The following is a 53,689-nucleotide window of genomic DNA, read 5'->3' on the forward strand; positions in this document are numbered from 1 at the left end:
GAGCCCGCGCCCCCGCCCGAGGAGCAGGTCTCCGAAGAGCCGCCCCCGCCGGTGTCGGCGGAGTACCCCATGCCGGATGAGCAGCCCGCCCAGCCGAGCGCGATGGCGGCGCTCAAGGACAAGGGGAAGCTCGTGCCCCTCGTGGTGATGAGCGTGGTGGGCCTGGTCTTCCTGGTGCTGATGATTGCCGTGCTCGCGGGCGCCTAGCGTCGCGAGCAGGGCCCTGCCCTCAGGAGAGAGCATTCCTTCCGCCCGCGCGTCCCTGTCACGCGCGGGCGGAGGTCCATCCGCGGCTATCGCGTGGAGATGCGCGCCACGGGCTGGATGTTCAGCTCGGGCGACAGCTCCTGGTAGCTGAGCACGGAGAACGACGGGTTGAACTCGTACTCCAGCAGCTTGCGGACGTAGCGGCGGATGTCCATGGCCGTGAGGATGACGGGCCGCTGCGCGCTGGGCGGCAGGTGGCCACACTCCGAACGCACGGCCTGGACGATTTCCTGCGCCAGCTCCGGCTCCAGCGCCAGGTGCGCGCCCGCGGAGGTCCGCTTCACCGAGCCGCGGATGGCGTCCTCGATGTTCGGGTCCAACAGGTACACCACCAGGGTGCCGGTGCCACGCGCGTACTTGTGGGAGATGTAGCGGCGCTGGGCCGCGCGGACATGCTCGGTGAGCATGACGTTGTCCGCCTCCACCTGCCCGTACTCGGCCAGGGCCTGGAGGATGCCGCGCAAGTCACGGATGGAGATCTCCTCCTCCACCAGGCGCTGGAGGATGTCCGTCAGCTTCAGCACGTTGACGACCTTGGGGACGACCTCCTTCACGATGGCGGGGAAGGCCTTCTCCAACTGCTCCAGCATCGTCTGCGTCTCCTGCACGCCGACGAACTCACGGGCGTTGCGCCGCAGCACGGCGGCGGTGTGCAGGATGATGTAGCCGGGCACGTCCCACGTCGTGAGGCCGGCGGCCTCCAGCGTGTCGCGGTACTGCTCGGGGACCCAGGCGGCGGGCTGCCGGGTGGCGGGGTTCACCGCCTCGAAACCCTGGATGTTCATCAGCCGCAGCCGGTCCACCGTGTCGTTCACCAGGACGTGGCCCAGCGTGGCCTGGCCGGTGACGACGGGCACCTCGTTGATTTGAATCTGGTACGCGCCCGGCGGTAGCGAGCCGTTGCCACGCGCGCGCACGCCCGGGAAGCGCACGCCCAGCTCCACGAAGAGGCCATCACGCATGAACGGGATGAGCTCGAAGAGGAACTTCCCGTTGTCCTGGCGCGAGTCGACGAAGGGGACCAGCGCGTCGGAGACCTCCAGGACGATGGGTGTGACGACGGGGATGAACAGCTCGGAGTCCGGATTGAGGGCTTCCTTGGGCGCGGGCTCCGATGCCATGGGCGTGCCCAGGTCCGTCTCCATGGCCGGGCCGGCATCCTCCGCCTCCACGGCCTGCTGCTGCTTCTTCAGCATCGTCCAGGCGCCCAGGCCCGCGCCGATGCCCAGCAGGAAGAAGGGAATCTTGGGCAGACCGGGCACCAGGCCCAGGACGATGAGCATGCCGGAAGCAATGGCGATGGCCTTCGGGTAGGCCGTCAGCTGGGAGCCCATGTCCATGCCCAGGTGATTGCCCTCTTCCTCACCCGCCACGCGCGTCACGATGATACCGGCGCAGGTGGAGACGAGGATGGCGGGAATCATGCCGACCAGACCGTCACCGATGGTGAGCAGCGTGTACTTCTGCGCCGCGTCGCCAGCGGACATGCCCTTCTGCGTCACGCCGATGATGAGGCCACCGACGATGTTGACGACGGTGATGATGATGCTCGCGATGGCGTCGCCCTTCACGAACTTCATGGCGCCGTCCATGGCGCCGAAGAGCTGGCTCTCACGCTCCAGGTCGCGGCGCTTCTTCTTGCCCTGGTCCTGGTCGATGGAGCCGGCCCGCAGGTCGGCGTCGATGGACATCTGCTTTCCGGGCATCGCGTCCAGGGTGAAGCGGGCGGCCACTTCGGCGACGCGCTCCGAGCCCTTGGAAATCACGATGAAGTTCACGATGACCAGGATGATGAAGAGGATGGCGCCGACGACGAAGTTGCCCTGCACCACGAAGTTTCCGAACGCCACCACCACCTCTCCCGGGTCACCGGTGAGGAGGATGAGACGCGTGGTGGAGATGGTGAGGGCCAACCGGAACATCGTGGTGATGAGCAGCAGCGTCGGGAACACCGACAAGTGCAGCGCCGCTGGCACGTAGAGGGACACGAGGAGCAGCACCACCGAGATGCTGATGTTCAGCGTCAGCAGCACGTCCAGCAGCAGCGTGGGCAGCGGGACGATCATCATCCCGACGATGGCCACGACCACCACGGCGAGGACGATGTCGGAGTACTTGGAGAGGAAGCTGTTCGAATTGGTGGCAGCCATCAGCGGTCAGGCATCCTAGGCCAACCCGGGTGCCTTCTGTCAGGGGGGGCGTCGCGAAGGGCCCCTCCCCCACGACGAAACCCGCCGTTCTCCCTCGGGCGGAAGCAGCCGGGCAGTCAACCGAAGTGGACATTCCTTCTTGCACCGCGCCCCGTCACGCGGGTTCATCCCCCTGTCGTGCCCTGCCGACCAGGAGGGCCGGGGCAGGCCACACGAAACCTGGGAGAACACGATGCGACTGAAGAATGCCTTGGGCAGGGGTCTTCCGCTGATGTTGCTGGGGGCGTCCCTGGCCTGTTCGGCCTGCTCGGACGGCGGCCCCAGCGGCCCTGGCCCCTCTGGTGAGAGGGAGAAGAACGTCGTCAAGGGCAAGGCCACGGACACCGCGGGCAAGCCCCTGGCGGGGGTGGAGGTGGTGGCCGACAATCAGGTCCTCTACGACTCCGACGTGGTGGGCGTGACGGGCGCGGACGGCACCTACCGGCTGGAGCTGGGCCAGGCGGCCACCACCTGGAACGCCAGCGCGCGGCTCAAGCGCGACTTCAACGGCCGCAGCTACACTTTCGAGCTGCACCCCAGCAACGCCACCCCCTTCGCGGGCAACGAGGGCGCCGTCCGGGACTTCAATTGGAAGCTGACCGGCGCGAAGCCCGAGGGCGGCGTCTACGGCAGCGGCGTCTACTTCGACCTCAGGGATTATGTCGATCCGTCCGACCCTGATCAGGCGGTGACGCGTGAGCACATCGAGCTGACCCTCACCCCCACGGGCCCCCTGGTGGACGGGAGTGCCGGCACCCCGAAGACGGCCCGAGGCAGCAACACGCCGGACGGCTTCGGGCTCCCGGACGTTGCCCTGGGGCGCTACACCGTGACGGGCCGCTACGCGCCGCCGGGCCAGGCCGTCCGCCCGCTCGTCGTGCGCGTGCAGGGCGAGGAGACCTACACCGAGTCCGTGACGGTCGACTTCAAGCCCGTCATCGAAGGCGGTGACGGTCCGTACCGCCTGGACGTGGAGCTGAAGTTCCCCTGAGCCCAAGGGCCAGGGAAGGCGGGCCGGGGCCTTCGAGCGGCCCCGCCCGCGCCTACGCCGCGCCGTCGGATTCGGAAGACGGCGACCCCTCGGCGCTCTCCAGCGCCGCGGCGGCCAGCATCCGGGCCCGGGCGCTGAGCGGATCCTGTCCTTCGGGATCCAGCCCCACCGCATGATTGAAGTCCCGGGCGGCCTCGTGGACCTTGCCGAGCCGCAGGTGGACTTCCCCGCGGTTGACGAAGGGCGTGAGGTCGGAGGGGTCCAGCTCGATGGCGCGGTTGAAGTAGGACTCGGCCAGGTCCAGGTCTTCCAGCGCCAGGTGGCAGGCGCCCAGCGCCGTCTGGAAGTAGGCCTCGGTGGGGTCCATGGCCGCCAGGGACTGGAACAAGGTCAGCGACTCACGGAAGCGGCCGTCCTGGAAGAGGTTGAAGCCTTCCGTGGCCCGTTCGAGCATCTCCGGGCCGGACAGGGGCTTCACGTCGTCGTTGGTCACCGTTGCCTTGGATTCAGTCGTCATCTGCACACATCCCTCACGAGGGCGGGAGGACGGCCCCGGAGCCGGTAGGGCAAGCGGTTCCGGGCGCCGGGAGCTTAGACTGTTATCGGCTTTTCCACCAAAACGGTGCGCCGCTTCGGAAGCGATATTCGCGCCGCCGCCGCGAAAAAAAGGATCAGAAAATGGGGAGGAAACTTCTGCCCCCCATTCTCCCATAATCCTTTTGTAAGCAGCGCCGCCGCAAACCACCCGCTTCCCAAACTTTCTGGAGAACGCAAATGACCACCGCCACCACCGCCGCCGCCGCCGCCACGAAGGCCCTCGGAGCCAGCCAGGGTCTCTCCGCCCTCGAGCAGAAGTCCCTCTCCGGTCTGACGGGTCCGGACCGTGAGCGCGCCGAGGCGCAGCTCATGCTCCAGAAGCAGCAGGAGGCCACCGCCTTCGTGGCCAACCTGATGAAGAAGCTCAACGAGATCGCGATGTCCGTCATCGGCAAGATCTAATCCTGCCGCTGTAACGCGACTCTCGGAGCCGGCTTCCCTCTCGGGATGCCGGCTCCTTGCTTTTGCGGGCTCGAGCGCCTCACCCGAAACGACGAAGCCCGGACTGCGCGACGACTCGCGCGGCCCGGGCCTGGTGCGTGTTGCGATGAAAAGGGGCATGCCCCCCGGGGCCTACCGGGACTTCTTCACCTGGTCGGCCTGCTGCTTGAGGGTGCGCAGCGTCGCGTGGGCGCGCTGCGTGGCACGGCGCTTGAGGCCCGGGTCCAGCTGGATGGCCTTGCTGAGGTCCGCGAGCGCCTCGGGAACATTGCCCCGGCGCAGCTGGATTTCACCCCGGCCGACCAGCGCGTCCACGTGGCCGTCGTTGAACTGGAGCGCCAGCCGGAAGGCGTCGAACGCCTCGTCGAAGCGCTCCAGCGTCATGAGCGTCGCCCCGAGCTGCGCGTGGAAGACGGCGTCGGTGGGCGAGGCGGCCACGAGGCCCTGGAAGATCTGCAGGGCCTGCTGCGAGCTGCCCGCCTGGAGGAGCTGATAGGCCTTGTCCGCCCAGGCGTAGAGCTGCGTGTTGGAGAGGTTGAGGAACTGCCCCAGGGTGATTTCGCCGCGGATCACCGCCTCGGCGAGTGCTTCCGGGACGACGACCTTCTCTTTTTCACCCCTGGGGGCGGAGTCACTCACGACAGCCTCGAGAAGGGCCAGGAAGTCCCCCACCTGGCCCGATGAAGTACGTCCAGCGGCTAGAACGACTGGGGACCGCGGAAGCGGACCATATCATTCAGCTTGGACAGCTTCTCCAGCGTCCCGAACATGTCACCCAGCGCCTTGAAGGACTGGGTCAGCCCGGACTTGTGCTGGTTCTTGTCGTAGGCGCCGAAGAGGTCGTCCGCCTTGCGGAACGGGTTGAAGCCGTTCGCATTGGTGTTCTTGAGCTGGTCGAACACCTTGCTGATGGAGTCGAACGTCTCGTTCAGCTTGTTCAGCTCGGGCTTGGCACTGCTCATGTCCCAGGGCAGCGGCTTCGCCTGGGGCAGGTTGGTGTTCATGTCCCAGTTCTGGGCCACCTCACCCGCCGCGGGGGAGTCCGCCGCCGCCGAGTAGTTGAAGGCCATGGTGCGCCGCTCGGTGATGACGGCCTCGCCCACCTTGTGCACGTCGCCGCCGTTCTCATGGCCGACAATCTCCTTGCCATGGAACGTCCAGTCGGCCGCGTTCTGCCCCATGTGGAAGACGTCCGCGGACTGGTTCGAGTGGAAGCGGACGACCTCGTCCATGCCCTTGTTGGTGACCTGGCCGACCTTGCCCTTGCCCTTGTCGATGTCCGTCACGCGCACGTGGCTGTCGCCGTAGACGACGTCCAGCTGGCCCGTCACCGTCATGCCGTTGCCCCAGGGCTTGCAGGAGCAGTTGATGCGGGTGCCGTCGCCCAGGACGAAGGACGTGTCGCGCTTGAAGTCGAACTTGCCGCCGTCGCTCTCGTCGACGTGCGGATCACCCCAGACGCGGGTGTTCTTGCCGTCCGGCCCCGTCACGCGCCACTCGAACTGGCCCAGCTGCTCGATGGTGTAGCCGCCCGGGGTGGTGATCTTCCCGGTGCCCTCTTCCACCTTCAGGGAGTTGGCCTCGCGCACCGCGTCCAGGGGGTTGGGACGCTCGGCGGGGAAGGCGGCGTTGGTGCCCGTCGCACCCGCCTGCTTCGTGGAGGCAGCGGCCTGGGACATCTGATCCACGGCCTTGCCGGCGACGTTCACCGCCTTGCCCGCCAGGTCAACGGCCTTCTCCACCAGATTCAGCGTCGACTCGATGAGCTGCGCGTTGCGCGCGATCGTCGAGGTGTTGACGTTGCCCGCGCCCTGCGTCGTGGCGAGTTGCCGGTTACCGCCAACTCCGCCGATGCCGTTCGACATATTCGGTGCTCCCTAAGGAGGGGGGAAATGTTCGATGCTGCTTCACCGTGATTTTCGGTGTTCAGCGCTGGGAGTTTCGCCTCGGTGCGTCGCTTTTCTTAAAAAGAAGGTACGAGCCGATCACTCGGGGCGGGGGCACCTCTTGCCAGGGCGGGAAAAAGAATCAGAAAATCCCGAGGAAACTTCCGGCCCCCATTCTCCCATAATCCTTTTGTAAGCAGCGCCGCCGCAAACCACCCGCTTCCCAAACTTTCTGGAGAACGCCATGACCACCGCCACCACCGCCGCCGCCGCCGCCACGAAGGCCCTCGGAGCCAGCCAGGGTCTCTCCGCCCTCGAGCAGAAGTCCCTCTCCGGCCTGACGGGTCCGGACCGTGAGCGCGCCGAGGCGCAGCTCATGCTCCAGAAGCAGCAGGAGGCCACCGCCTTCGTGGCCAACCTGATGAAGAAGCTCAACGAGATCGCGATGTCCGTCATCGGCAAGATCTAATCCTGCCGCTGTAACGCGACTCTCGGAGCCGGCTTCCCTCTCGGGATGCCGGCTCCTTGCTTTTGCGGGCTCGAGCGGGCCCCAGCACAACCCACTCCCCTTCCCCAGCACCCCGCAAAGCAAAACCGCCGCTCCGGTCAAAGACCCGGGCGGCGGCTTCAAGGACAGGCGTGCAGCGGGGCCGCTCGCGGTCGGGCTACTCGCCCCACATGTCCTTGAGGAGCTCCTTGCGGCGGCTCATCAACTTCCCGAAGAAGTTGTCGTCCCGCATCTTCTGGAACATCGCGTTCGTCTCGTGCTTCTTCGTCGTCGACTCGGCGTGCGACTTGACGTCGTCGGCGGAGGCGTTCGGGTTGCTCTTGAGGAAGGCCTCCATCTCGCCCTGGACCTTCTCCTTCACCGTGTTGATCCGGCCTTCGCCCAGGTACTGGAGGCTGCCCTTGATCTCCGGCTCGTTCATCCGGTCCATGGCGGAGTTCAGCACGCCCTCCCACGCCTGCTTCTGGGCCTCGGGGGTCGTCGTCGTCGACTTGCGCGTCGTCGCGGACGCGTTGTTCGCAATCTTGGTGGTCACGGGGAAATCTCCTCGGAAGAAAAGAACGTCTCGAGGGAGTTATCGTCGGCGCCGGGCCCCAAGTTGCGTCCCTCGGGCCCAGGCGCCGACGCGGTGCGACTAGCCCTTGAGCTTGCCCAGGCTGGGGTTCTTCATCCAGGCCTTGAAGGACTCCAGGTCCTTCTGCTCGGCCTTGACGTCCGGCGGCGCGGCCGGCGGAGGCGGCACGTCCCCCGTCAACGACGCGTGCTTCTTGCTGCTCGTCTCAAAGGCGTCCTTCGCGCCACCCGGCCCGGCGGGGGCCTTGGGCGCGGCGGCCGGCGCCGCCGTGGCGGCCGGCGCGGCGGCAGCGGCCTCGTCGGTGGAGAAGCCACGGGCGTTCAGGTACGCCTGCATCCACTCCACGGACTCCACCAGCACGGGCGGCATGGTGGCCAGGGCCGGCGTCTTCGTCGCCTCGTTCAGGTGCCGGGTAAAGGCGTCCTTCACGTCCTGGTAGAGCTGGAAGCTCAGCGAAGCACCGGGCTTGGTGTTGCCCAGCAGCGCGGACATCTTCCGCATCACCTGCTGCAGCGTACCCGTCGCGGACTTCGCCTGGTTCTCCAGCTCGGTGACGAGACGCTCGCGCTTGGCGACCAGTTCGGGCGGGGCCTCCGGAGGCATCTGGGCGGGAACGCGCGGATCAGGATTCGGGTTCGACATGTCAACGACCTCCCTGACGACGAAGAATTGAGCGTCGGGCAGCCTACCAGACTCCCCGGAAGAACAGTCGACTCCGGATGTGAAATGCGGCTGTCAGCGGCGGCTCAGGGCGGAGATCATGGCCGCCGCCTTGCGCACCACGGGGTCATCCCCCGGCTGCATCGCCGCCGCCCGGCGCAGATCCTCCAGCGCCTGGGGCTTCTGACCCATGGCCAGCTTCACTTCCGCGCGCCCCACGTAGACGGACGGATCATGCGGCGTCAGCTTGGCCGCCACGTCGAAGGCCGCCAGCGCCCCCTGCCCGTTCCCGGCCGCCATCTCCACCACGCCCAGGGCCTTGGCGAAGTAGGCGTCCGTCGGGTTGACGGCATACAGGCCCTGGAAGAGCGTGCGCGCCTCGCTCACCCGGCCTTGATAGAAGAAGTAGTAGGCCGTCTTGGCGATGGCGTAGAGCTCTTCGTCCGAGTAGCCACGCACGTCCCGCAGCGTGGCCTTGCCATCCGCCCAGCGCTGCAGGAGCGTGTCCAGCTTCGCCTCGTCCTTTGGATCATCCGGGTCCAGGGCCGCCATGACGCTAGTAGCCCTCGTCCTTCTGCGCGTCCCACATGCGTCGGATGATCTCCTTCGTCTCCTCGTTCACCTGATCCACCAGGGAGAGCATGGCGGACTCGCGGTGCAGCAGCGCCTTGAGCCGCTCCAGCCGGTCGGGCGCCGCCTTCACCTTGCCCAGGCCCCGCTCCAGCATCCGGCGCTGGTCCTCGTGCCCCCGGCCCGCCACGCTGGACAGGTGGGGCCGGTCGCTGAAGCGCTCCAGGTCCGCGTCATGCCCGCCGGGGTGCGGCGGCAGCGGCAGGCGGAGCTCCTCAGAGGAGTGCGCCGGCCCGATGAAGTCCAGCAGCGCCGCGGACGCGAGCGCCGGGTTCTTCGGGTTGCCCGTCTTGCGGAGCTTCTTCCGGTCGACCTGCGCCGGGTCGACGAGCCGCTCACGGACGCTGCGGGGACCGCCCCAGGGCCACAGGGACGTATTCGGAGGCGGATTGTTGATTCTGGCCATCGTGATACCGAACCTCACTCCAGATGGGTGGGGGACGTCCAGCCCCCCTAGCGCCTGGCAGCCGCGGCCGCCTGCTCACGTTGCAGTTCGTAGACGAAGTTCAGGACCTCGGCCACGGCGTCATACAGCTCCTCGGGGACCTCCTGGCCCACCGCCACGCGGTAGAGCGCATTGGCCAGGTTCACGTTCCGCATGAGGGGGATGTTGTGCTCGCGGGCAATCTCGCGAATCTTCTCCGCCTTGAGCCGCATGCCCTTGGCCACCACGCGCGGCGCGCCGTCCTTCTCCTTGTCGTACTTCAACGCGATGGCGATTTCGGCGTCGTCACTCATGGAAGGCCCCGTTGTCCCTGCATGATAGCCACACCCGGCCTCCTCACGCGCGGCCCTCGGGGGCTGGCTGGCCGGACTTCAAGCCGTAGACGAAGTTGAGGACCTCGGCGACCGCGTCGTACAGCTCCTCCGGGACTTCGTGCCCCACCTCCACCCGCAGCAGGGCGTGGGCTAGGGGCACGTTGCGCAGCGTGGGCACGTCCTGCTCGCGGGCAATCGCCTTGATGCGCTCGGCCTTGAAGTCGATGCCCCGGGCCAGCACGCGCGGCGCGCCATCCTTCTCCCGGTCGTACTTGAGGGCCACCGCCACGTGGTCCGGGTTCGTGACGATGACGTCGGCCTCGCGCACGGCCTCCATCTGCGCACCTTCCATGATCTCCTGGTGCATCTCCTTGCGCTTGGCCTTGTGGTGCGGGTCACCCTCGCTCTGCTTGTACTCCTTCTTCACCTCCTCCTTCGTCATCATCATGTCCTTCATGAAGGACTTGCGCTGCCACCAGACGTCGAAGACGCCGAAGAGGACGAAGAGGAGCGCCACCCGCGTGGCCACGCGCGTCACCAGCTCTCCCATGATGGCCATGATGCCGCGCGTGTCCTGCCGCAGCGTTTCGGCCACCATGGGCATGGAGTCGCGCACCACGCCGTAGACGACGTAGGCGGTGACGGAGATTTTGATGAGGTTCTTCAGCAGTTCAACAATCGCCTTCTTGTTGAACAGGTTCTTCATTCCTTGGATGGGATTGAGCTTCTCCATCTTCGGAATCAGCGGATCCATGGTGAAGAGCGTCCCCACCTGGAGGTACTCCATCAGCCCGCCGACAATGGCTCCGCCCGCCAGCACCGGCAGCGACACCAGCAACACCGCGCGCACGCCCAGGTAGAGCAGCTGCCCGGTGGCCACCGACAGGTCTACGGGATTCGTCAGGTGGTCGAAGGAGAACAGGAAGAGCGACGTCAGCTCCGTCTCCAGCATGTCCCAGCTGCCTTTGACGGCGGCCAGCCCCACCAGGAGCACGCCCACGCCGCTGAGGTCCTTGCTCTTCCAGACCTGCCCCTTCTTGCGTGAGTCATCCAGCTTCTTCTGGGATGGCTCTTCTGTTTTTTCGCCGCTCTCGTCCGACATGGCGCGTCCCGGATGAAGAGGCTCAGGACAAGAGCCGCAGGGCTTGGTTGAGGGTCCGCAGCATGACGACCATCTCCCCCTGCATGCGGTCCACCAGGGCGCCGAGCACCAGGAAGACGAGCAGCACGCTCACCAGGGGCTTGACGGACATGGAGATGAAGAACACCTGGATTTGCGGCGCCACGCGGTTGATGGCGCCCAGCGCCACGTCGGTGAGGAAGGTCGCCAGCATCGCCGGAGCGGCCAGCGCCAGGCTCACCCGGAGCAGGTCCGCGAACACGCGAAGAATCAGGTCGAAGAAGGGCCACGGCCCGTCGTGGAAGCGCGGGAAGCCGTCCAGCGGCACCGCCACCAGGCTGTCCGCCAGCGCTTCGATGACCAGGTGGTGCCCGTTCAGCGTGAGGAACAGCACCACCGCCAGCTGCACCTTGAAGCTGGAGAACAGCGTCACCTGCTGCCCGAGCTGGGGCACGTACAGCTGCGCGTTGTTGCTGCCGGACATGGTGTCCACCAGGTTGCCGGCCACGCGCGCGGCTTCGAACAGCGTGTTGACGACGAAGGCGATGGTGAAGCCGACGAACACCTCCTTCGCCATCAGCGCGATGTACGGCAAGGCGCTCAGGGGGATGGACGTCACCGAGCCCGCGATGAGGGGATAGAGGACGATGGAGAGCGTCAGCCCGACGCCCATCTTCAGCTCGGTGGGGACCACCTCGCCGCCGAGGAAGGGGCTGAAGATGAGCACGGGCATCACCCGGCACATCACCAGCGCCACCGTGAAGATGACGGCCGAGACGTTGGCCCGGGTGCCCAGCTCTGCGACGAGGTCCGCGACGTTCATTTGATGAGCGCTGGGAACCTGTCGAAGACGTGGAACGTGAAGCGCACCAGCTGGCTTCCAATCCAGGGGCCGGCCAACGCGAGGATGCCGAACACGGCGACGACCTTCGGCGCGAAGGTGAGCGTCTGCTCCTGGATCTGCGTGGTGGCCTGGAACAGGGAGATGATGAACCCCACCAACAGGCTCATCAGCACCGGCGGCGCCGACGCGACGAGCACCAGGAACAGGGCCTCCTGGGTGATGAACGTGAGCTGATTCATGGAGCCATCTCCCTACAGGTAGCCGACGACCAGGCCCTTGGCGATGAGATACCAGCCGTCCACGAGCACGAACAGCAGCAGCTTGAACGGCATGGAGATGGTGGTCGGTGACAACATGTGCATGCCGAGCGCCAGCAGGATGTTGGCCACCACCATGTCGATGACGATGAACGGCACGAACAAGAGGAAACCTATCTGGAAGGCCTCCTTGAGTTCGGACACCACGAAGGCCGGGATGATGACCATGAAGTCATTGCTCTCCACGGCGTCGCGGTCCTCGCCCTTGCGCATCTTCTTGGCGAGGTTGAAGAAGAGCGCCCGGTCCTTGGTGGTGACCTTCTTGATGAGCCACTCGCGCAGCGGCTCCTTGGACTTGTTGGCGGCGCCCAGCATCGAGCCCACCGTCTCCGAGGAGAACACGCCGGGGCCCTTGGCCCAGATGTCCAGGCCGGCCGCGCGGTACATCTGCTGGCCCACCGGGGCCATGATGTAGACGGTGAGGATGATGGCCAGGCCGGTGATGACCTGGGTGGGCGGAATCTGCTGCGTGCCCAGCGCCGAGCGGACGATGGAGAGCACCACCGAAATCTTCACGAAGCTGGTCGCCATCATCAGCGCGAAGGGCACCAGGCCCATGGCCGCGAGCGCCAGGATGAGGATGAGCGGGCGCGAGGCGAACGAGTCGCTGTTGACGGCCTCGTTGACCACCGAGTCGGGGATGGCCGCGCCCCCGCGCTTCTGAGCGAGCGCGGCGAAGGGATGAACGGCGACCACGGCCGCGAACAGCCAGGGCGGGACGCGCGGGAGACGGGAACGGGCGGAGGAAGGGAGGTTCACGGGCACGGTCGTCAGGAGCCGGGGGGCTGGGAAGGCGGGCCACCACTGCGGCGGGAGAGGAGCTTCTGGAGGAATGGGCTCAGTGGAACTGCATTCGTCTGCGGGCGCTGCGCGCGGATGCGCTCCACCGCCTCCACATCCAGCTTCGACAACAGTTGCAAGCCGCCCTCGCCGCCGCCCAACAGCAGGTATTCATCCGCGGCCTTCACCACGAAGAGGCTGCGGCGCTGGTCCAGGGGCAGCCGCTCCACCACGGAGACCAGGGGCTGACGGCCCGCGGCCGTCCCCTGAAGCCCCATCAGCTTGCGCAGTCCCACGTTCAGCGTCAGGTAGATGGACGCAACCACCACGCCCAGCACGAGCAGCGTGCGCACCAGCGTCCAGCCCAGGCTGTCCGTTTCCTCGGACTCCGACAGGGTGTCCCCGCCCGCGCCGCTCCGGGCCGCCTTCGCGGACTCGCGAGCAGACAGCTCCGCGTCCAGGGCCCGGTCCGCTTCCAGCAACTCGACGTCGGCCGTGGGGTCCGCCTTCTCAGCGGCCAGTGCTGGCGTCGCGGGCGAAACAACCGCGGGTGCCGGCGGCTGGGCAGGCTCCGCGGGAGGCACCACCGGCTTCACGGAGGGTGCGGACGTGGACGGAGCCTGGGCCATGGCGGCGGGCGGCGCGAACACCAGCGCGACACCAAGCAACAGGCGCATGAGGGGGGGACGGAGGACTGCCATGGCTGGGCGCGAGGCTAGTGCATCGGCCGGAGGACCGCCACGGGCCCACGCCCGGCCGGCCGCTCCTGCTCGCCTGCCCTGCCCCGACTGGGACTCAGCTCGCCAGGGTGATGATGCGCACGCCGAGCTGGCCTTCCAACTCCACCAGCTCACCCCGGGCCACCACCTTGCCGTTGACGGACAGCTCCACCGGCTCTCCCGGCCCCCGGTTCAGCTCGAGGACCTGACCGGTGCGCAGCCCCACCACCTGCTGCGCGGTAACGGGCACGCGCGCCAGCTCCACCGCAATCTGCAGGGGCACGTCTCCGAGCAGGTCGCTTCCGTCCGGCTTGCTCACATCGTCCAAGGCCGCCCCTTCCAGTTCCGGAGGCACGTCCAGCTCCGGGTTCGTGAAGTCCTCTTCTTCATCCCCAGGCTCCGCGCTCGCCTCGTCCGCGGAGCCCGGGTGGCCCGGCTCTCCTTGAACGAAATCGGTGATGCGCGCCTGGTAGCGCCCGTCCTCGCCGACGAACACCTCCGCCTCGGCCCACCCCGCCGTCCCCTTCCCCACCCGCAGCCGCGCGGTGCCTGCCTCGCCCTTGTCCGTGCGCGCCGACAACGCGTCCACCAGCAGCACGTCCTTCACCCGCAGGCTCGCCAGGTCCTGGCCGGAAATCTCCGCCGAGCCAATCTCCGCGCGCAGCCAGCTGCGCACCGCCGACAGGCGGCTCGCGAAGGACTCCAGGTCCGCCTTCACCCGGGCCCGCCGCTGCGTGCTCTCCACCGCCGGCTCTGCCGCGTCCAGCACCGCCGCGGGCACCACCAGCCGCACCATGCCGCTGTGCGGTCCCAGCGTCGCTTGCAGGTGGACCGCCAGCATGGGGCCATCATCCCCCAGCCGCGCGGAGACCTCGTCCACACCCCGCGCCACGCCGTCCAACCGGGGGCGCGGCACCGCCGTCTGCAGCCCGGGCACCAGCAGCTTGAGCCCCTCGAGGACGACGTAGGCCATCACGCCCTCCTCGATGTCCGTCAGCGGCCGCAGGCCCACCGTCTCACCGGCGCCGCCCAGCAGCAGGTCCACCGCCACGTGTGCCAGCGCGAGCTCCACCTCCAGCACCGCCCGGCCCTGGAGCGCCCCGGGCGCGAGGACCGCCAGGAAGGTGGGGTCGCCCAGGAAGCGCCGCAGCTCCGCCATGGGCCGCACCTGGACGGACTCCACCGTCAGGCGCACCTCCGCGTCGAACAGCTCCGTGAGCCGAGCCGCCACGGCCACCGTCGTGCCGTCCGCGGGCGTCAGCCACCGCAAGCGCTCCGCGAGCAGCCCCTGGGCCCGGGAGACCTTCTCCAGGTTCCGGAAAGTGAAGGGCCGCCAGCGCCGCTCCTGGCTGGCGGGTGGCTCCTGGGATGCCGGGGACTCCTGCGGAGGCTCCTGGCGCGAAGGCCGGAGCTGGCTCAGGTCCACCAGCATCGTGCGCTCGTGGACGCCCGATCCTTCGTCCTCGGATTCGAGACTCATGCCTTCGCCTCGAAGCGGACGTCTTCAAGCCGGAGCCCACGGCCACTGAGCGCGGTCCGCAGTCCCTCGCTGGCGCCTTCGAGCTGCTTGAGCACCTCGCGGTTGCTGCCGCTGAAGGTGGCCGAAATCTTCCCGTTCCGGGCGCTGACCTTGATGGACAGACCGCTGAGCACGTCGCCCCGCAGGTCGATCTGGAACTCCGCGTTGCCCGCGGCGTTGGTGCCCACGCGGACGCGGTCGACAATCTTCTGCGCAATCTCGGTGGCCAGGGCCCGCAGGCGCTCCGAGCCCGCGGTGTCCTTGGGCTTGGCCACGGGCACCGGCGCCATCAGCGCGGGGTTGAAGCGGAAGCCGGGGGCGATGGACTCCGACCCGCCTTCCTTCTTGTCCTTGCCACCGCCACTGCCCTTGCCGCCGCCCGCGTCGGCATCCGCCCGGATGGCGGCGCCCCGCTCGGAGCTGACCTGCCCCAGGGAGGACTCCGCCTTGCCCAGGTCCTTCTCGCGGCTCTCGGAGGTCCGCTTCTCGTCGGTGCGCCGGGCGTCCCGGGCGTCCGACGCGCGCGAGCCGCCACGAGCCTCCGCGGCCTGCCCCTGAGCCTGGGCCTGCGGCTGGGCCAGTTCCTTCATGGCGGGCTGCTGGTCCTGCTGCACCCGCTCACCAAACGTCTTGCCCTGCTGGGTGGCCCGCGCGAGCACGGCGCGCGCCAGACCGCCCTGTTGCTGCTGGGGCTGCGCGGGCGCCGGGCCCGGCGACGGAGGCGGCTGCTGGGCCTGTTGCATCAGCCGCTGGAAGGCGGAAGCCCCCTCCTGGCGCTTCTTGGCCTGGCCCTCGGCGAGCTTCTTCTCCTGGAGGAGGCGCTCGGCCATGCGCGCTGCTTCGCGATCGTCGTCAACTCGGCTCATGACGTCATTCCAGGGGGATGGGGAGGGCGCAGGTTACTTGCGCTGGCGCGCCAGGAACAAGGCGTTGCCAATCTCCTCCTGGTTCAGTTCCTCACGCTGCTGTCGCTCGTACTTCACCTGCTTCTGCCAGTTCTCTCGGTGCTTCTCGATGGCCTTCAGCTCCTTCGCCGCCTCGGCCATCTCCCGCCGGCGCTGCTCCACCAGCCGTTCGGCCACCTTGACGGCCTCCCGCTGGCGCTCGACCTCCAGCGCCACCTGCGCCTCTTCGTCCTTCAGGCGCTCCTCGAAGCGGTTCATCATGTTCATGCCGTTGATGCCGGCACCCTTGAACATGACCTCCTTCAGGTAGGCGGCCACCTTCGCCTTGCGCTCGCGCTTGCGCTGCTCCAGGTCGTCGATGAGACGCTGGAGCTCCGCCTTCTCCTTCTCCAGCGCCTTGATGGCGGAGGAAAAGGCCTGCTCCGCCTCTTCCTTGGCCCGGGCGCGCATGTCCTGCAGGGCCTGCAACCGGTACGGGGGCATGTTGGCCCCATCCTAACCCGGAATCCCCGCCGCGCACCCCTGGCCAACGCCTTACTCGTCGAACAGGGCGATCAGCTGCTCCACCGTCTCCTCGAACCCGGAGTTGGAGTGGGTGTCCTGCTTGAGGAAGTCGATGATGGCGTCGTACTTGTCGATGGCCTGATCCGTGCGGGGATCCGTCCCGTACTGGTAGGCCCCCAGGAGGATGAGGTCGCGCTGCTTCTCATACGTGGACAGCAGCTCTCGCAGCCGTCCCGCCGCCTTCTTGTGGTCCTTGGAGACGATGCCGCTCATCACACGGCTGAGGCTGGCGAGCACGTCCATCGCGGGCCACTGGTTGCGCTCACCCAGGGCACGGTTGAGGATGAAGTGGCCGTCGAGAATACCGCGGACCTCGTCGGCGATGGGCTCTTCCATGTCACCGCCGGCCACGAGGCAGGTGTAGATGGCGGTGCACTTGCCCTTCTCCGAGTTGCCCGTGCGCTCCAGGATGCGCGGCAGCATGGAGAACACGCTCGGCGGATAACCCTGACGGGCCGGGGGCTCACCCACGGCGAGGCCAATCTCACGCTGGGCACGCGCCAGACGCGTCACGGTATCCAGCATGAAGAGCACGTTGCCGCCGCGCTCGCGGAAGTACTCCGCGATGGCGGTGGCGACATAGGCCGCGCGCAGACGCACGAGGCTGGGCTGGTCAGAGGTGGCGCACACCAGCACGGAGCGCTTCATGCCCTCCTCGCCCATGGCGTCTTCGATGAACTCACGGACTTCGCGGCCACGCTCGCCGATGAGCGCCACCACACAGAGGTCCGCTTGGGTGTTCCGGGCAATCTGCCCCATCAGCGTGGACTTGCCGACGCCGGAGCCGGCGAAGAGGCCCACGCGCTGGCCCTCCCCCACCGTGAGCAGCCCGTCGATGCAGCGCACGCCCAGGGGCAGTGGCCGCTCGATGCGCTGGCGGGTGAAGGGGTCCGGGCAGTCGCGGTCCACGGACCAGTCGATGAGGCCCTCCTCCGGCAACGGCTGGCCGTCCATGGGCTCGCCGATTCCGTTGAGCACGCGGCCCAGCAGCGCCTCTCCGCACTTGATGCTCAGCGGCTTGCCGGTGGGGATGACCTCGCTGTCCGGACCGATGCCGTGCAGCTCGCCCAGGGGCATGAGCATCACCTCATCCCCCTGGAAGCCCACCACCTCCGCCTTCACCGCGCCGCGGTTGCGGCTCTTGATGAGCACCAGCTCGCCCACGCGGACGTTGGGCACGCTGGCCTTGATGATGAGGCCCGTCAACTCCGTGACGCGGCCGCGCACGCGCACGACCTGCGCTTCCTTGATGAGGTCGAAGTACCGCGAGAGGTCAATGGCCATGGGCGAGTCCCTTGACGCTCCGGCTCAAGCCGGCCCTTCCTTGCGCGCGGTGTCCGGCAACAGGACGTTCTGGAGCATCTCCAGCTGCGTGGGGAGCTGTGCGTCCACCGTGCCGAACTCCGTCTGGACGATGCAGCCCACGGGGGCCACCTCGGGGTCCTCCTTGATGGCCAGGTCCACCGCGCGGCCGATGAGCTCCATCAGGACCGGCTTCTTCGCGCGGAGCACGGCGGCCGTCTTCGGGTGGACCCGCAGAATCATGGAGCGGGCACTGCGCAGGTTCTCGATGGCCGCGGCGCACAGCTCCACCATCAGCTCCGGGTCCTTCTCCAGGCTCCGGCCGATGATCTTCTCCGCCACCTTGAGCGACAGCGCGATGACGTCCTGCTCGTGGCCGGTCAGCACCTCCCCCGCCTGCATCTTCGCGCGAAGGATGATTTCGGTGGCCTGCGCCAGGCCTTCCTGACGGCCCTGCTCACGCGTCTTGGCGAGGAGCTCCTCGCGCTCGCGCTGCGCCTCCGCGAGGATGCGCTCCTTCTCGCGCTGCGCCTCCTCCAGGATGGCCGACGCGCCCTGACGGGCCTCGAAGACCTCGGCGTTCATCACCCCCGCGCGGGGAGGCCGCAGCACGGGACGCTCGGGCGCGTGCGCCGGCTCCGCCGTCCCATCACCTCGAATCACCTTGCCGATCGCCATGGGCCGCTCCTTGCGGGCCGGATGCTAGCGCGTTCCGCCCTTGGTTCCACGTCCCCCTGCACCCGGAGGCACAGGACGGTCGGTACCCGACGGAGAACGGGGACGCCGCTGGACGGACGTACCCTCACCCCGGGGCTTGGGCATGGGCGCCAGGGCCGGCGAGGTGATGGCCCGCCCCACCAGCACCCGGGGGGGACGCTCCGGCTCCTGCTCCGCCTCGGGGGGCTTGGCCCGGCCGCCCCCCTGGGCACCGGACGAGCGCGAGCGGAACACCCGGGAGACCTCCGAGTCCTCCCGCTCCGGCTCCGCCGCCCCGAACTTCATCCGAGCGGCCCGGGGAGGCTCCTCCGCCGGACGCGGCTGTCCCCGGGACGCGACGCGGGAGCGCTCATCCGCTGGGCGCGCCTGGACGCGGGAGCCTTCGGCCACACGGGAGCGCTCATCTGGGGCTCCGGACTGGACGCGGGAACCTTCGGCCACACGGGAACGCTCATCTGGGGCTCCGGACTGGACGCGGGAGCCTTCGGCCACGCGTGAGCGCTCGTCTGGAACGTTGGCATGGACGCGCGAGCCTTCGGCCACACGGGAACGCTCATCCGCAGGTCGGGCGTGGACCCGCGAGCCCTCGGCCACGCGTGAGCGCTCGCCCTGGCCTCCAGCCTGAACCCGCGAGCCCTCGGCCACCCGGGAACGCTCGTCGGGCGGACGCGAATGCACCCGGGAACCCTCGGCGACCCGCGCGCGGTCCCGCTCTGACAACGTGTCGGGGTCCTGGGGGCGAGGCCGTGCGCCGCGCTGCCCCAGCCGAGAAGGCGGCGGACCAATGCGCGCGCCCTCTGGATCCGCGCGAGGCGGGCGCGTATCGGGCCCCTCACCCTCACGGTGAGCCCCCGCGCCGCCCGCGTTCGCGGGCTCACGCCGGGCCGGCATCCGCTGCACCGCGGAGCCATCCTGTCGCTTCGCGGACGTGGCCACGCGGGACGGCTCACGCGAGGACAACACCCCCGCGTTTCGCGCCGCCCGCTCCGCCATGAAGTCCCGCCGGGCCGGTGCTCCCGCGCCCTGGCGAGCCGCCCCCGGGGCCTGCCCCCGCACCGGCGGTCGTGTCGGCACATCGCGGCCAGCAGGTGCCGCCTTGGCAGGTGCCGTCTTGGCAGATGCCACCCCAGCAGGCGCTGCCCCACCGGGCGCCGCCGCCTTGGCCGCGGGTGGCGCCGCTGCGGCGGCCGCCTTCCGGGCTCCCGGAGGCGGAGGAAGAACGGCGGATTGGCGCGGAGGCGGCGGTGTCGCCAGGCGAACCGGCCGCTCGATGAGGCCACGCGTGGCCAGCCGCTCCAGGTCCATCACGATGTCGGTCCGGCCGCCATCACCTCGCGCGGTGGGACGCACGCGCTCCTCGCGCACCCACTTCGCCAGCAGGCTTCCGAACTCACCGCGGTACTTCTCCAGCATGCGCGCGGCGAACTCCGGAGACTGCGCCACGCATGCGCGCGCCAGCCGCTGAGCCCCCGCGCTGCGCAGCGCCACCGAGGGCCGCGTCAGGCCCTCGTGCGGCTCCAACTGCGCCCGGGCATCCTCCTCCGGCAGCTTGCGCGGAGCGTTGGCGGCCACGGCCTTGGTGGCCAGCAGCTTCAAGTCCGGCGGCAACTGCTCCAGCATGGCCTCGCGCTCCGCGTCCGGAAGGCCCGCCAGCGCCGGCCCCAGCACCCGCGCGCCCAACCGGTCGCACATGGTGAGCAGCTCCCGCTGCTGAAGCTGAAGCACGTCCGCGAACTTGAAGCCCGCGGCCTGCTGCCCAGCGACCTCGCGCGCGAGCAGTTCCTCCAGCTTCCACCGGACGATGTCCAGGACCTGCGGGCGGACTTCGCGGGTCAGCTTCACGCGCGAGGGCGGCAGATGCGCGCGCACCGCCTCCGCCAACGTGCCCGGCAGCGCGCGAAGCACCACTTCCACCAACGCGCCCCGCTCACGTTGCAGCAGCGCGGCCAGCCGCTCTGGTTCGGCGCTCCAGAGCTGACCACGGCGGTCCTTCACCAGCCGCTTGATTTCCTGCACCAGCGCGGGAATGCGCTTCTCGCGCGGAACCTGAAGCAGCTCCTGCGCGCGATGACGCAGAAGCGCCCCTTCCTCTTCGGGAAGGTGCTCCAAGGCGCCGAGGCTCTCCTGGCCGCAGAACGTCACGGCCGTCAGGAGCAGCATGCTCTGGCGCTTGTTGAGCGAGGTGAAGAACGAGTCCAAACGTCACCTCGCGGGCCCCACGGACGCCCGCTGGGAGAAGGAGGGAAGCCCCACCGTGAGGGGCGGTGACGTCAAGCCTCGGGAGGACGACCGCGGGTACGCGCTCCAGCGCGCGTGGCAGGGGCGCTGCTGGAGCCGCCGCGCATGAAGGTCCACATCGTCAGGCCCAGCATCGCCAGCACCAGCACGAAGGCGCCCGCGAACATCACCTTGAACTGGCTGGCGCTGGCCGCCGTCATGCGCAGCCCCAGCACGTCCTGCAGGCGGCTCTCCGCGTCCGTCTCCGCCGACGGCGGCAGGGCCTGCGTCATCAGCACCGTCACCGCGCTGGCCTTCAGCTCCGGCACCGCGGTGGCCGCGAACTGCTGCACCACGGCGGTGTCGATGGGCGGCTTGCCACCCTCGCCCGGGCGGTACTTGATGAACACCGACGCGGACGGCATCGGCTTGTTCTCCGGCTGCGTGAGGTCGTTGTTCTCCGGAATCATCACGATGGCGCGCGCTTCCAGCACGCCGTCGATCTGATTCAGCGCATTGGAGACCTCGCCGCCCATCGCCTTGAGGAGCATGGCGCGCTCCTCCGTCGCGGTGGGCACCATGCTGCCCTTGGCGAAGTGGGCCAGGCCCTTCTCCACCGGCCGCGGCAGCGAATTGAGCTTGAGCAGCTCCGCCGCCTGCGCGGCATCCGCCTTGGGCACGGTGATCATGAACCGCACCTCGTTGCCGCCTTCTTCCTTCTCCTTCTTGGCGTTGATGCCGTTCTTGCTGAGCAGGACGTAGATTTCGTTGGCGTCCGCTTCGCTCAGCGCGTGCTGGAGTTCAATGTGGCAGCCCGTCAGGAAGAGAAGGGCGAGAAGCGAGGCGGCAAACGCGTGCGGTCGGCGAATCATGGGCGGGTCGGAGCTTACTAGGCCCCCGGAAAACGCGGAAGGGCGCCCCCTCCCGCTCGTAGAGGGAGGGACCGCCCTTCTTGAGGCCGCGCCGCCGGGAAACCGGGGTTGGGCCTACACCTGGGTCTTGACGACGTCCTTCAGGCCGGTCGTCGCCTTCTCCACGACCTTGCTCGTCAGGTCCAGCTGCTGCGTGTACTGGTACATGGAGGCCTGGAGCGACAGCAGCTCCGCGTTGGAGAACGCCTTGCCGCTGGAGGCCTGCTTGATGATGTGCTCCAGGTTGACCTGACCCTTCTCCAGGTCGCCGACAATCTGCGTCATCATGTCGCCCGCCTTGGACGACTTGGACGCCTCGGCCTTGGCCGTCACCGGCTCCGCCGCCTTGGTCGTCACCGACTCCTGGGCGCCGTGCACCTTGTTGAGGGCGGCCTTCTCCGTCTTGTTGACGGACTCCACCTGACGCACGGCATCCGTGCGCTGGGTGGCCTGCGCCGCCTGGGCCTTGTTCACCTGCTGGGCGGCGTCCACCTGACCGGCGCCCTGCGCCTTGTCAGCGAGAACTCCGTCGAACTTCGACGCGCCCTGCTTGTTCGTCTGCTGAGCGCCCTGATCCTGCAGCTTCTGCTGCGCGACCTGCGCCGCGGAGACTCCGGCCATCGGACCCGCCATGTGAGACCCTCCTTGCATCCATCGGAGAAGGAGGAAGTTCCTCCTCCTCGTTCAAGAGTTCCTTGAGCCGGTCGATTGCCCGCGCATGCAGCCGCGAAGCCCAGCTCTTCGACTGCCCTATCTCCGCTCCCGCTTCCTCCAGCGTCCTGCCCTGGAAGTAGTACCCCATCAGGAGCTTTCGCTCCTTCTCCGGAAGCTTCTCGATCGCCGCCCGCACCCGCGTCTTCAGCTGCTCCTGCTCCATCCGGATGTCGACGGGGAGCGACTCGTCGGTGTAACCCGCCGTGTCCGCGCCTTCGATGCTGGTGGCGAAAACCATCGCCAGCCCCGTCACCGCATCCGAGATGTCATTCACATCATCGTCGAATGAGCTGCCGCGGTTGCCTGCTCCGGCCTCACGATCCGAAAGATTTCCCAGATACGCCGCCGCCCGCTCGCCCACATAGGCGTTGCGGGCATCGGAACCACGCAGCACGCCCATCTTCCGAAGCCCGTCGAAGATGGCGCCCTTGATGCGGTAGTGCGCGAAGGTGAGGAAGTTGGCCCCGACCTTCGGGTCGAACCGCTCGGCGGCCTCCAGAAGGCCTATCTGGCCGTAGGCCAGCAGCTCATCCAGCTCCAGCTGGGCGTTGAACTGCTTGCGCACGGTCGCCGCCAGCGACCGGACGTAGGGGCCGTACTTCTCGAGGATGACCTGCCTGTCGTCGCCCAGAGCCAAGCGCCGCTCACTCGGCCTTAGACCACAGCCGCTCGAGGACCTGATTCAGCCGCGGATCATCCTGGAGCGCGTCTGCAATCTTGGTGGTGAGGGAGGAAGACTTCATGCGGAGCTTCTCCTTCAGGACTTCGGCGACCAGGGCCTGCGTCGCCTCTTCCTTGCTCTTGAAGCCCCCGTTCTTCAGCTTCCGGGCAATGGCCACCGCCTGGGAGGCCACTGGATCCGCGGCCTGGGGGCCCTGGACATTGCTGGAGCCTACCAGACCCGAGGGCCCGACAAGAGACTCCGTCCGGTCCACCCGGCCACCAAAGCTGGCGCCACCCGCCGGAGCCGCGCCGGCAGGACCCTTCGCGCCACCCGCGCGGCCCTTCCCACCGCCTCGTCCGACACCTCCGACAGCCATCGCCGTGACCTCCGTCCTACGACTTCGCCGGAGGCAGGACTCCCGCCTCCTTGGCCTGGATGAGGGACTGCGCCAGGCGGGCACCGTCCCCGTCCGGATCCAGGTCCATGGCGGCCTTCAACTCCTTGAGCGCCTCGGGAACCTTCCCCATGAACAGCAGCGCTTCACCCGCATGCGCCCGCGGGAGCCCGGACTGCGGCGCTAGGCGCTGCGCGACGCGGTAGGCCTGCAGGGCCTTGTCATGCCGGCCCTGCGAGAACTCCACGGCGCCCAGCGCCAGCTGGGGCACCTCGCTCCGGGGCATCAGCGCGGCCGCCCCGGAGAAGATCTCCTTCGCCTTGTCGAAGTGGCCCATGTCGAGCCACAGGTAACCGGCCTCCAGCAGGACTCTGGCCTGCTGGCGTCCGAGCGGGACGAGGCTGTTCGAAATCTCCGAGGTGTCCGCCATTGACGCTCCCTAGGGCGACAACGCCCGCAGTTAGCGGACGTTGCTGATGGAGTTCTTGATCGTATCGTTCCGCGACTTCATCACGTTCGAGATCGCGGTGAAAGTCTGCGATTCCTGCTGAATGGCGGCCTGCAGGTTCAGGAGCTTGGAGTTCTCCTCGGCCATCTTGTTCAGCGAGAAGTTGCCGTTGACGGTGTCCGTGGTGCTGCCGGAGCCCTGCGCACCCAGACCCAGCGGCGAGCCGGAGCCAGCCACCGCGCCACCCAGACCGCCCGCGACGACACCGCCGCCGGCCGGCGCCACCGCGCCACCCAGGTTGCCCGCCACCGCGGTGTTCATCACGCCCGCGTACGGCGCGCCCATGCCCGAGCCACCCGTCGAGGAGAACGTGTGCATCGAGGAGACGGCGGCGGAGACGATCTGCCCGCCGGGGACCATGCCCGCCATCGCGCCCACACCCGTGCCCACGGCACTGGCGGCGCTGTTGAGACCATTGTGAAGCCGCGCGCCGAAACCGGTGTCCGGCGTCTGCCGCGCCGTCGTGACGTTGGTCGAGAGACGAACGTTCGGGCCCATCATGTTGTCGATCTTCGCCATTGCTTCCTCCAGGCGCTGCTTTCAGCGGAAAGGTCAGAGATCATCGATGCTCAAGATGCTCTCTCTTGCATTATCGGCGGGGGGCCTCGCCGGTTGCCTAACCCCGGAAAAAAAGAGTCTCCCGGGGAAAAACCACCGTCATTTCCGGCCCTTGCCACCCTTCGATTCGGCGATCAGCCGCTCGCGGGTCTCCACCAGCATCTCCAGCAGCTCCTCCGCGCGGCCAATGGCGGCCTGGGCCTTCTTGCCCTGCTCCACCTTGGGGCCCTTGAGCTCGGTGAGGCCCGTCTTCACCCCATCGAAGAAGCCACGGACCTCTTCCACGGAGGCCGCCTCGAGCAGGGACTCGATGGCGGGAAACGAGGGCGCGGGAAGGTCCTGCGCGGTCTGGGAGGGCTTGGCGGTCGGGGGCATTGCGGAGACGGTCTCCTGTCGGGCCACCGGCCGGGCTGGCCAGTGGGCGCTGGGCCCCCGACGGTAAGGGAAAAGCCCCGCTTCCTACAAGGCGCTCTCCTCTTCCCGGGACGCGCGCGGCCCCCGGACCACCGGCCGGAGAGCGAACGGCCATTCCAGCAGGGGGGTGAGCAAGCCCTGTCCGGTTCCACGAGCGCACCTAGCTTCTCTCCAACGGGGGACGTCGCCGCCCCCGCCCACTCACAACAACCACAGGAGAACCTCCATGAAGAAGCTCGTTGGCGTCTTCGCCACCATCGCCATGCTCGGAACGGGTACCGCCCTGGCCAACAACGACGAGAACAAGCCGAAGGACTCCTCGGCGGCCCAGGGTGGCTCGGGCCAGGTGGGGCAGAGCGAAATCCAGCAGGACACCACCACCATCGAACGCGAAACGACCACCACGCCCACTGCGCCGGGCCAGGGCGGCTCCGGCACCATGGGCCAGCAGGCCAACATGGGCCAGAAGGAGCTCAACGGCCGCGTGGTGAAGGCGGAGAGCGACAAGATCTTCGTCGACATGCATGGCGCGGTGGTCCCCCTGGAGGTCGACCGCAGCACCCGATTCAGCGACCCGACCCTGAAGAAGGCCAAGGACCTGCGCCCCGGCCAGGAGATTCGCGCCAGCTACGAGGTGAAGGAGACCAAGAACGTCGCCAAGAGCATCTCCCTCTCGGGAACGGGCGGCGCGGGTGACCCGACGCTGACGCCGGACTCGTCCATCAACCAGGACAGCGACATGGGCGGCTCCGGCGTGGACAAGCACGAGGGCACCGGTGGCGCGGGTGACGACAGCACCCTGAACCCGGACACGGGCTCCAATACCTCGCCCGACACGTACTGATGACACACCCTTGGGCATGTCAGACCTGCACCCCATGAAGGGGATTTCGGGGCCCGCAGCCGCGCGTCGGCTGTGGGCCTCGCGCCATGGGACGTGCGCCTGGAGGACTCGCCCCACCCTCCACTCCATACAGTTCATTCAGTATTGACTGAACGAAACCCCGCCGCCTAAAAGCCTGCCCGTCACCCCGGCTGCCGTGCGCTCCACACCGCGACGCCCAGCCGGCGAGGCGTGGAGACAGGCATGGTGGAACTGGAAGCCGCCGAACGTCGCTTCATCGAATCGATGGGGCTGTACTTCGAGCGGCGGGGCGGCACGCGCATCGGCGGGCGCATCTACGCGCTGTTGATGCTTGCGGGCAAACCCCTGTCGAACAAGCGCATCGCCATGCTGCTCAACGTGAGCGCGGCGTCGGTATCCACCAACCTGCGGGCCTGCACGGACATGGGCCTGGTGGAACCCGCCAGCGTTCCGGGGGACCGGCAGCACTACTACGTCATCCATTCACAGGGCTGGGAAGGCAAGCTGCGCGTCGCCGAGGAGTCCCTGAGCGCCTTCGGCCGCCTCTGCTCCGAGGCCCTCGCGGTTCCGCGTCTCGCTGGAAATCGCAGCTTGCGAGAGGCGTCTGCTTTCTGTGATTTCTACAAGGCTGAGCTCACAGGCATCGCCGAGCGGTGGCGCGCAGCGAATGCCCCCCGTCCGCCACGCCCCGTCAAGACTTCGAAAGGACGTACCGCATGAATCCCACCGCTTCGCAGTCCGCCATCGTCTCCATCACGAACGTGACCAAGGACTACACCCTGGGGAAGGTGGTGGTCCCGGCGCTCCGGGGCGTGGACCTGGAGGTCCATGCCGGTGAGTTCATCTCCATCGCCGGGCCCTCCGGCAGCGGCAAGACGACGCTGCTCAACCTCATCGGGTGCGTGGACACCGCCACCGGAGGCGTGGTCCGGGTGGCTGGGCAGGACACCAAGCAGCTCACGGAGCGTCAGCTCACGAACCTGCGCCTCAACACCATTGGCTTCATCTTCCAGAGCTTCAACCTGGTGCAGGTCCTTAGCGTCTTCCAGAACGTGGAGTTCCCCCTGCTGCTCCAGCGCAAGCTGGACAAGGCCCAGCGCCGGGAGCGGGTGATGCAACTCCTGGAGCAGGTGGGCCTGGCAAACCACGCCAAGCACCGGCCCAACGAGCTGTCCGGCGGCCAGCGCCAGCGCGTGGCCGTGGCGCGCGCGCTCGTTACGCGGCCCCAACTGGTGCTCGCGGACGAGCCCACGGCCAACCTGGACTCGGTGACGGGCCAGAACATCATCGACCTGATGAAGGAGCTCAACCAGAAGGAGGGCACCACCTTCATCTTCTCCACCCACGACGCGAAGGTGATGAGCCACGCCAACGCGGTGGTGCGGCTGGCGGACGGCAAGTTCCTGGACCGCATCAGCGCCGCCGAGGCCAGCCGCGCCATGGCCTCTGGAGGCCACTGACCATGGGACAACTCCGTTTGCTGCTGCAGGTGGCCTTCCGCAACCTGTTCTCCAGCAAGATCAACCTGCTCATCGGCGGCATCATCTTCTTCGGCACCCTGCTCGTGGTGGTGGGCGGCGCGCTGATGGACAGCATGGACAGCGCGATGAGCCGCAGCATCATCGGCAGCGTCGCGGGCCACATCCAGGTCTACTCGGATGAATCCAAGGACCCGCTGGCCCTCTACGGCAGCATGAGCGGCGAGCCGGACTTGGCCGCGCTGGACGACTTCAGCCAACTCCGGCCCTTCCTGGAGAAGCACCCCAACGTGAAGACGGTGGTGCCCCTGGGCACCAGCGGCGCCATCGTCACCTCCGGCAACACGGTGGACCTGACGCTGTCGAACCTGCGCGCGCTCTACAAGAAGCGCGACGAGACCGGTGAAACGCCCGAGCTGCGGGAGAGCATCGACAGCGTCAAGGGGCACGTGCGGCAGATGGTCGACCTGATGGCCGACCAGACGGCCAAGAGCGAGCAGGAGCTGGGCGGCGCCCAGAAGGACCCCGCGGAGGTGGAAGCACTCGCCCGGGCGCGCACGGACGCGTTCTGGGACGCCTTCGAGGAGGCCCCGTACAGCGCGCTGGAGCTGTTGGAGAACCGCATCGCCCCGCAGATTCCGGACGGGGACATGCTGGAGCTGCGCTACGCCGGCACGGACCTGGACGCGTTCCAGCGCACCTTCGACCGCATGGAGATCGTGGACGGTCAGCCGGTGCCCACCGGGCAGCGAGGCATGCTGCTGTCCAAGTTCTTCTACGAAGAGTTCCTCAAGATGAAGTCGGCGCTCCGGCTGGACCACATCAAGCAGGAGCGGGACCTCAATCAGAAGACCATCGCCACCGACCCGGACCTCCAGCGATGGGTGAAGGAGAACCAGACCCAGACGCGGGAAATCATCTTCCAGCTTGACCCCGTCAAGACGCGGAAGATGGTGGAGCGGCTGCAAAAGCTGCTGGGCAGCCAGGAGCCCGCGCTGGACAAGCTGCTGACGCAGTTCTTCACCACCGACGACGCCAACTTCGACACCCGCTACGCCCAGTTCTACTCGGAGCTGGCGCCGCTGCTGGAGCTCTACCGGCTGCGTATGGGGGACGTGCTCACCATCACCGCCTTCACTCGCACCGGCTACATGCAGAGCGTCAACGTGAAGGTCTACGGCACCTACCAGTTCAAGGGCCTGGAGAAGTCCGCCATGGCCGGCGCGCTGAGCCTGATGGACCTGATGTCGTTCCGGGACCTGTACGGGTATCTCACCGCGGACAAGAAGGCGGAGCTGGCGGAAATCCAGAAGCAGAGCGGCCTGGAAGCCCTCAGCCGGGACGAGGCCGAGGAGGCCCTCTTCGGTGAGGACAGCGACAACGAGCTGGTGGCCGAGGCCACGTCCAGCGACGTGGACGACCAGGCCGCCTTCACCGGAGACCAGGGGGCGCTCACGCGCGAGAACCTGCTCCAGCGCGTCTACACCCAGCAGGAAATCGAGCAAGGCGTGGCCCTGAGCGCGGCGGTGATGCTCAAGGACCCGGAGCTGCTGGAACAGACGATGGTGGAGCTGCGGCAGGCGGCGAAGGATGCGGGCCTGAAGCTGCGCGTGGTGTCCTGGCAGGAGGCGGCGGGCATCATCGGGCAGTTCGTGCTGCTCGGGAAGCTGGTGCTCTACTTCGCCGTCTTCATCATCTTCGTGGTGGCGCTGGTCATCATCAACAACGCCATGATGATGGCCACCATGCAGCGCGTGCGCGAGGTGGGAACGATGCGGGCCATTGGCGCGCAGCGCTCCTTCATCCTGGGCATGGTGCTGGTGGAGACGCTGGTGCTGGGGCTCGTGTTCGGCTCGGCCGGCTCACTGGTGGGCAGCGGCATCATGGCCCTGCTCAACAGCGCCGGCATCCCCGCGGGCAACGAAGCGCTCTACTTCTTCTTCTCCGGCCCCCGGCTGTTCCCCACGCTGAGCGCCAGCAACCTGGTGGCGGCGTTCGTGATCGTCCTGGGCGTCTCCGCCATCTCCACCCTCTATCCCGCGTTCCTCGCGACCCGGGTCTCGCCCCTCCAGGCGATGCAGACGGACGAGTGAGAACATGCTCCAGCTCTTCCTCATCGCATTCCGCAACCTCGGCACCCACCGCAGGCGCACCCTGCTGCTGGGCGGCGCCATCGCCAGCGTCACCGCGCTGCTCGTCATCCTCATGGGCCTGTCCACGGGCATGAAGGAGTCGATGCTCCGCTCCGCCACCACGCTGTCCACCGGCCACGTCAACGTGGCGGGCTTCTACAAGGTGACGGCGGGCCAGGCGGCGCCGGTCGTCACCGGCTATCCGGCCATCCTGGAGCAGATTCGCAAGGACGTGCCGGAGCTGGACTTCGCCGTCCAGCGTGGCCGGGGCTGGCTCAAGGTCGTCAGTGAGACGTCCTCCATTCAGGTGGGCGTGGGCGGCATCGACATCCAGTCCGAGCCGGGCCTCCGCCAGGTGCTCCAGATTCGCGCGGGCGCGCTGGACGGCCTGGCCGAGTCCGGCACGGTGCTGCTCTTCGAGAAGCAGGCGAAGAAGCTCAACGTCCAGGTGGGCGAGTCCGTGACGCTGGCCGCCCAAACGCTGCGAGGCGCCAGCAACACGGTGGACGCGCGCGTGGTGGCCATCGCGGCCGACATGGGCATGCTGAGCGACTTCGGCATCTTCGTGCCGTCGGACACGCTGCGCTCGCTGTACCAGTTCAAGAGCGACACCGCGGGCGCGCTGCTGCTCTACCTGAAAGACATCCAGCACGTGCCGGCGGTGCAGGCGCGGCTGCGCCAGACGCTGACGGACGCGGGCCACACGGTGATGGACCACGACCCGCGCGCGTTCTTCATGAAGTTCGAGACCGTCAACCGCGAGGCCTGGACGGGCCAGCGGCTGGACATCACGAACTGGGAGGACGAAATCTCCTTCATCACCTGGACGCTCACCGCGCTCAACAGCCTCACTGGCGTCCTCATCTTCGTGCTGATGGTCATCATCGGCGTGGGCATCATGAACACGCTGTGGATCGCCATCCGGGAGCGAACCCGGGAGATTGGCACCCTGCGCGCCATTGGCATGCAGCGCACTCGCGTGCTGCTGATGTTCGTCTTCGAGGCGCTGCTGCTGGGCCTGCTGGGCACGCTGGCCGGCGCCAGCACCGGGTTGGTGCTGTGCCTGGCCGTCAATGCCATGGCCGTGCACGTCCCGGAGGTGGTGGCGGTCTTCATCATGTCGGACACGTTGAATCTGGCCGTGCACCCCTCGTCCATCCTGGGTGCCATGGCGTTCATCACCGCGTGCACCACCGCCATCTCGCTCATTCCCTCCTTCCTCGCCGCGCGGCTCAAGCCGGTGACGGCGATGCACCACATCGGGTGACTCTATGCGCCTCAAGAACATGCTGTCCGCCGCGGCGCTGGCCGTGGCGCTGCTGTCCGCCCCGGCCGCCCTGGCCCTGGAGCAGGCCGAGCAGGTGAAGCTCCTGGCCACCATCGACGACCGCCAGCGAAACGGCGGCGACTACAAGGCGATGGTGTACCTGGAGCAGAAGGAGAAGGGGAAGGCGGACCTCGTCTACGAGCTGGTCGTCTACCGCCGCGACGAGGACGACAAGCTGATGATGCTGTTCACCAAGCCCAAGACGGAGGCGGGCAAGGGCTATCTGCGTCTGGACAAGAACCTCTGGAACTACGACCCCAACGTGGGCCGCTGGGAGCGCCGCACCGAGCGCGAGCGCATCGCCGGTACCGACAGCCGCCGCGCGGACTTCGACGAGTCGCGGCTGGCCGAGGAGTATGACCCGTCCTACGAGGGCGAGGCGAAGCTGGGCAAGTACACGGCCCACCTGATGACGCTGAAGGTCAAGCCCGGCGTGGACGTGGCCTACCCCGTCCTCAAGGTCTGGGTGGACAAGGCCTCCGGCAACATCCTCAAGCAGGAGGAATACGCCCTGTCCGGCCGGAAGATGCGCACGGCGCTCTACCCCCGCTGGAAGAAGATGTTCAGCGAGTCCAAGAAGGGCGACGTCTGGATTCCGGAGGAGATGCGCATCTACGACGAAATCGAGAAGGGGAACTCCACCACCATCCTCGTCAAGACAGTGGACCTGCGCCCGCTGGAAGCCAACCTCTTCACCAAGGCGTGGCTCGAGAGCAAGAGCCGATGACCCCGCGCACGCTCACCCTGGCCGCGGCGCTGTCCGCGGCCCTCACCGGTACGCCCACGTGGGCCCAGTCCGAGGAGCGGCCCGACGAGGACGCGCTCTTCGGAGGCGGGCAGGAGGAGACGCCCGCGGAGGCACCCGCGGGCGAGGACTCGGGCCGGCCTGACGAGGATGCACTCTTCGGCGGTGACGGCTCGGAGCCGGCGGCGGACGTGGACCCTGGCACCACCGGTGGCGCCACGGAGCGACAGCCGCCGCTGACCGCGCCTGAGGAGGACCGGGACGCGGACGTGTTGAACGGCCCTGCGACCCGGAGCGCCTTCGACACCGAAGACGTGGTGGATGATCCGCTGAAGATTGGCGGTCAGTTCTACCTGCGCGGCTTCATGGCGGGCAGCGAGAACACCTCGCTCCGCCAGACGTCCTTCTCCGCCCCCACGCTGGTGGACGGCTACCTCGACGCGCGCCCGTCCGACCGGATCCGTGGCTTCGTCGTGGGACGCCTGAACTACGACCCCGCCATACCGCCCCGGACCACACCAGACGCCCCGGCGAACCCGCGCGTGCTGCTGGACCAGGCGTGGCTGCGCTTCGACCTGGAGCGCACGGTGTTCTTCACCGTGGGCAAGCAGCACGTGAAGTGGGGCACCGGGCAGATCTGGAACCCCACGGACTTCCTGTCGCCCCAGCGTAGAGACCCGCTGGCCTTCGTGGACCTGCGCACGGGCGTGTCCATGTTGAAGGTGCACGTGCCCTGGGAGTCCAAGGGCTGGAACGTGTACGGCATCCTCGTCATGGATGACCTGGGCACGGACGTGGGCGCCATCACCGACCCGAGCGGAAGCCCCACGTCCCAGGCCGGCGGCAGCGACCCGGTCAACCGGCTGGGCCGCCTGGGCGGCGCGCTGCGCGCGGAAGTCCTGCTGGGGCCCGCGGAGCTGGGCGCCAGCGCGGTGGCGCAGAATGGACGCAAGCCCCGCTTCGGGCTCGACGTGTCCTCGCCGCTGGGGCCGCTGGATGTCTACGCCGAGGTTGCGCTGAAGGAAGGCACGGACCGGCCGCTGTACCGCATTCCGGAAGGGACGACGCTCGAGGACATCGCGCAGAACGGCGTCCAGGTGGAAGCGTACATTCCCTCGGGGCTCACGCCGCAGATGACGGCGGGCGCGACCTACAGCTTCCCGTATGGGGAGAACGACCTGGCCGTGCTGGGCGTGGAGTACTTCTTCAACTCCACGGGCTACACCGGCTCGTTCGGGTATCCGTACCTGCTGCTGAAGGACGCCTTCAACCCGCTCTACCTGGGACGGCATTACGGCGCCGCGTACCTCTTCCTGGACCGGCCTGGGCCACTGGAGCGGACGTCCTTCAACCTGTTCACGCTGGGCAACCTGTCGGACCGCTCGTTCACCACGCGGCTCAACGTGATGCACCGGGCGCTCACGTATCTCACGGTGGAGGCGTACGGCTCGGTGAACTACGGACGGCGCGGCGGTGAGTTCCGGCTCGCCGTTGATGTGCCGGAGGGGCTCGTCGTGGACGGGCAGCCGATTCCGGCCTTCTCCATCCCCGCGCCGACGTTCCAACTGGGAGCGGGGCTCCGCATCAGCCTCTGAGTCGTCGATTCGTCTTGAGGTGCCCGAGGGCCGTGCTCCCTGCTTCCGGGAGCGCGGCCCTGGGTGTTTTCAGGGCGCGAGCAGGCAGTTTCGGGGATGCCCGCCCTGCGAGCAGCCGGTCGGGCGCCGTACAGGCAGTTGGGGTGTCCGAGGGCGGACGGATGGACAGATTTTCGCCATGCGCCTTTGGATTGCCATCGCGGCAGCGTGGGGCCTCGGCCAGGTGCCGAACGCGCCGGTCATGATTCCTCCCGAGGACCCTTCCATCCGGGACCCGGCCGCAGCGGCGCTCCAGGACGCGAACCAGCAGGCGGCGGAGGAGGTTGAAGGACTGAGGCCCCCGGTGGGCTACGTCTATGAGGCGCCGGAGGATGCGTCACCACTCGACTTCGTGCTGACGCCCGTCCTGCCCGACGGCGCGCCACCGCCGACGCCGGGACAGGTCGCCACCGCAGAGGCCGCGCAGCGCTACGAGCCGGTTCCCTCGCCCCTGGAGGCGCTGCAACAGGAGCAGGCCGCGATGGGCGGGAGCGGCCAGCAGACGGGGGATGACGGCACCTCGACGGGCCAGGACACCACGGGTGGGACGACGAACGGCGCGGGTGGTACTGGGGTGACGGGGCAGGACGTGAGTGGCACCGGCGGCACTGGCACCGGCGGCCAGCAGGACGTGCGTGGCACCGGCGGCACTGGCACCGGCGGCCAGCAGGACGTGAGTGGCACCGGCACGAGCATCGGCAACACAGGCACGGGTGGCGCCGGCACAACGGGCTCGCAAGACGGCAGCGGTGCGCCCCCTGAGAGCACCGTCCCCGCGGAACAGCAGAACCTCGGCACCACGGGCGCGACCGGCGCGCAGACGGCCCCCCAGCAGGGCCCCCCCACGGGCCAAAGCGGCACAGGCACGACCAGCGCAGTCCCCTCCCCTGCCCCCGCGACGCCGGCCTTCATCGGCGGCTCCGAGCCCATCGGCCGCTCCGAGCCCATTGGCCGCTCGGAACCCATCGGCCGCTCCGAGCCCATTGGCACGCCGCCCACCGTAGCGCCCGTGAACAACCAGACGGGCACTGGCGGCGCAGGAACGCCGACCACGAATCAGCCGACGCCCGCGCAGCAGATGGAACAACTGCGTGAGCGGATGAAGCAGCTCGAAACCCAGCTCAACGAGCGCGACGCCGACCTCTCCGTGCGGAACCAGGCCGTCCAGCTCCAGGTGGACACCTACGGCGACCGCGCGGTTGACGTGGAGCAGGCGCGACAGGACCGGCTGACCCAGATTCAGACCGCCAGTCAGTGGATGCTCGCGGCGGACACGGCGCTGGAACAGGGTGAGCTGGACGTCGTCAATGCGCTCGACATCGCCGACAACGCCTTCGTCGACTTGCGTGACAGCGCGGAGGAGGACGGCCAGGGCACCGTCGTCGTCCACGCGGAGCGCCTGCGTGCGCTGCTCAATCTCGCCCGCAACTTCGTCAACAACCGCGACGGATACAATGCCCGGCTCGCCCTCCAGGAGGCAGGCGTCCAGCTGAACATCCTCCGCGCCGCCAACCTCGAGCGGCAGGCCACCGGCAACGTCCTGCTCAATCCGTGAACGACGGCGTCGCCCCCACGGGGGGGCTCTGCGGACGGGCGATGAGGTAGCCCTGAACGAAGTCGACCCCGTGCGCGCGGACCCAGCGCAGCTCCTCCTGCGTTTCGATGCCCTCCGCCACCGTGCGGATGCCCAGCGTCCGCGCAATCTCCAGGAGCTTCTCCACGATGGAGCCCTTGTACGGGTCCAGATGGACGTCACGCACCAGCTCCATGTCCAGCTTGATGATGTCGGGACGCAGCCGGTGGATGAGGTTCAGTGACGAGAAGCCCGCGCCCAGGTCGTCCAGCGCCACCTGGAAACCCGACTTGCGGTAGAAGTCCACGATGCCGCGCAGATGCTCCGCGTCCGCCGTCTGGTCCGTCTCGATGATTTCGAACACTACCCGCTCCGGCGCAATGCCCGCTGCGTGGATGGCCTCCACCGTGGAGCGAAGACAGACCGTGGCGTCGTAGATGGCCGTGGGCGTGAAGTTGATGAAGAGGTGCGTGTCCAGCCCGTGCTTCACCGCCTGCCGGATGGCCGTGGTACGCGCCGCCAGGTCCAGTTGGAACAGCAGGTCCGCCTCGCGCGCCGTCTGCATCATCCGTCCGGGCAACACCAGCGTGCCGTCCGGCTCCAGGCCTCGCATCAACGCCTCGTGCGCGAAGATGCAGCGGGTGTCCTGCGCATGGACGATGGGCTGGAAGTGCGTGGTGAGCCGCTCCTCGGAGAGCAGATCCACCAGCCACCCCGCGCGCGTCCGCGTGACGAGCCGCTGGAGTGAGCCCACCCGGGGATAGTCACCCAGCCCGGGCTCCGCCGCCCCCGGCATGAACAGCGCCCGGGTGGCCCGCGCCTCCTCCTGCGTGAGCGCGGCCAACAGGTTCGATGCCAGAGGCGACAGCCCCGCCTCCGGCACCCACACCTCGACGCAATGGGCTTCGGCACGCACCTGGACCTCGTGCCGCGCCTCCCGGAGGAAGGACAGCAGCCGGCCCTGGCTGTGCCCCACCGGGCTCCACAGGAACAGACGCCCGGCGCCCTCCGCGAGGGGAGGAAGCGTCTGGCACCTGCCGCAGGACCGCGTCGGGGTGTCGCTCATTCCAGACAGCCTACTCCGTCGTCTCGCGGAAGATGAGCAGGCCTCGCGAGGAATCCGTCGCGTACACGAATCCGTCGCCCGGCACGTGCACCTTGCTCAGGCCTTCGAGGAACACGACGCCGTGGCCCGCATCCGTCTCCCGCCAGGTGTTGTAGTAACCCACCTGCTGGGGCGAGCCGGGGACGGACACGTCCACGATGCGCAGGCCATCCTGACCATAGGCCAGGTAGACCTTCGTCCCGGAGAACGCCACCGAGCGGATGGACACCTCCGGGCGCGTCCGGAACTCACCCGTCCGGGCCACCGTGGCCGGCGCGCTCACGTCCAGCACGCTCAGGTGCGCGCCCCAGTCCTCGCCCGCGTCGAATGCGTAGACGCGGTCTCCCACCATGCCGACCGCCGTGGCGGCCGACATGCCGTTGGCGAAGCGGCCCAACAGCTTCGGGTTCGCCGGGTTGGTGACGTCCGAGACGGTCATTCCGAAGGACCAGTTGCTCACGTAGAGCCGGCCGCCCATCGCCGCGACGTGCAGGGGCACCTCCCCCGCCACGGGCTCCGCGCCCTCGACGAAGTACCGCTTGAGCTGCTTCGGCTCCGCGGGCGTGGCGACGTCGTAGACGTACACCTCCGCGTTGGGCGCGGGCGACGCCGCGTACAGGACGTTTCCGTCCAGCGCGAGGGAGTTCACCTCCACCACGGACTCGGGCACGGAGCGCAGGCGGACAGGTATCGCCGGGTTGGTGATGTCGAACACGGCGATGCCGCTGCGGCGGCTGGCCACATAGAGCGTGTTCCCGTTCACCAGCGCGTCCGTGTAGTAGTCGTTGGACAGCTCGTACTGGCGGACCTGGCGCGGCTGCGAGGGGTCGCTCAGGTCGAAGGTGATGAGGCCCTTGGCCCCCGCCGTCACGTAGGCGTGGCCATGGGCCACCGCGACATTCGTGGCCGTGGCCTCGGTCAGCTTCACCTCGCTGACCAGCTCCACGCCGGACGCCTCTGCTTCACCCGCGCGGCGGCCCAGCCGGATGGCCTCGAAGGTGCCCTTCATGTCCGCGGTGCCATTGGCGCAACGCCGGAAGATGCCGGACATCTGCCCGGGCCCGGACGAGGAACACCCGGCGACGGCGAAGCGCATCGTCACGTTGTTGGCGCCCTGGAACTCGCTGGCCAGGAAGAACGACTCCGGGGTGCTCTGCCGCTCCGTGGCGGCGAGGCCCATCAGCATCTGGGTGTTGCTGCCCCCTCCCGACAACCGCATGGCGGCCGCGGCTCCGGAACCGTCGTTGAGGTTGATGTTGAGGTTCCAGATGCCCTCGGGCTGTACGGCGGAGAGGCTTGAAAGCTGGCAGGCCGACACATCGATGGCCTCGACCTGACACTCCGCCTTGGGAACGGACGGATTGTCATTGCCGCAAGCGGTGGCGAGCGCCAGGGTGCTGGTGAGTGCGAGGAGGCGTTTCATGCCCCCATGCATATCATCCGGCGCCAGCACCCGACGAAACAGCGCGCTCCCCCGGCCTCCGAGGGGGCGATGCCCACTGCCCGTCAAGTAACCGGAAAGAAATAGTCGGGGCGCTTGTATACCGGGACCGCTGGGAGGCAGCCTCCCCAGCAGGTGTAGTCTCGCCGGTACCCCACCCACAGAGGTGCCTTCAGTGAACCCCCGTCCCCTCGCCGCAGCCCTGCTCGTCCTGCTCTTCCCGGGGCTCGCGCTTGCCCAGTTCTACGTCGTGCCCCGAAGACCCGGGAAAACGGCGGTGAACAGCTACGAATTCGAGTGGCGACACACAGACATCCTCGTCGGACCGGGGGCCACCGGTCTGGCGGAACCTCCCGAGCGGACGGCGCACGAACAACCACCTGAGAGTCCAGGCGGCGCCAACCCGGGCGCGCCCACGACCTCGCCGAACGAGGGCGACACGAAGGCGCCCCCCACCGGTCCGCCCTCGGAGTCCACGGGAGGCACGTCCGAGCCCCAGTCCCAGACGGGGCTGCCCGGCAGCACGCCGGTGGTGCTCCAGGGCGCGACCGACGCGGGCGTGCCGCCCTTGACGACGGGTGAAGACGGGGGCGTCCCGGAGAGTGGGCTGGCGGCCGCCGACGGGGGAGCGGAGGACGGCGGTGCCCTGGCCGCGGCCGATGCGGGGCCGGCGGATGGCGGCACGCTCGCGGCCGGAGGTACCGACGGCGGCGAGCAGGACGCGGGCGCCACCTACCTGATGGCCAGCGACGCCGATGACGACGGCGGGACGGTGCTGGGCGGTGGCCAGTCGGTGTTCGCGGGCGCGGACGGCGGCTTCAACTACACCTACGCGAAGTCGCTGGGGGACAAGTCGGGCGGGGTGCGCTTCTACTTCTATGAGCGTGAGCGCATGGTGGCCGAGCGCGCCGCGCCGCTCATCGAGGAGGCCTACCGGTACCTGGTGGACCAGTTCAAGTACGTCCCCACCAAGACGTTCCCGTACATCCTCTACAGCAGCTACCAGGAGTTCCTGCAGACCAACCTCTTCGCCGTGTCCGAGGGCACGCTCGGTCTCACCAGCACCGGCGAGGACCTGAAGCTGACGCTGCCGTACCTGGGCGACCACCGCCTCTTCGAGGAGGTCAGCACCCACGAGCTGGCGCACCAGTTCACCATCCAGAAGGTCCGCACCGTGGCCGAGCAGGCCAAGATGTTCGGCGATCCGCTGCAAGCCATTCCGCTGTGGTTCATCGAAGGCCTCGCCGAGTTCTACGCCAAGCGCGGCATGGACCCGGAAGCGGAGATGCTGGTGCGGGACCTGTTGGTGAACCCGGACCTCTTCAAGGGCTACGCCTTCCTCGACTTCTTCTCCCCCGGGCCCTACGGCTACCTGTGGATCTACAAGGTGGGCCAGGTCCGCGTGTCCTTCCTCGAAGAGGAGTACGGCGCCGGCTTCATCCAGCGCGTGCTGGAGGAGTCGCCGCGGCTGTCGGGTGGCTCGCGCGATTCACCGTCGCTCAAGTTCGAGGAGCTGCTGGAGCGGCTCACCGGTGACAACCCCAAGCGCATCTCCGCGCGGTTCGAGAACTGGCTGAAGCGCCGGGCCTTCAAGACGTACCTGGCGTCCGAGCAGTCCGCGCCAGCGCTGGACCTGCTCGACAAGGCGCCCGGCTACACCACCGCCATGGCGTCTTCCCCGTCGGGCAACGTGCTGGGGCTGCGCACCATCGTCCCGGAGACGGGTGAGAGCCGGCTGTACATCATGGATCCGCGCGTGCCGGACAAGACGGTGAAGGTCGCGGGTGACGGCGTGCCGGGCGTGGAGTCGTTGCACCCCATCTCCGGACGCAGCTTCGCGCTGACGAACGACAAGCTGGCCTTCATCGCCGAAATCACCGGGCGCGACGTCATCTACGTGCAGGACTACACGCACAAGTCGGAGCGGCGCGGCGCGGACGTGCTGGTGCGCCGCAATGCCATCCGGACCGGCATCGACCGGGAGGTGGGCCTGGTGGTCGACCTGAGCCTGGGCGGACGCACCGCGTACCGCATCGACCGGCACGGGCTGCTCGCCGCGTACTCGCCGGCCTTCTCGCCCGATGGCCGGTGGGTGGCCTTCATCGGCATCAACGACGCGGGTCTGCGGGACATCTACGCCATCGACCTGCAGGCGGGCCCGGACGCTCCGCCGCTGCAGCTCACCGACGACGTGTTCTCCGAGCGCGAGGTGACGTGGGGTCCTGCGGGCATCGTCTTCACGTCGGACGCGACGTCCCACCGCCAGTTCAACCTCTTCCGCGTGCGGCCGGACGCGCCCCGGCAGGTGGAGCGCCTCACCAGCGAGGAGCGGGACCACACGGCCCCGGTGGCCCTGGCGGACGGGCGCCTCTTCTTCACCGCCTTCAACAACAGCAGCTCCGATTTGCACGAGCTGACGAAGGACGGCCGCATCGTGCGGCGCACGGACCTGACGACGGGCGTCTTCGAGCCCGGCCCTGGCCCGGACGGCGGCCTGTGGATGCTGTTCCACGTCTCCGGTGAGCGCCGGCCCGCGGTGCTGCGCCCGCCGCGCATGCTGGCGCTGGACGTCCCCGCCGAACCGCCGCCGGAGCCGCCCAACCCGCTGGCGGTGCGGCCCCTCACGGACGCGCAGAACTACGAGCCCTTCACCCGGCAGAACCTGGAGTTCGGTCCCTTCTTCGGCTTCGCGGGCGCGGGCGGCGGCGGCTTCGTGGGCCAGTTGTTCGCGGCGGCCAGTGACCGCATGAAGGACCACCAGTTCCTGCTCACCCTGGCGGTGTACGGCAGCTTCGACCTGACGGACGGCTACCTGCTCTACGTCAACGACAAGTCACGCACGACGTGGGGTGGCGGCATCTTCCAGTCCCTGCGCTTCCGCGTGGACCGCACCTTCGAAGGTGAAGAGGGCGCGCAGAATGCCTTCTTCACGTCGGGTGAGCGCTTCTTCGGCGCGCTCGGCAGCATGCGCTACCCGCTGAGCACCTTCCTGTTCGTGCAGGGCGACCTGGCCATTGGTGGCACCCGGTACTTCCTGGACGACTACACGGAGTTCGAGCTGTTCTTCCCCGAGCGCAACGCGGCCAACCGGGAGCTGCTGACGGCCTGGAACGCGCGCAACCGCGCCATCCGCTTCCAGACGGAGCTGAGCGGGCAGATTGGCTACGACAGCCTGAAGTACCACTACGCCACCGGCCCGCTGTCGGGCAGCGCGGCCATGCTGGAGACGACGGTGGGCGTGCAGCCCTTCGACAACCAGGCCTACGGCAATGTGCGCGTGGATGCGGAGCGCTACTTCCCCATCTACGGCCGCGCCAACATCTTCATCCGCGGTGGCCTGGGCACCACGCTGGGAGGCCGGTACGCGCGCTCCTACTTCCTGTCCTCGTTCGACACGCTGCGCGGCGTGAACTTCGGCGACATCCAGTGGCTGCTCGGCCGGCACTACGTCTACTCCACGCTGGAGGCGCAGTTGCCGCTCAACGACATCATCCGGGTGGCCTTCCTCAGCGACCTGGAAGCGATTGCCGCCATCGACGCGGGCGGCGTCGGCGAGGGCCGGGATGACTTGTGGAACCACCGCGTGGTGAACGGCGTCGTCGGTTTCAACCTCGCGCTGGGCCCCCTGCTGCTGCGCCTGCACTTCGCCCGGCCGTTCGACGTCGGCGCCGCTGCCGGCCGGCCGGACCCGGGCTGGGTGACGAACTTCTCGCTGGGCATCGCCGGCCTCAATGGCTTCTTCGACCAGGCGAACACCGGGAAGAGTGTCGGCCCATCGCCGACGCCCATGTCCCCGGCCCTGATGCCCTCCATGGGAGGCGGCTACACCGCGCCGCGCCGCTGAGGCGGCGTCAGGACTGCGCGGCGACGAGGGCGGCGTTGGCGCGGGCCATGGGCCCGCCCTCCATGGGGATGCGCTCGAAGTCGCCGCGCAGCGCCTTGATGGCGAACTTCTCCAGGTCGATTTCCCGGCGGGTGCGCACGCCAAGCACGCGCAGCAGCTCGGACAGGGGGCTGAAGCCGGACACGCTGTGCTGGAGCAGCATGCCCCCCGCCACCGCGGTAAGCCCCCGCCAGCGGCCGCCGTCCCGCCGGCCCAGCAGCAGGCCCAGCAGGCCCAGGGCCGACGTGCCCACGGCGAGGGCGCGGTTGATGTCCCACTCGCGCTCCAGCCGGGCGAGGTAGCGCGTCATCTCCGCGCGGTCCCCCTTCTCCGCCATGTACCGGACGCAGCGCTCCACGTGCTCGTCGATGCGCCGGTTCACCACCAGCGGCGTGTGGACACGCACGGTGTCTGACGACGTCTGGTTCCACGTTTCCATATGAGGCCCTCTCTCCCTGACGCGGCGCGCCCCCTCTTCCCTTGAAGCTAGGACCGCCGCCGCCCCCCGTGCACAGCCCACGCGGGGAAAGGGGCCCCGTTCCGCCCGGCCGCCTGCCCCGCCAGGGGCCCCTTCGCGTCCCATTCCCTCCAGGGTGGGACAAGCAGCCAGGTTGGGTAATCCGTTTCCCTTGCACGCGACGGTGGGGGCCTGAGTGCCGACTCAAGCGTTCGCTCTCCACCAAAAAGGGGCCCTGGAGGCGGGCACAACCGTTGCTTTGCGCCGGGGTTGATGACTCCTTCTCGATTGCTGCTGTGCCTGCCGCTGCTGAGCCTGTGGGCGTGTGATGGACTTCAGGCGGAGCGGCCACCGCTCCTCCAGGACCCTCCGGGCGTGGAGAATCCGCAAACGCCCCCTGGCGAGGAGGAGCCGCCGCCGACGCAGCCGCCACCGGTGGACCCGCCTCCCGTCGACCCGCCGCCGGTGGACCCGCCGCCGGAGCCGCCGCCGCCCGTGCCGGAGACGGAGCGGCCCTTTGTGATGCCGCCCGTGCAGACGTCGGTGCCGCAGTACGAGCTCATCATCCCCGAAGAGACGATGCGGATGTTCGAGGCGGACCCTTGGACGCCGGAGCAGGACGGCCTCTTCAAGGCGAACGGGACGACGTACCGCGTGCAGGTGCGCCTGCGGGGCGCTTCCGCGCGCTTCTTCCCGAAGAAGAGCTGGAACGTGAGCTTCGAGGACGGCGTGCGCTTCGAGGGGAGGACGTCACTCAACCTCGTGGCCGAGTACGCGGACGCGACGCTGCTGGCGGAGAAGATTGCCTTCGACCTGCTGGAGGCCATGCGCGTCCCCGCGTCGAAGGGCACGCTGGTGCGGCTCAACGTCAACGGCGTGTACCAGGGCGTGTTCCTGGAAATCGAGCAGGTGAACAAGGCCTTCCTGCGAGCGCACTCCTACGCCGACACGGATGGAACCATCTACCGGTGTGGCTGGAAAGACTGCGAATTCAAGATGGTGAAGGTGCCGTACCAGGGTGACTGGGCGAAGAAGACGAACGAGTCCCAGCCGGACGACAAGCTCTGGGAGATGGTGGGCGCCATCAACCACACGCCCGAGCCCCAGTTCGTCAGCGAAATGGAGAAGCGCTTCGAGCTGGAGCACTACCTGCGCGCCATGGTGATGGACGCGCTGATGTCCAACAACTACGTGGAGGACTCGGAGAGCTACTTCATCTACGACCGCGCGGTGGCGAAGTGGTCCTACGTCCCGTGGGACCTCAACAACGTGGACTCGCGCTGGTGGTACCCCATCAGCGTGGAGGACATGAGCCAGAGCACCAGCAACATGCGCCACCCGCTGTTCAGCTTCACCCTCATCGACGCCTGGGTGGCGAAGATGTACGAGCAGCGCAAGCTGGAGACGGCCTCGTACCCCGGCTACCTGCCGGTGTTCTCCAACCTGGCCACCCGCGTGGTGATGAACCCCGTGCTGCGCGCGCGGCTGGAGGCGCGGCTGGACAAGGCGATGGACGAGCTCTTCACCAGCGAGGTGATGGACGCGCACATCGACACGCTGCACGCGCTCATCGACCCGCACATGCGTGACGACCCCTTCATGGACTACGGCCGCTTCACCGCGGGCCGCACCTACCTGAAGCGCTACGTGCGCGAACGCCGCAACTTCATCTTCCAGGAGCTGGAGCGGCTCGCGCAGCAGCGGCCCACGCTGGTGCTGGAGGCCGTCCACCCGCGCGAAGGTTGGGTGGAGGTGGGCAACCGCACGTCGGCGCCCCTGTCCCTGGCGGGCATGGTGCTGACGACGCAACTGCGCGTCAGCCTGGCGCAGAGCCCCGGCCACCTGCCCACGCAGGTGCGTGCCCCCATCGGCGCGGTGCTGCCGGAGCTGACGGTGGCCCCGGGGCAGCGCGTCCGCCTCAACGCCGCGCAGCTAGGCATCCAGATGCCCGCCAGCGGCGAGATTGGCCTCTTCGACGGGCGCTCCGTGGTGGGCGTGAAGGACCTGCTCTTCTACGGCGACGTGGGCGCGGGCAAGCGCTACGAGCGCGGCTCGCGGGGCTGGGAAGTGCGCTGAGCGCGGCGGCGAGCCACACCTGAGCGCGGCGCTCCTGTCCTCGGGGGCGCCGCGCTGCGTTTCAGGGCCGCATGCGGACCTCCAGCGTCCGCTTCGCGCTCAGTCCCCGGTCATCAGTGACGAGAATCTCGTGGGAGCCCACGGACGGCGTCCACCACACGCGCTCATCGGCGCGCGCCGTCCCCAGCAGGGCCCCGTCCACGAACCACGTCAGTGCCCGCTCGTGTGAGGCCTCCGCCTCCAGCGGCACCTCCTGCTGTGAGGCCGGGACACCGGGAATCAGCACGGCCACATGTCCCGGCGCGGGGGAGACAATGGACGGGGCCGCGCGCGCGCCCCCGGGCTCGCAGCCAGGCGCGGCGGCGGGCGGCTCCGGCAGGCGCCGGTGCTGCTCCTCCAGCCAGCGGCGGATGGTGGCCGGCCAGGTCACATACACCCGCGTCTCCGTCTTTCGCCCCGTCCGGCACATGGGCCCCACCGACAGCCCCGTGGCCATGTCCACCTCCACGTGCTGGTGGTACGGGCAGCGCGCGGTGGGCACCGCTGAGCGCCGCGCGTAGACGTGCTTGCGCTGCACGCAGGCGTCCGTCGGCAGGTGGCCCGAATAGGCGCAGACCTCCACCACGGCCAGGTCATCAGGCGGATTCACGCTCTCGTCCGGCAGGTTGAGGCCGCGCGGGCCCACGCCCTCCAGGATGTCGAACAGCACCGGCCCCGCCGCGTCAGCGCCCACCAGGTGCACGCTGGGCGTGTGATTGAAGTTCCCCAGCCAGACGACAGCCGTGTGCCGGGGCCCCGAGCCCGCCGCCCACGCGTCGCGGTGGCCGAAGCTGGTCCCCGTCTTCCAGTGCACGCGCGCCGGCATGCCCGTCAGCCGACGGCGTGCCGGGAAGTCCGGCCGGTCCTTCAGCGACAGCGCCTGGCGCGTCAGCCAGGCCGCGCCAGGGGACAGCACCTCCACCGGTGCGGCCGCCTTCTCGTCCAGCAGAAGCCGCAGCGGCGGCGCGCGTCCATCCCCCGCCAGCGCGACGTAGACGCCCGCGAGTTCCAGCGGCGTCAGCTCGATGCCGCCCACCGCCGCGGACAGGCCGTAGTACCCGGGCTCCTGCACCAGGCTCGTGACTCCCGCCGCTTGCAGGGCGCCCAGGAAGCGCTCCACCCCCACGCGCTCCAAGAGCCGCACGAAGGGCATGTTGAGCGACTGGGACAGCGCGTACTCCAGGCGCACCAAACCCTGGAAGCGGCCGTCGAAGTTGCGCGGCGCATAGCCGCCGTAGGCCGTGGGCACGTCCGCCACCAGGTGCTCCGGCCCCACCATCCCCAGGTCGATGCCCATGGCATACAGCAGGGGCTTGAGCGCCGAGCCCGGCGAGCGCGGCGTGGCGAAGCCGATAATCTGCCCGCCGTGCTTCTGGTCGAAGAAGTCGAAGTTGCCCACCAGCGCGAGCACCTCCGCCTGCTGCCGGTCCACCACCACCGCCGTCCCGTTGTAGATGCCTCGCGGCGCCAGGCCCACCGCCGCGTCCCGCATCAACCGCTCCACCATCCGCTGCGTGCCTGCATCCAGCGTGGTGCGCAACCGGGCATTCGCCGGCCGCTGCGTGCGCAGCCACACCGCCACGTGTGGCGCCTCACGAGGAAAGGGCTTCAGGTCCGTGGGCACAGGCGTGTCGCGCACCTCGCGCAGCACCGTCTCCGCCGACACGCGGGCCGCCTCGGGCCCTCGGGGAAGCGCCTCCACGTCTAGCAGCCTTCGCGCCACGCCGTCCCGCGCCGACTTCAACCGGGCCGTGTTCTGCGCCGTGGGGAAGCGCCGGTTCGGGTTCTGCGGTACCGCCAGCAGCGTGGCAATCTCCGCGGGGCTCAGGTTCGCCGCCGTGTGGCCGAAGTACGTCAGCGCGGCCGCCTCCACGCCTTCGACGTTGCGCCCGTACGGGACGAACTGGAGATAGGCCGCGAGCACCTCCTGCTTGGACAGCCGCACCTCCAGCTGCATCGCCCGGAAGGACTCGATGACTTTCGACGTGAAGGTGCGGGGCCGCGGCTCCAGCACGCGGACCAACTGCATCGTCAAAGTCGAGGCGCCGGACACCCGCCGCCCCGTGGACAGGTTGCGTGTCGCCGCGCGCAGCACCGCCAGCGGGTCCACGCCCGGGTGGTGGAAGAAGCGCTTGTCCTCCAGGGCCAGCAGGGCCTGGACATAGTCCGGGTCCACGCGCTCCAGTTGCGTGGGGATGCGCCAGCGCTCGTCCGGGGCCAGGAAGACGTGGGCCGGCGTGCCGTCCCGGTACTCCATCACCACCGATGCGGGCGCGAAGAGACGGGCCGGCAGGGGCACGCGCCAGGCGGCCACCCACGCGGCCACCGTGAGGCCGAGCAACCCCAGGCCGACGGGCAAGAGCTTCCGGGTGATTCGACGGGCACGACTCATGAGACGGTGAATCCCAGGCATATACTCCGCGCAATGAATGCCTTTGAAATCGACGCCATCCTGACGTCCATTCTCGACGACCGGCGGCTGACCCCCACCGAGCGGCAGGCGTTGCAGTCCGTCCTGGCGGAGCGGCGGGCTGGCGAGGCCCTGCTCACCCTCTTCCGCTCCCGGGCCTTCGCCCTGGCGCGAGCGTCGATGAAGGACGCGCGCTCCCGGGAGATCATCTCCTGGCTGGAGGAGACGGTGCAGGCGCTGCACGCGCCCCAGCCCGAGCAGACGTCGCGCATGGAAGCGCACTTCTCTCCGGGTGAGGGGCCGCTCAACGCCATCGTCCAGCAAATCCAGTCGGCACGCGGCTCCATCGACGTCTGCGTCTTCACCGTGACGGATGACCGCATCACCCGCGCGCTGCTGGACGCCCATCGGCGCGGGGTGCGAGTGCGAATCGTGAGTGACGATGACAAGGCCATGGACCCGGGCTCCGACATGGAGCGGCTGGGGGACGCCGGCATCCCCATCCGCCTGGACAGGACGTCCGCGCACATGCACCACAAGTTCGCCGTGTTCGACCGGCTGCGGCTGGTGACGGGCAGCTACAACTGGACGCGCTCGGCCGCCGAGTACAACCACGAGAACGTCCTGGTCTCCGACGACGCGCGGCTGGTGCAGCCCTTCAACCGCGCGTTCGACGCGCTGTGGGAGACGCTCGACTAGGAGCGTCTCCCCGCGCCGCGCGCTACAGCAGGTTGTCCTTCCACGGCCCGGACACCTGAATCGTCCGGCCCGGCTCACGCGCCCACAGGCGCGGGTCATACATGGCCTCCGCCTCCGCCGACGGCAGGGTAAAGGCACCCGCCGTCACCGCGCGCACCGCGTAGACGACCTTCTTCGACTCGCGAGGCCCCAGGCTGCCGAAGACCTCCATCCGGTCATCGCGGATGTTCACGTAGTCCGCGGACCACAGCGACGCCGGGTCCACCCAGTCGGTGGAGCCACCCCGGCCCAGGCGCGCGTTCTCGATTTCCCAGCCCGCCGGCAGCCGGTCCACCAGGGCGATGTTCTGCACGCGCTCGCCCGTCGTGTTGCGAATCTCCAGCTCCACGTAGACGAGGTCCGCCAACGCCACCGGGGCCTGCCCCATGGCCAGCACCGTGCCGTCCAGCTTGCGCCAGGTGCGCGTGAGCGCCAGGCCCTCGCCGCCCGTGCGGGGCTTGCTGTCCGAGCGCACGCCCTCACTGCTGAGCACGAGGTACAGCCGGCCCTCGTCCTTGGACGTCACCTCCAACTGAAGGCCCTGCCGCTCGCTGGCGCGGGCCAGGGACCACGTCCGGTCCGACGAGCGCACCGTCTTGTCCTGCACCGGCGTCATGACCTTTCCGTCCGCCTTGAGCACCGGCGCGGAGAACTGGGTGGACGTCCCTTGCAGCCGCTTGCCCAGGCCGGTGATGCCCCACACCAACTCCTGCGTCGTGTACCAGCCGCTGGAGTGCGCCTGGAGCGATTCGGCCACCATGCGCGCCAGCGGCTCACCCGCCGCGTCCTTGCCGAACAAGTCCTGGAAGGTGCTGAGCATGAAGCCGCGGCGGCGCCGGTCGGAGTAGAAGGACCAGTCGTTCTTCCGCTCCTCGGTGACGGGCGACAGGTCGGGGTTGCGCAGCTCCTTCTCGTAGCGCCGGTCGCCCGACAGCCACAACGAGGCCTTGAGCATGTAGTCACGCTCCTGCTCCTCGCCCGTGAGCGCCTTCTGCTTCGCCCGCTCCGCCAGCGCGTCCACCATCTTCTGCACACGCGCCTTGCGGCCCTTGCCGGCCACGGAGAGGACGTAGTGCATGTAGGCCTCCGCGCTGTCCGTGTACATGTCATCGCGGCCCTGGCGGCTCTCGAACTTGTTCAGCTCGGTGGACATCCACGTGAGCGCGTCGTTCAGCCGGTCCTGCGGCACGGGGTACTTCAGCTTCTGCGCGTCCAGCAGCATGTGCGTGGCGTACGCCGAGCCCCAGCCCACCGGCTCCGTGGCGCCCGGCCAGTAGCCGAAGCCGCCCGACGGCGTCTGCATGGCCAGGATGCGGTTGATGCCCGACAGCACCATGTCGCCCACGGTCCCGCCCTGGGTCAGCGTGGGGTCCACGTCGTTCACCAGCTCGGACACGTACAGCAACGGACGGGTGGCGGACGTCGTCTGCTCCACGCAGCCGTAGGGGTAGCGCGCCAGGTACGCGAGGTGCTGCAGCGAGCGCGCGTACGGATTGGCCGTCACCCACAGCGTGGAGCGCTCCGTCGTGGGCACCCAGCCCTGGAGGTACTGCGAGACGTCCGTCGTCCCCTGCGCCAGTTCAATCTGCTGCACCAGGCGCTCGCGCGGGCCCGCCGGAGACAGCGGCACGTCCAGCGACTCGCTCGAGGTGTAGCCGCCGCCCTCCACCGTCACCGACAGCCGCGCCGCGCCCACCGCCTGCACCGCGCGGGCCTGGAAGACGAAGGTGTGGGACTTGCCGTCCGCCACCCGCGCCGTGCCCTCGCTCTTGCCCAGCAGTTGAAGCGGCGAAGTGGCCGCCGCGGGCATCACCAGCCCTGGCACCGGCAGTGACTCCGCGTTGAGCGTCACCTTCACGTCCTGCGCCTTGCCGGACAGGTTGGTGACGAAGACGGGCACCTGGATTTCGTCGTGCTGCGTGAGGAAGCGAGGCAACGTCGTCTGGAGCACCAGCGGGTCGCGCACCAACACCTGCGCGCTGGCGCGGCCAATCCGCTGCGGGCCCGCCGTCACCGCCATCACCCGCACCGCGCCGCGGTACTGGGGCAACTTGAAGGGCACGCGCAGCTTGCCGTTGGCCGGCACCGGCAGCAGGCCGCTCCACAGCGCCACCGGCTTGACGGGCTGCACACGGCCATCCGCGCCGCCCTCGCCGTCACCACCCGTGGAGCGGGACGCGCCGCCCGGCGGCACCAGCAGCGTCCAGCCCAGCGTCTCGTAGGTCTCCACGCCCAGCGCCCGCCGGGTGAAGAGCTGCTTCTGCGGGTCCGGGCTCTGGAAGCGCGTGAGGGAGAGGATGCCCTCGTCCACCACCGCGATGGTGGCGAAGGTGGGGCCTTCCTGCGGGCCCAGCTCCAGGTCCACCGTGAGGGTGTCGTTGGAGCGAACCTCCTTGGGCACGTTCATCGTCACCGACTGCGTGTACTCCACCGGTTCCAGCGTGACGCTGCCCACGCCGAAGGCGCGGTCGGGCATGAAGGCCTCGGCGGACTCCAGGTGCGGGTCCTTCACCAGGAAGGCGCTCACGTACACGTTGGGCGCGAAGGCGGACGGCGTGAAGCTCCACGTCACCTCGCCGGGCTCCACCGCCACCCAGTGGGAGGCGAGCACGCGGTCCGTCTCCGCGGTGAAGAGCATCCGGCCCTTGTAGGGCGACTTCAGCTTCACGGTGATGGCCTGTCCCACGCGGCCCTTGGCCGGCAGCGCCAGCTCCAGCGAGGTGGGCTTGAGCGGGCGCGGCGTCTGGTCCACGCGCGAGCCTTCCCCCCACCAGTAGTAGCGGCCCTCCCCTTCCAGCTCCAGGTCCGTCTGGGCCCCACCCGAGCGCACGCGCACGATGTAGCCCGCGGAGTCCGCGCCCGGCGTCACGTCCAGCGAGAAGCGGCCGTCCTTCACCGCCACCGTGGAGCGGCCCTCACGCACCGGGCGCAGGTAGCGCTGGTAACGCTCGTAGCCCTCGTTCTCGTCGTAGAAGGAGCCGTACTCCTCCTCCAGGCGCAGGAACTCCACGTCCACCGTCTTGGGCGTCTTGTCCGAGGCGGTCAGCAGCTTGCCGTCCCAATCCACCACCACGCCCTTCACCGTGAAGGGCTTGCCGGCCTTCACCTTGCCCGTACTGCCCTGGAGGCCCACGTAGTACGCCTCCGGGTGCACCGGCACCGTCACACTGCCCAGGGTGGAGCGGCCGCTTCCCGACTCGAAGACGCTGGCCAGCGCGCTCAGCGCCCCGGCGCCTCGCAGGGCCCCCATGGCGCCCTGGGCCGGGCAACGAAGGACGGCCTGTCCCTTCGCGTCCAGCGTGCCCTGCACCTGGCCCAGCGTGACGGGGCGGGGCTCGCTGCCGTCCTGGCGCCACAGCCCGTAGGCGTACTGCGCGTTCTCCTTCGGCTTGAAGGCGGACGGAATCAACCGGCACGTCAGCTCCACCGGGCTGCCCTCCGCCGAGCCGCCGAAGAGGTACGCGGCCTCCACGCCCACCGGGACTTCGTCCCCCTGGAGGTAGCCGGCCTGCTCCGTGCGAGCCTCCACCTTCATGCGCTCCGGGACGAACTCCTCCACGCTGACGGAGTAGATGGCCACTTCGCGGTCCGCCACATTCAGCACCACGCGGTAGCTGCCCGTGTCCTGGAAGGATTCGAAGGGCAGGTCCAGCGTCACCAGGCCCGCCTCGTTCGTCTTCAGCGACACCTTCTTCAGCTCGCGCTCACGCGGGTCCACCACCACCAACTCCACGGGCATGCCCGCCGGCGGTGCCTTGTCATCCTGGCCCCGCAGCACCGCGGCGATGTGGGCCGTGTCGCCCGGGCGGTAAACGCCCCGGTCCGACCACACCGACGCGCGGTAGGCCTTCTCCGAACGGTAGGGCTCGCCATGCACGTCCGCGTTGGCAATCTCCGTCTTCAGCTCGCTGTACTTGAGGTACGTCAGCTCCTCGCCGTCACGGGCGATGAGCGCGAAGGGCACGCTGTCGTCGACGCCGGGCGCGGGCACCTGGAGCCGGCAGCCATCCGCCGCCACCGTGGTGCAGCGGGCCACCGACTCGCCGCTCTTCTTCACCAGGGAGACTTCCACGCCCGACAGCGGCTCGGTGCTCTCGATGCCCAGCGCCCACACCCAGACTTCACCGGCGCCGTTGGAGCCCGGCGCGGCCTCACCGCGCTTGGCCACCAGGCTCAGGTTGGTGAGGAGGATGCGGCTGGCCGCCGCGTGGTGGCTCTGCCTCGCGGTGATTTCCACCAGGCCCTTCGTGTTCGCCGGCACCAGGCTGGCCACGTCCACGTAGGTGGTCGCCAGCGTGTCCGGCTGCGACTTGAGCGCCAGCGTCCGCTTCGCCACCACGTTGGAGGTGCGCTCGTCCGCGCGCTCGCGGTAGTCATCGCTCATCCAGAAGACGAGGTTCTCCGGCGGCACGTTGCGGACGGTGAGCTCCACCGAGTCCAGGTTGAGGTGCTGCAACGGCAGGTTGCGCCATGCGCTACGCGGCAGGTAGCGGCCGGAGGTGGCGAAGGAAAGCTGCGGCGAGCGCGCGGGGACGGCGAAGGCCTCCTCGTAGGTGGCCAGCAGCATGCCGCCGCCCACCGAGGACGTGCCCGCGTCGATGCGCAGCGCGTAGGAGCCGCGCTTGAAGTCACCGAAGATGCGGAAGCCGCGGCGGGACGGCGCGACGGAGACCTTGACGGCGGGCGTCAGGTGGATGGCCTCCGCGGCGACGCCGTCATCCAGCGTGCAGCCCTTGTTGCGGTGGTCCCAGTAGTACGGGTCATACCCTTCCGTCTCGCGCGGGGAGGGCGGCTCGGCGCCGTCCACGTCCCGGCAGCTCACCTCGATGTAGAAGCCCGTGGTGCCCTGCTCCACCGAGGCGCGGGTGATGTCCATTCGCTTGCCGGCGCGGAGCTCGAACGCGCTGCGCGCGGCGGGGGCCGTCGCCTTCGCCTGCGACGCGGCGGGCAGTCCCGCCTGGAGGCTGAAGTCGACCGTGCGGCCCTGCTTCAGCAGCCCGCTGGTCAGCTGCGCGCTGACGACGTTGCGCGTGGTGGGAAGGGTGCGCCACTTCACGTCCCCCACGGCCTGCCCACCCACCCGGAAGCCCGCCCGCGAGCGCACCGCGGCGATATCCACGGGACCGGAGAAGACGACCTCCACCTCCACGCGGCCCTTCGCCGTATCGAGCTGACGCGGCACCATCCGGACGAACTGGAAGGGCGGCGTGGTGAACGTGTGCGACCAGTCCCCTACCGCGGCCGGCTTCACCACGCCCGAATCCAGCCCGACCGACGCCAGCGAGACGGCGTACTTCGTGTCGAAGGCGAAGCCCGCCCCCGACGGCTTGAAGGTCAGCGTGGACGGGGAGGACCAGGAGAGGCTGCCCGGCACCTCCGGAGTGATGGTCACGACGGTGTCCTTCAACACCGAGCCATCGTTGGGGCGCACCTCCCGCGGGAACTCGATGACGATGTCCTGCGGCAGCACGTCGCTGGTGGAGACCGCGCGGACGACGGGCGTCAGCAGCTCGGGCGCGGGGGGCGTCGGCGCCTGCACCACGGCCGTCCCTGAATCCGCCGGCTGCGCGGCGACGGGCGCCTGGGGCTGCGACGCGGGCGGCTCGGTGGACTCCTGTTCCTTTTTGCAGCCTGCGAGCGTGGCGCTCACCAACATGGCCGCGAGGAGCCAGCGCGAGCGTTTCGCCCACGATGGCCGCTGCGTGACGACGGACTGCGAACCCATGATTCCTCCAGAAGATGACGCGTGTTCTTCACAAGGCGTGCCGGACGAGGACACGCCGAGGAAGAGAGGGCTGTGGTCAGGCACCCGCGGCCCTGACGCGTCCCCCGCGCGTCAGCGGACCCGCAGGGTGTCCAGTGAGCCACACCGTCCGTGGCTCCTGGGCGCCTGCGAAGGCTTTCGAGACCCACAGGCTAGCGGAGTCCGCGACGCGGCGGGACCTCCATCCGCGGTCCTCAGGCTGCGAGAAACCGCTAAGGTGCCCCGCGCATGGTGCTGCCTGTCCGATTCGTCCTCATGCGCCCCCGCAACGCGGAAAACCTGGGCGCCGCCGCCCGGGCCTTGAAGAACTGCGGCCTGTCCGACTGGGTCTGGGTCCGCCCGGAGGTGGAGGATTTGGAGCCGGCGCGAAGGCTCGCCGTCCACGCCGGGGACGTGCTGGACGCGGCGCGGCGCGCGGACACGCTGGAAGAGGCCGTGGCGGACTGTGTCTGGGTGGTGGGGACCAGCTCGCGCAAGGTCGAAGGCAAGCGCCGGCTTCCCCCGCGCGCGGTGGGTGAGGAACTGGTGGCCCGGGCGCCCCAAGGGCCCGTGGCGCTCGTCTTCGGTGACGAGCGCAGTGGACTCACCAACGCGGAGGTGGAGCGCGTGCATGACTTGTCCGCCGTGCCGACCGCGCCCGAACAGCCCTCCATCAACCTGGCGCAGGCCGTGCTGCTGTACGCCTACGAGGTCCGCGTGGCGATGCTGGAGGCCGCCGCCACGCCGCCCGGCCCGCTGCCCGCGGCGGCCACGGACGCGGAGCTCACGCAGGTGGAGTCCACGCTGGAATCCGTCCTCACGACGGGAGGCTTCCTCGTGGACGCCCAGCCGGGCCGCACGGCGGTGAGGGACTTGTTCGCACCGCTGCGGCGCTCACGGCTGACGCGGAAGGAAGCCCGCTTGTGGCTGGCTGCGCTGCACAGCCTCCGCAAGCGTCAGCCCGCGCCCTAGACGGAGCGCGGTTTCTGGGGCAGCCCCGTCCCCTTCCCCACGCCAATCCCCCCGGAGCCGGACGTCGGCGGCCCCTTGCGCCCTGCCATGCGCACCGCGCCCCAGGCGAGGACAGCGGCGGCCACGACCAGCAGCAGGACCCACAGCCACGTGGATTGGGCGGGCGCGGGCTCCCCGCCAATGGGCGCCCGCGCCCGTGACTGGGCGAGCGCGAGAACGGGGACCAGGAGCGTCAGGTATGGAATCCGGGTGCGCATGTCCGGAAGGTGTCCACCGGCGCACGTTCCTGCCCGCAATCCCGAAGGGCCACGTCGGCCGCGTGGCCACGGACCGGCCGGGCGGGCGGCCCCGTTCAGGCGGCTTCATCGCGACAGCGCCTCCAGGGCCCGTTCAAGTCCCGCC

Annotated in this window: 48 protein-coding genes and 1 pseudogene; 16 read left to right on the forward strand and 33 right to left on the reverse strand. The window is 68.9% G+C overall.

The features are described from left to right. Positions 1-207, forward strand: a pseudogene (locus FL344_RS22945) (FHA domain-containing protein); the annotation flags it as partial. A gap of 86 nt (positions 208-293) precedes the next feature. Here the strand turns inward: FL344_RS22945 and sctV are convergent. Beyond that, positions 294-2,417, reverse strand: coding sequence for a type III secretion system export apparatus subunit SctV (sctV, locus tag FL344_RS22950; RefSeq protein WP_141592716.1), 2,124 nt, complete (start codon positions 2,415-2,417; stop codon positions 294-296). Positions 2,418-2,649: 232 nt separating this feature from the next. On the opposite strand from sctV, the gene FL344_RS22955 reads away from it, so the two are divergent. Then, on the forward strand, positions 2,650-3,447 hold the full coding sequence (locus FL344_RS22955; RefSeq protein ID WP_228565294.1) for a carboxypeptidase-like regulatory domain-containing protein: 798 nt from the start codon (positions 2,650-2,652) through the stop codon (positions 3,445-3,447). Positions 3,448-3,499: 52 nt separating this feature from the next. Here the strand turns inward: FL344_RS22955 and FL344_RS22960 are convergent, their stop codons facing one another. Next, complete coding sequence (locus FL344_RS22960; protein WP_141592718.1) at positions 3,500-3,964, reverse strand: tetratricopeptide repeat protein; 465 nt, start codon at positions 3,962-3,964, stop codon at positions 3,500-3,502. Positions 3,965-4,221: 257 nt separating this feature from the next. Here FL344_RS22960 and FL344_RS22965 point away from each other — a divergent pair, with 257 nt between their 5' ends. Next, a complete protein-coding gene (locus FL344_RS22965) occupies positions 4,222-4,446 on the forward strand; it encodes a hypothetical protein (protein WP_002640925.1) in 225 nt (74 codons plus the stop codon). A 171-nt stretch (positions 4,447-4,617) separates the two neighbouring features. Here the strand turns inward: FL344_RS22965 and FL344_RS22970 are convergent, their stop codons facing one another. Both FL344_RS22970 and FL344_RS22975 read right to left on the reverse strand, forming a co-directional pair. After that, positions 4,618-5,124 carry a tetratricopeptide repeat protein gene (locus FL344_RS22970; protein ID WP_225888784.1) on the reverse strand — a complete coding sequence of 169 codons (507 nt, stop codon included), beginning with the start codon at positions 5,122-5,124 and terminating at the stop codon, positions 4,618-4,620. A 59-nt stretch (positions 5,125-5,183) separates the two neighbouring features. Continuing rightward, positions 5,184-6,350: a DUF1521 domain-containing protein gene (locus FL344_RS22975; protein ID WP_141620017.1), complete on the reverse strand. Its 1,167-nt coding sequence runs from the start codon at positions 6,348-6,350 to the stop codon at positions 5,184-5,186. Positions 6,351-6,615: 265 nt separating this feature from the next. Here FL344_RS22975 and FL344_RS22980 point away from each other — a divergent pair, with 265 nt between their 5' ends. Next, a complete protein-coding gene (locus FL344_RS22980; RefSeq protein WP_002640925.1) occupies positions 6,616-6,840 on the forward strand; it encodes a hypothetical protein in 225 nt (74 codons plus the stop codon). A 196-nt stretch (positions 6,841-7,036) separates the two neighbouring features. Here the strand turns inward: FL344_RS22980 and FL344_RS22985 are convergent, their stop codons facing one another. From FL344_RS22985 to FL344_RS23095, 23 genes are all read right to left on the reverse strand, one after another. After that, positions 7,037-7,414, reverse strand: coding sequence for a hypothetical protein (locus FL344_RS22985; RefSeq protein ID WP_141592720.1), 378 nt, complete (start codon positions 7,412-7,414; stop codon positions 7,037-7,039). A 99-nt stretch (positions 7,415-7,513) separates the two neighbouring features. Next, positions 7,514-8,095, reverse strand: a complete 582-nt coding sequence (locus FL344_RS22990) for a hypothetical protein (RefSeq protein ID WP_090489465.1) — start codon at positions 8,093-8,095, stop codon at positions 7,514-7,516. A gap of 93 nt (positions 8,096-8,188) precedes the next feature. Continuing rightward, the gene (locus tag FL344_RS22995; RefSeq protein ID WP_011552527.1) at positions 8,189-8,665 is read right to left on the reverse strand and encodes a SycD/LcrH family type III secretion system chaperone; all 477 of its coding nucleotides are present in this window, start codon (positions 8,663-8,665) and stop codon (positions 8,189-8,191) included. Positions 8,666-8,669: 4 nt separating this feature from the next. Then, entirely contained in the window at positions 8,670-9,149 is a 480-nt protein-coding gene (locus FL344_RS23000; protein ID WP_141592722.1) for a hypothetical protein, read from the reverse strand. Positions 9,150-9,196: 47 nt separating this feature from the next. Next, positions 9,197-9,481 (reverse strand): EscU/YscU/HrcU family type III secretion system export apparatus switch protein, encoded by a 285-nt coding sequence (locus FL344_RS23005; RefSeq protein ID WP_141620018.1) that lies wholly within the window; start codon positions 9,479-9,481, stop codon positions 9,197-9,199. A 43-nt stretch (positions 9,482-9,524) separates the two neighbouring features. Further along, entirely contained in the window at positions 9,525-10,604 is a 1,080-nt protein-coding gene (gene sctU / locus FL344_RS23010; protein ID WP_090489467.1) for a type III secretion system export apparatus subunit SctU, read from the reverse strand. A gap of 22 nt (positions 10,605-10,626) precedes the next feature. Continuing rightward, positions 10,627-11,445: a flagellar biosynthetic protein FliR gene (locus FL344_RS23015; RefSeq protein ID WP_141592723.1), complete on the reverse strand. Its 819-nt coding sequence runs from the start codon at positions 11,443-11,445 to the stop codon at positions 10,627-10,629. Then, positions 11,442-11,705, reverse strand: a complete 264-nt coding sequence (gene fliQ / locus FL344_RS23020; RefSeq protein WP_013939029.1) for a flagellar biosynthesis protein FliQ — start codon at positions 11,703-11,705, stop codon at positions 11,442-11,444. Before fliQ ends, FL344_RS23015 begins: the two co-directional genes overlap by 4 nt. Before the next feature lie 12 nt (positions 11,706-11,717). After that, entirely contained in the window at positions 11,718-12,542 is an 825-nt protein-coding gene (sctR, locus tag FL344_RS23025; protein ID WP_020477619.1) for a type III secretion system export apparatus subunit SctR, read from the reverse strand. A gap of 11 nt (positions 12,543-12,553) precedes the next feature. After that, a complete protein-coding gene (locus tag FL344_RS23030; protein WP_141620019.1) occupies positions 12,554-13,240 on the reverse strand; it encodes a flagellar biosynthetic protein FliO in 687 nt (228 codons plus the stop codon). Between the two features lie 118 nt (positions 13,241-13,358). Next, a complete protein-coding gene (gene sctQ / locus FL344_RS23035) occupies positions 13,359-14,762 on the reverse strand; it encodes a type III secretion system cytoplasmic ring protein SctQ (RefSeq protein ID WP_141620020.1) in 1,404 nt (467 codons plus the stop codon). After that, complete coding sequence (locus tag FL344_RS23040; protein ID WP_141592726.1) at positions 14,759-15,667, reverse strand: flagellar hook-length control protein FliK; 909 nt, start codon at positions 15,665-15,667, stop codon at positions 14,759-14,761. Before FL344_RS23040 ends, sctQ begins: the two co-directional genes overlap by 4 nt. 33 nt (positions 15,668-15,700) lie before the next feature. Continuing rightward, on the reverse strand, positions 15,701-16,189 hold the full coding sequence (locus tag FL344_RS23045) for a flagellar assembly protein FliH (RefSeq protein ID WP_011552518.1): 489 nt from the start codon (positions 16,187-16,189) through the stop codon (positions 15,701-15,703). Positions 16,190-16,240: 51 nt separating this feature from the next. Further along, on the reverse strand, positions 16,241-17,554 hold the full coding sequence (gene sctN, locus FL344_RS23050; protein WP_141592727.1) for a type III secretion system ATPase SctN: 1,314 nt from the start codon (positions 17,552-17,554) through the stop codon (positions 16,241-16,243). Between the two features lie 24 nt (positions 17,555-17,578). Continuing rightward, positions 17,579-18,250, reverse strand: a complete 672-nt coding sequence (locus FL344_RS23055; RefSeq protein WP_090489477.1) for a FliH/SctL family protein — start codon at positions 18,248-18,250, stop codon at positions 17,579-17,581. A 24-nt stretch (positions 18,251-18,274) separates the two neighbouring features. Next, a complete protein-coding gene (locus FL344_RS23060) occupies positions 18,275-20,488 on the reverse strand; it encodes a hypothetical protein (RefSeq protein ID WP_141620021.1) in 2,214 nt (737 codons plus the stop codon). A 71-nt stretch (positions 20,489-20,559) separates the two neighbouring features. Further along, positions 20,560-21,378, reverse strand: a complete 819-nt coding sequence (locus FL344_RS23065; protein ID WP_011552514.1) for a type III secretion system protein — start codon at positions 21,376-21,378, stop codon at positions 20,560-20,562. Between the two features lie 114 nt (positions 21,379-21,492). Next, complete coding sequence (locus FL344_RS23070; RefSeq protein ID WP_228558309.1) at positions 21,493-22,050, reverse strand: ATP-dependent helicase HrpB; 558 nt, start codon at positions 22,048-22,050, stop codon at positions 21,493-21,495. Next, entirely contained in the window at positions 21,932-22,768 is an 837-nt protein-coding gene (locus tag FL344_RS23075) for a sigma-70 family RNA polymerase sigma factor (protein WP_011552512.1), read from the reverse strand. The genes FL344_RS23070 and FL344_RS23075 overlap by 119 nt, the downstream gene beginning before the upstream one ends. A gap of 7 nt (positions 22,769-22,775) precedes the next feature. Continuing rightward, positions 22,776-23,171: a hypothetical protein gene (locus tag FL344_RS23080; RefSeq protein WP_011552511.1), complete on the reverse strand. Its 396-nt coding sequence runs from the start codon at positions 23,169-23,171 to the stop codon at positions 22,776-22,778. Between the two features lie 16 nt (positions 23,172-23,187). Beyond that, positions 23,188-23,619, reverse strand: coding sequence for a lipopolysaccharide assembly protein LapB (locus FL344_RS23085; protein WP_090489481.1), 432 nt, complete (start codon positions 23,617-23,619; stop codon positions 23,188-23,190). 30 nt (positions 23,620-23,649) lie between these two features. After that, the gene (locus FL344_RS23090; RefSeq protein ID WP_011552509.1) at positions 23,650-24,216 is read right to left on the reverse strand and encodes a hypothetical protein; all 567 of its coding nucleotides are present in this window, start codon (positions 24,214-24,216) and stop codon (positions 23,650-23,652) included. A gap of 138 nt (positions 24,217-24,354) precedes the next feature. Further along, complete coding sequence (locus FL344_RS23095; protein WP_026113931.1) at positions 24,355-24,630, reverse strand: hypothetical protein; 276 nt, start codon at positions 24,628-24,630, stop codon at positions 24,355-24,357. A gap of 265 nt (positions 24,631-24,895) precedes the next feature. Between FL344_RS23095 and FL344_RS23100 the strand changes: the two genes are divergently transcribed. The 8 genes from FL344_RS23100 to FL344_RS23135 all read left to right on the forward strand — a co-directional run bounded on the left by FL344_RS23100 (position 24,896) and on the right by FL344_RS23135 (position 34,405). Continuing rightward, positions 24,896-25,513, forward strand: a complete 618-nt coding sequence (locus FL344_RS23100; RefSeq protein WP_141592729.1) for an RNA-binding protein — start codon at positions 24,896-24,898, stop codon at positions 25,511-25,513. A 243-nt stretch (positions 25,514-25,756) separates the two neighbouring features. Continuing rightward, complete coding sequence (locus FL344_RS23105; protein WP_011552506.1) at positions 25,757-26,254, forward strand: GbsR/MarR family transcriptional regulator; 498 nt, start codon at positions 25,757-25,759, stop codon at positions 26,252-26,254. Continuing rightward, a complete protein-coding gene (locus FL344_RS23110; protein WP_141592730.1) occupies positions 26,251-26,994 on the forward strand; it encodes an ABC transporter ATP-binding protein in 744 nt (247 codons plus the stop codon). Before FL344_RS23105 ends, FL344_RS23110 begins: the two co-directional genes overlap by 4 nt. Positions 26,995-26,996: 2 nt before the next feature. After that, complete coding sequence (locus tag FL344_RS23115) at positions 26,997-29,105, forward strand: ABC transporter permease (protein WP_141620022.1); 2,109 nt, start codon at positions 26,997-26,999, stop codon at positions 29,103-29,105. A 4-nt stretch (positions 29,106-29,109) separates the two neighbouring features. Further along, positions 29,110-30,411 carry an ABC transporter permease gene (locus FL344_RS23120; protein WP_141620023.1) on the forward strand — a complete coding sequence of 434 codons (1,302 nt, stop codon included), beginning with the start codon at positions 29,110-29,112 and terminating at the stop codon, positions 30,409-30,411. A 4-nt stretch (positions 30,412-30,415) separates the two neighbouring features. After that, the gene (locus FL344_RS23125) at positions 30,416-31,198 is read left to right on the forward strand and encodes an outer membrane lipoprotein-sorting protein (protein WP_141592733.1); all 783 of its coding nucleotides are present in this window, start codon (positions 30,416-30,418) and stop codon (positions 31,196-31,198) included. Continuing rightward, positions 31,195-32,811 (forward strand): hypothetical protein, encoded by a 1,617-nt coding sequence (locus FL344_RS23130; RefSeq protein WP_194863216.1) that lies wholly within the window; start codon positions 31,195-31,197, stop codon positions 32,809-32,811. The genes FL344_RS23125 and FL344_RS23130 overlap by 4 nt, the downstream gene beginning before the upstream one ends. A 178-nt stretch (positions 32,812-32,989) precedes the next feature. Then, positions 32,990-34,405 (forward strand): hypothetical protein, encoded by a 1,416-nt coding sequence (locus FL344_RS23135; protein WP_228565295.1) that lies wholly within the window; start codon positions 32,990-32,992, stop codon positions 34,403-34,405. Here FL344_RS23135 and FL344_RS23140 read toward each other — a convergent pair. After that, complete coding sequence (locus FL344_RS23140; RefSeq protein ID WP_141592736.1) at positions 34,395-35,489, reverse strand: EAL domain-containing protein; 1,095 nt, start codon at positions 35,487-35,489, stop codon at positions 34,395-34,397. The two genes, FL344_RS23135 and FL344_RS23140, sit on opposite strands and share 11 nt — an antisense overlap. A 10-nt stretch (positions 35,490-35,499) precedes the next feature. After that, positions 35,500-36,951, reverse strand: a complete 1,452-nt coding sequence (locus FL344_RS23145; protein WP_228565296.1) for an LVIVD repeat-containing protein — start codon at positions 36,949-36,951, stop codon at positions 35,500-35,502. A gap of 193 nt (positions 36,952-37,144) precedes the next feature. Between FL344_RS23145 and FL344_RS23150 the strand changes: the two genes are divergently transcribed. After that, entirely contained in the window at positions 37,145-40,813 is a 3,669-nt protein-coding gene (locus FL344_RS23150; protein WP_228565297.1) for a tolB protein precursor protein, read from the forward strand. A gap of 7 nt (positions 40,814-40,820) precedes the next feature. On the opposite strand, the gene FL344_RS23155 is transcribed toward FL344_RS23150, so the two are convergent. Then, positions 40,821-41,291: a hypothetical protein gene (locus FL344_RS23155; protein ID WP_228558313.1), complete on the reverse strand. Its 471-nt coding sequence runs from the start codon at positions 41,289-41,291 to the stop codon at positions 40,821-40,823. 291 nt (positions 41,292-41,582) lie between these two features. On the opposite strand from FL344_RS23155, the gene FL344_RS23160 reads away from it, so the two are divergent. Further along, positions 41,583-43,385, forward strand: coding sequence for a CotH kinase family protein (locus FL344_RS23160; protein WP_228565298.1), 1,803 nt, complete (start codon positions 41,583-41,585; stop codon positions 43,383-43,385). A gap of 61 nt (positions 43,386-43,446) precedes the next feature. Here the strand turns inward: FL344_RS23160 and pbpC are convergent, their stop codons facing one another. Continuing rightward, the gene (gene pbpC / locus FL344_RS23165) at positions 43,447-45,816 is read right to left on the reverse strand and encodes a penicillin-binding protein 1C (protein WP_228558315.1); all 2,370 of its coding nucleotides are present in this window, start codon (positions 45,814-45,816) and stop codon (positions 43,447-43,449) included. A gap of 33 nt (positions 45,817-45,849) precedes the next feature. Here pbpC and FL344_RS23170 point away from each other — a divergent pair, with 33 nt between their 5' ends. Continuing rightward, positions 45,850-46,533: a phospholipase D-like domain-containing protein gene (locus tag FL344_RS23170; protein WP_090489516.1), complete on the forward strand. Its 684-nt coding sequence runs from the start codon at positions 45,850-45,852 to the stop codon at positions 46,531-46,533. Positions 46,534-46,555: 22 nt separating this feature from the next. Here FL344_RS23170 and FL344_RS23175 read toward each other — a convergent pair whose 3' ends face one another. Continuing rightward, positions 46,556-52,297, reverse strand: a complete 5,742-nt coding sequence (locus tag FL344_RS23175) for an alpha-2-macroglobulin (RefSeq protein WP_141620029.1) — start codon at positions 52,295-52,297, stop codon at positions 46,556-46,558. 267 nt (positions 52,298-52,564) lie between these two features. Between FL344_RS23175 and FL344_RS23180 the strand changes: the two genes are divergently transcribed. Next, positions 52,565-53,287 (forward strand): RNA methyltransferase, encoded by a 723-nt coding sequence (locus FL344_RS23180; RefSeq protein WP_141593079.1) that lies wholly within the window; start codon positions 52,565-52,567, stop codon positions 53,285-53,287. Here FL344_RS23180 and FL344_RS23185 read toward each other — a convergent pair. Next, positions 53,284-53,544 (reverse strand): hypothetical protein, encoded by a 261-nt coding sequence (locus FL344_RS23185; RefSeq protein ID WP_141593078.1) that lies wholly within the window; start codon positions 53,542-53,544, stop codon positions 53,284-53,286. The two genes, FL344_RS23180 and FL344_RS23185, sit on opposite strands and share 4 nt — an antisense overlap. Positions 53,545-53,689: the final 145 nt, after the last annotated feature.

The sequence above is a fragment of the Myxococcus sp. AB036A genome (genome assembly GCF_006547355.1).
Taxonomy (GTDB): domain Bacteria; phylum Myxococcota; class Myxococcia; order Myxococcales; family Myxococcaceae; genus Myxococcus; species Myxococcus virescens.

Bases quoted from the DNA above. Each gene is read 5' to 3' on its own strand.
- FL344_RS23180 (WP_141593079.1), top strand. From the start codon at position 52,565: ATGGTGCTGCCTGTCCGATTCGTCCTCATGCGCCCCCGCAACGCGGAA.
- sctQ (WP_141620020.1), bottom strand. From the start codon at position 14,762: ATGAGTCTCGAATCCGAGGACGAAGGATCGGGCGTCCACGAGCGCACG.
- FL344_RS23015 (WP_141592723.1), bottom strand. From the start codon at position 11,445: ATGAACGTCGCGGACCTCGTCGCAGAGCTGGGCACCCGGGCCAACGTC.
- fliQ (WP_013939029.1), bottom strand. From the start codon at position 11,705: ATGAATCAGCTCACGTTCATCACCCAGGAGGCCCTGTTCCTGGTGCTC.
- FL344_RS23085 (WP_090489481.1), bottom strand. From the start codon at position 23,619: ATGGCGGACACCTCGGAGATTTCGAACAGCCTCGTCCCGCTCGGACGC.
- FL344_RS22980 (WP_002640925.1), top strand. From the start codon at position 6,616: ATGACCACCGCCACCACCGCCGCCGCCGCCGCCACGAAGGCCCTCGGA.
- FL344_RS23130 (WP_194863216.1), top strand. From the start codon at position 31,195: ATGACCCCGCGCACGCTCACCCTGGCCGCGGCGCTGTCCGCGGCCCTC.
- sctU (WP_090489467.1), bottom strand. From the start codon at position 10,604: ATGTCGGACGAGAGCGGCGAAAAAACAGAAGAGCCATCCCAGAAGAAG.
- FL344_RS23120 (WP_141620023.1), top strand. From the start codon at position 29,110: ATGCTCCAGCTCTTCCTCATCGCATTCCGCAACCTCGGCACCCACCGC.
- FL344_RS23185 (WP_141593078.1), bottom strand. From the start codon at position 53,544: ATGCGCACCCGGATTCCATACCTGACGCTCCTGGTCCCCGTTCTCGCG.
- FL344_RS22995 (WP_011552527.1), bottom strand. From the start codon at position 8,665: ATGGCGGCCCTGGACCCGGATGATCCAAAGGACGAGGCGAAGCTGGAC.
- FL344_RS23155 (WP_228558313.1), bottom strand. From the start codon at position 41,291: ATGGAAACGTGGAACCAGACGTCGTCAGACACCGTGCGTGTCCACACG.
- sctN (WP_141592727.1), bottom strand. From the start codon at position 17,554: ATGGCCATTGACCTCTCGCGGTACTTCGACCTCATCAAGGAAGCGCAG.
- FL344_RS22955 (WP_228565294.1), top strand. From the start codon at position 2,650: ATGCGACTGAAGAATGCCTTGGGCAGGGGTCTTCCGCTGATGTTGCTG.
- FL344_RS22965 (WP_002640925.1), top strand. From the start codon at position 4,222: ATGACCACCGCCACCACCGCCGCCGCCGCCGCCACGAAGGCCCTCGGA.
- FL344_RS23175 (WP_141620029.1), bottom strand. From the start codon at position 52,297: ATGGGTTCGCAGTCCGTCGTCACGCAGCGGCCATCGTGGGCGAAACGC.
- FL344_RS23125 (WP_141592733.1), top strand. From the start codon at position 30,416: ATGCGCCTCAAGAACATGCTGTCCGCCGCGGCGCTGGCCGTGGCGCTG.
- FL344_RS23100 (WP_141592729.1), top strand. From the start codon at position 24,896: ATGAAGAAGCTCGTTGGCGTCTTCGCCACCATCGCCATGCTCGGAACG.
- FL344_RS22990 (WP_090489465.1), bottom strand. From the start codon at position 8,095: ATGTCGAACCCGAATCCTGATCCGCGCGTTCCCGCCCAGATGCCTCCG.
- FL344_RS23040 (WP_141592726.1), bottom strand. From the start codon at position 15,667: ATGAGCCGAGTTGACGACGATCGCGAAGCAGCGCGCATGGCCGAGCGC.
- FL344_RS23145 (WP_228565296.1), bottom strand. From the start codon at position 36,951: ATGAAACGCCTCCTCGCACTCACCAGCACCCTGGCGCTCGCCACCGCT.
- FL344_RS23065 (WP_011552514.1), bottom strand. From the start codon at position 21,378: ATGATTCGCCGACCGCACGCGTTTGCCGCCTCGCTTCTCGCCCTTCTC.
- sctV (WP_141592716.1), bottom strand. From the start codon at position 2,417: ATGGCTGCCACCAATTCGAACAGCTTCCTCTCCAAGTACTCCGACATC.
- FL344_RS23055 (WP_090489477.1), bottom strand. From the start codon at position 18,250: ATGGCGATCGGCAAGGTGATTCGAGGTGATGGGACGGCGGAGCCGGCG.
- FL344_RS23070 (WP_228558309.1), bottom strand. From the start codon at position 22,050: ATGGCGGGTCCGATGGCCGGAGTCTCCGCGGCGCAGGTCGCGCAGCAG.
- FL344_RS23135 (WP_228565295.1), top strand. From the start codon at position 32,990: ATGCGCCTTTGGATTGCCATCGCGGCAGCGTGGGGCCTCGGCCAGGTG.
- FL344_RS23110 (WP_141592730.1), top strand. From the start codon at position 26,251: ATGAATCCCACCGCTTCGCAGTCCGCCATCGTCTCCATCACGAACGTG.
- FL344_RS22960 (WP_141592718.1), bottom strand. From the start codon at position 3,964: ATGACGACTGAATCCAAGGCAACGGTGACCAACGACGACGTGAAGCCC.
- FL344_RS23005 (WP_141620018.1), bottom strand. From the start codon at position 9,481: ATGAGTGACGACGCCGAAATCGCCATCGCGTTGAAGTACGACAAGGAG.
- FL344_RS23170 (WP_090489516.1), top strand. From the start codon at position 45,850: ATGAATGCCTTTGAAATCGACGCCATCCTGACGTCCATTCTCGACGAC.
- FL344_RS23000 (WP_141592722.1), bottom strand. From the start codon at position 9,149: ATGGCCAGAATCAACAATCCGCCTCCGAATACGTCCCTGTGGCCCTGG.
- FL344_RS23140 (WP_141592736.1), bottom strand. From the start codon at position 35,489: ATGAGCGACACCCCGACGCGGTCCTGCGGCAGGTGCCAGACGCTTCCT.
- FL344_RS23080 (WP_011552511.1), bottom strand. From the start codon at position 23,171: ATGGCTGTCGGAGGTGTCGGACGAGGCGGTGGGAAGGGCCGCGCGGGT.
- FL344_RS23045 (WP_011552518.1), bottom strand. From the start codon at position 16,189: ATGCCCCCGTACCGGTTGCAGGCCCTGCAGGACATGCGCGCCCGGGCC.
- FL344_RS23160 (WP_228565298.1), top strand. From the start codon at position 41,583: ATGACTCCTTCTCGATTGCTGCTGTGCCTGCCGCTGCTGAGCCTGTGG.
- FL344_RS23030 (WP_141620019.1), bottom strand. From the start codon at position 13,240: ATGCGCCTGTTGCTTGGTGTCGCGCTGGTGTTCGCGCCGCCCGCCGCC.
- FL344_RS23115 (WP_141620022.1), top strand. From the start codon at position 26,997: ATGGGACAACTCCGTTTGCTGCTGCAGGTGGCCTTCCGCAACCTGTTC.
- FL344_RS23090 (WP_011552509.1), bottom strand. From the start codon at position 24,216: ATGGCGAAGATCGACAACATGATGGGCCCGAACGTTCGTCTCTCGACC.
- FL344_RS23095 (WP_026113931.1), bottom strand. From the start codon at position 24,630: ATGCCCCCGACCGCCAAGCCCTCCCAGACCGCGCAGGACCTTCCCGCG.
- FL344_RS23105 (WP_011552506.1), top strand. From the start codon at position 25,757: ATGGTGGAACTGGAAGCCGCCGAACGTCGCTTCATCGAATCGATGGGG.
- pbpC (WP_228558315.1), bottom strand. From the start codon at position 45,816: ATGAGTCGTGCCCGTCGAATCACCCGGAAGCTCTTGCCCGTCGGCCTG.
- FL344_RS22975 (WP_141620017.1), bottom strand. From the start codon at position 6,350: ATGTCGAACGGCATCGGCGGAGTTGGCGGTAACCGGCAACTCGCCACG.